This is a genomic window from Janthinobacterium sp. GW822-FHT07H10 (genome assembly GCF_058798675.1).
In genome coordinates this window covers 509,736-566,078 of record NZ_JBXAKS010000004.1, presented here as the reverse complement: position 1 = coordinate 566,078, position 56,343 = coordinate 509,736, and the positions used below count along the sequence as shown (strand labels likewise).

Here is a 56,343-nt window from a genome sequence, read left to right as displayed (position 1 = left end):
ATCGATAGCCGGCAAATCATCCTGCGTGCAAACGCGGCCGCGGCCCGTTTGTTCGGCCACACGCCGGCCGGCATGCGCGGCATGCGCCTGGGCCATTACATCCTGCGCGACTTGCGCAGCCTGTGCAATGAAGATGGCGAGCCACCGTTTGAGGACATCGGCCAGGAATTGCGCCTGACGGGCCGGCGCGCCACCGACTACACACTGACGGGCCGGCGCACCGATGGCGCCATGTTCCCGCTCGAAGGCTCGCTCTCCAGCATGCAGGAAGATGGCCATAGCGTCTTTACCATCATCGTGCGCGACATCAGCGCACGCAAAATCGTGCATGAACAACTGGCCCGCTCCTTTTCGCAACTGCGTGAGTTGTCGAGCGCACTGCAAACCATCCGCGAGGAAGAGCGCAAGCATATTGCGCGCGAACTGCATGACGACCTGGGCCAGTTGCTGGCCACCTTGCGCGTCGACCTGACCCTCGTGCGCCAGCATGGGGACACGACCGTGCCATTGCAGGTGCTGCTGCATGGCATGGATGGCTTGCTGGTCACGGCCATCACCTCGCTGCGGCGCATCGCCAGCAATCTGCGTCCGCGCGCGCTCGATGAAGGGGGACTGTATTTCGCGCTGCAAAAACTGCGCCACGACTTCCTGCAGCGCCGCGCCATTCATTTCGAACTGCTGGCCGACGAGGCCGACCTCGTGCTCGACGACGCGCGCAGCACGGCCATCTACCGCATCGTGCAGGAAGCGCTGACCAACATCGCGCGCCATGCCGAAGCGAGCCATATCACCATCGCCCTGCACCGCATCGATTCCTCGCTGGCCATCACCATTCAAGATGACGGCCGCGGCATTGCCGAGCACGACCTGGAAAAGGCCACGGCCCTGGGCCTGCTGGGCATGCGCGAACGGGTATGGGGCTTGAATGGCAGCATCCATATCGGCGCCGACAGCGAACTGGGCGGTACACGCATCGAAATCTCGCTGCCCATGCATGCAGGCGCGGCGGAACCCGCACTGCAATAAAAAAGGCGCCCGCAGGCGCCTTGCATGACGGAAAACAGTCTGTATCAGAACTTGTGGGTCATGCCCAGCTGGTACATCGATTTTTCGCTGAACTGATCGCGGCCACCGTAGACGTACACGGCAGTGCGCTTCGACAGCGGGTAGTCGTAGCCCAGACCGAAGGCCTTGGCCGTTTCCTTGCCATTTGCCGTGTTGCTGTCTTGCTTCTGTTTCACGTAGCTGACCTTGATGGCACCGCCACCGATGTCGTAAGCCAAGCCCAGCAGGTAGCTCTTGAATTCGCCCGTGGCAGCCACGTCGGTGTCAGCCTTCGAGTAGTCAAAGGTCACTTTGGCCGGGCCAAACTTGTAGCCGCCGCCGACGATCCACAGTTTTGGCTCAGCAGCTGCGTTGGCAACGGACTGCACCTTCTTCTGGTAGCCGGCATGGGCGCTGGCTGGACCCTGGTCATACGTGGCAACCACGCTGAAACCCGAATCGGCATCCTTGATTTCGCTGGCGACGTATTGGCCGCTGACGATGAAGCCGCTGAACGATGGGCTGTTGTAGGTCACGGCATTGCTGACGCGCGACACGCCGACCACCGATGCGCTCGGCACGGCTTGAGCGCCGTTTGGCGACTGGCCGCCGCGCATGACTGGTTCGTTGATCTTGCCGATGACGCCATAGGTATTGAATGGGTCAACGCGGGCCAGGGTGCCGTCGATCAAGTCCTTGGTGCGGCCCAGGTAGACGGTACCGAAGTCGCCGGTCAGGCCGACCCATGCCTGGCGATCGAACAGGGTGTTGGCGGTGGCTTGTGCACCCGTATCGGCCTTGAATTCGCTTTCCAGGTTGAAAATGGCTTTCAAGCCATTGCCCAGATCTTCCGTACCTTTGAAGCCCACGCGCGAAGCCTGGTTCTCACGTTCCAGCAGCGCACCGCCGGTGGTCTTGGCAATACCGAGGTCGACCACGCCATACACGGTGACGTTCGATTGTGCTTGCGCCGTAGCTGCTGCGAAGGTGCCGATGATCAATGCTGCCAGAGTAATTTTTTTCACTTGGGATTCTCTACATTAGGTTGGACAAGATGTGCTGCTTAGCTGCTGAACCGAATCATGCCCATCAAATACTTCAACAATATGACATCGACAAGATGTTGTTTTTTGGCACATTATCTTGTCAGATAAAAACGACAGGCGAAAAAAAACCGCCCGCAGGCGGTTGGTCGTGCGGCACGCCTTATTTCAGGCGGCAGCTCAGCAGCCAATAGTATTCCAGGCGCTTCATGCGGATTTCGCGGGCCGAATGGGCAAACTTCTTGCGCAGGTGGCTATCCGATGGAAAATTCTTCAGCACTTCATAGCGCTCGCCCGCGTCCGTCGTGCGGAACTGGTGGGTATTGCCTTCCAGGTCGGTACGCGCGATCACGGTGCTGCTGCCATCGACATAGGAATTGTCGATCAGCACCAGCAGGATATCCTTGCCCAGCTTGCTGCGCAGTTGCTTCAGGTATTTATCCTGGTCTTCGCGCTTGACGTGCGACCACCAGAAACCGGCGAACACGGCGGTGAATTTGCCCGACAGGTCGTCAGGCAAGTTGAACGCGTCGAGCTTGGCGAACGTGACGTTGTCCGGCAAGCCGCGGGCCTGCGCCAGCGCCAGCATTTCATCGTTGATATCGGTAGCCAGCACGGACTCGGCCGACTCGGCGACCACTTCCGTCCAGTAACCGGTGCCGCAGGCCAGTTCCAGCACGGTGTGGCCTTCCAGCACGTCGGCGACCTTGTCGCGCAACACTTCCAGGTCTTCCTGGCGTTCGGGCTTGTCATAGACGCGCTCGTACTGCTGCGCGATAGTGGCGTAATATTTGGCAAGCTGATCGGTAATCATGTGTTTCTTCTCTTCTAAATAATCCGGGCCAGGCACATCGCCCGCCCGTGTCCTGCATGGTTATAGTTCGTAGTGCTCTTTATCACCGCTCATCGCCTGCTCTATGAGCTTGCGGTTCAGGGTCGGCGTCAGCAACTCGATAAAGGTATAAATATAGCTGCGCAAATATGCGCCCTGCTTGACGGCCACGCGCGACACATTCATGCCGAACAGGTGCCCGACAGGGATGGCGCGCAAGCCTTTGTCGCGCTCGGCATCGAAGGCCATACCCGCTATGATACCAATCCCCATGCCCAATTCGACATAAGTCTTGATCACGTCGGCGTCTATGGCTTCGAGCAAGATGTCCGGCTTCAAGCCGCGCAGCACGAAAGCGTGGTCGATTTTATTGCGTCCGGCAAACGCGCTGTCATAGGTAATCAAGGGAAAAGCGGCGATTTCCTCGAGGGTCACGGACTTCGATTTCAGCAGCGGATGGTCGACCGGCACCACCACCACGTGCTCCCATTGATAGCATGGCAAGGTGATCAGGCCATCGATGGCGGCGATCGATTCGGTGGCGATGGCGAGGTCGGCCTGGTCGCGCTGCACCATCTCGGCGATCTGGCGCGGATTACCTTGCAGCAACGACAATCTTACCTTAGGGAATTTCAGCATGAATGCCTGCACCACCTTGGGCAGGGTGTAACGCGCCTGCGTATGCGTGGTGGCGATGGTGAAGCTGCCGCTGTCCTGCGCCGCGAATTCCTTGCCGATGCGTTTCATGCTGTCGATTTCCTGCATGATCAGCTCGACCGACTCCAGCACCAGGCGGCCCGGTTCCGTCAAGCCGCGGATGCGCTTGCCATGGCGCGTAAAAATATCCACGCCCAGTTCTTCTTCCAGCTCGATGATGGCTTTCGACACGCCCGGTTGCGACGTGAACAAGGCTTTGGCGGCGTCCGTCAAGTTGTAGTTCTGCCGGACCGCTTCGCGCACGAAGCGCAGTTGATGGAGGTTCATTGCTGGTTTGCCCTAGATTGCCGTGATATGCCGGTTTCCGCCCCACCCATGATTTTGCGCTCATGCATATACGCATATCGCATATAAGCAAATGCGTACTAAGTAGTTTGGAATAAACACTAAGTTTATTACTATTGCGGGTACTTTGGGGGTACACGTATGACTTTGTCTTATATAGTCTCAGGATTTGCCGTTGGATTGCTCGTAGGAATGACCGGCGTGGGCGGCGGTTCATTGATGACCCCCCTGTTAACCCTGCTGTTTGGCGTGCCGCCGTCCGTGGCCGTCGGCACCGACCTGGCCTTCGCCTCGATCACCAAGAGCGCCGGCACGCTGACGCACCGTCTGCGCGGCACCATCCGCTGGGATATCGTCAAGCGCCTGTGCATCGGCGCCCTGCCCGCCGCCGTCGTCTCGACCCTGGCGCTGAAGTCGTTCGGCACCCTGTCGCCGGAAATCGGCCAGATCATCCGTTACTCCATCGCCGGCTCCGTGCTGCTGACCGTGGTGGCGCTCATCTTCAAGAGCCGCATGCTGGCCTGGATCAATGCCCATCCGGAGAAACAATTACAAGGCAACAAGCTTGCCGCCGCGACCATTTTTTCCGGCGCCGTGCTGGGCGTGCTGGTGACGGTGTCGTCGATCGGCGCCGGCGCCATCGGCGCCACCCTGCTGGTGATGCTGTATCCACGCATGAGCTCGGCCGAAGTGGCGGGCACCGACATCGCCTACGCCGTGCCGCTGACGGCCATCGCCGCGCTCGGCCACTGGTGGCTCGGCTCCATCCACTGGGAATTGCTGGCCTCGCTGCTGGTCGGCTCCCTGCCCGGCATCACGCTCGGCTCCTGGGTGGCCCGCTCGGTGCCGGAAAAGTTTTTACGCGTCCTGCTGGCGATGACCTTGACCGGTGTGGCAGTAAAGCTAATCTATTAAGTGACAAACACAGTATCAAGAACATAATCCCAGGCAATCTTCCAGCACCCCGGCTTTTTTAGGAATTGATATGTACCATTACGATCAGTACGACCACCTCATCATCAAAGAACGCATCGCCCAGTACCGAGACCAGGTTGCGCGCCGTATCGCCAATGAACTGACGGAAGAGGAATTCATTCCGCTGCGCCTGCAAAACGGCCTGTACATGCAACGCCACGCCTACATGCTGCGCATCGCCGTGCCGTACGGCTTGCTGTCGTCGAAGCAGATGCGCATGTTCGCGCACATCGCGCGCAAGTACGACCGCGGCTATGGCCACTTCACCACGCGCCAGAACATCCAGTTCAACTGGATCGAGCTGGAGCAGACACCCGATATCCTGACGGACCTGGCATCCGTGGAAATGCACGCGATCCAGACCTCGGGCAACTGTATCCGAAATACAACATCGGATCCCTACGCCGGCGTTGCCGCCGATGAAATCATCGACCCGCGCCCGTACGCGGAAGTGCTGCGCCAGTGGAGCACCTTCCACCCGGAATTCATCGCCCTGCCGCGTAAATTCAAGGTCGCCATCAATGGCGCCGTGGAAGATCGCGCCGCCATCGCCGTGCACGACATCGGCTTGACGGCCGTGCGCAACGCCGCCGGCGAAGTGGGCTTCAAGGTGATGGCCGGCGGCGGCATGGGCCGCACGCCCATCCTCGGCAGCGTGGTGCGCGAATTCCTGCCATGGCAGCACTTGCTCACATATATACAAGCAATCATGCGCGTGTACAACTTGCACGGCCGCCGCGACAACAAATACAAGGCGCGCATCAAGATTTTGCTGAAAGCCATCGGCGTGGAAGAATTCACGCGCCAGGTGGAAGCAGAGTGGGTCGACTTGAAAGATGGTCCGGAAACCCTGACGACCGAGGAAATGCAGCGCGTGGCGGACTTTTTCAATCCGCCCGCCTACCTGGCCCTGCCGGAACTCGACTACAAGCTTGAACACGCGGACAACAAGGCCTATGTGAACTGGCTGGCGCGCAACGTCAAGCCGCACCAGCGCCCCGGCTATGTGGCCGTGGTGCTGTCGCTGAAGAAGACGGGCGTGCCGCCGGGCGACGCGACGGCCGAGCAGATCGACTTCGTGGCGGATCTCTCCGACCGCTACAGCTTTGGCGAACTGCGCGTCACGCATGAACAAAACCTGGTGCTGGCCGACGTGGAGCAGTCGAAACTGTTCAAGCTGTGGCAGGAAGCCAAGGCGCACGGCCTGGCCACGCCGAACATCGGCTTGCTGACCGACATGATCTGCTGCCCGGGCGGCGATTTCTGCTCGCTGGCCAACGCCAAGTCCTTGCCGATCGCGGCCGCCATCGCGGAACGCTTCGACAGCATCGACTTCCAGCACGACATCGGCGAGATCGAGCTGAACATTTCCGGCTGCATCAATGCCTGCGGTCACCATCACGTGGGCAGCATCGGCATCCTCGGCGTCGACAAGGATGGCAGCGAATGGTATCAAGTGTCGATCGGCGGCGCCCAGGGCAACCATGCCGCCATCGGCAAGATCATCGGCCCCTCGTTCTCTTCCCTGCAGATGCCTGAAGTCATCGGCCGCCTGCTGCACGTCTACGTGCGCGACCGCCACGAAGGCGAGCGTTTCGTCGATACGGCCCAGCGCCTGGGCCTGGCGCCGTTCAAGGAACACGTATATGCAACGCCGATCACCGTCGGCAACCTGGTGGGAGAAGACGAATATGTTTGAAGTACGCGAAGAAATCATCAAGAACGCCGCCGTGGTGCCAAATAGCTGGGGCCTGCTGCGCCTCGATGAAGGCGAAACGCCGGAAATGGTGACCGTTCCTGCGGGCAAGGTCATCGTGCCGCTGCCCGTGTGGCAAGCCCAGCGCGAAACCCTGCTGGCTCGCCTGCCCGACATCGGCGTCTGGCTGGCCAGCGACGAACGGCCGGAAGAGCTGGCGGCCGACGTGGCGCAACTGCCCGTCATCGGCGTGGACTTTCCGAAGTTCACGGATGGCCGCGGCTATTCCATCGCCTTCAACCTGCGCGCCCGCCTCGGTTTCCAGGGCGAATTGCGCGCCATCGGCGACGTCTTGCGCGACCAGCTGTTTTCCATGCACCGCGTCGGCTTCGACGCGTATGCGACGCGCCCCGACCGCAGCATCCATGAGGCGCTGAAAGGCCTGTCCGTGTTCTCGGAAACCTACCAGGCGTCGTGGGACCAGAAGTCGCCGCTGTTCCGCCGCCACCACCGCGAAGGCCAGAATCCCGACCTCGACAACGCGGCCGGCATCTGAGGCAAAGGCAGAAGGTAAACCCATGAGCGATCTGACTTCTTTAATTGACGCCACCGAGCAAACGCTGACACGCATCGCCGCGGACTTTTCGCCGGCCGTGTTCGCTTCTAGCCTGGCAGCCGAAGACATGGTGCTGACCGACATGATTCTCAAGGCAAAGCTGCCCATCGGCATCTTTTCCCTGGAAACAGGCCGGCTGCACCAGGAAACCCTGGCCGTGCTCGACAAGGTCAAGGCCCATTACGGCCACGACATCGCCCTGTACCGGCCGCAAGCGGAAGCGGTGGCCGCCTACGTCGAGCAGAACGGTCTCAACGCCTTTTATAACAGCGTCGAGATGCGCCGCGAATGCTGCCGCATCCGCAAGGTCGAGCCGCTGGGCCGCGCCCTGGCCGGCAACAAGGCCTGGGTCACGGGACAACGCCGCGCCCAATCCACGACGCGCGCCGAACTGCATGTGCAGGAAGACGACGCGGCGCACGCCATGACGAAATTCAATCCGCTGGCCGACTGGTCGGAAGAAGACGTGTGGGCCTACATCCGCGCCAACGACGTACCCTACAATGCGCTGCACGACCAGGGCTACCCGTCGATCGGCTGCGAACCATGCACGCGGGCCATCGAGCCGGGCGAAGATGTGCGCGCCGGACGCTGGTGGTGGGAAAACCCGGATTCCAAGGAATGCGGCCTGCACATGGTGGACGGCAAGTTGATACGCATCAAATCCGTGGCAGCCTGAACAGACATAACAGACGCAGCAGAACAAGAAAGCATCCAATATGAGCAATATTTTGAACCAGCGCCACCTCGACAGCCTTGAGTCGGAAGCCATCCACATCATGCGCGAAGTGGCGGCCGAGTCGGCCAATCCCGCCCTGCTGTTCTCCGGCGGCAAGGATTCCGTCGTCCTGCTGCGTTTGGCCGAGAAAGCCTTCCGCCCAGGCAAGTTCCCCTTTCCCCTCGTGCATATCGACACGGGCCACAATTTCCCGGAAGTCATCACCTTCCGCGACAAGAAGGTGGCGCAACTGGGCGAACGCCTGATCGTCGGCTCCGTCGAAGACTCGATCAAGCGCGGTACCGTGCGCCTGCGCAACCCGGCCACGGACTCGCGCAACGCGGCGCAAGCCGTGACCTTGCTGGAAACCATCGCCGAACATGGCTTTGACGCCTGCATCGGCGGCGCCCGCCGCGACGAGGAAAAGGCCCGCGCCAAGGAACGCATCTTTTCGTTCCGCGACGAATTCGGCGCCTGGGACCCGAAAGCCCAGCGCCCCGAGCTGTGGGACCTGTATAACACGCGCGTGCACCCGGGCGAGAACATGCGCGTCTTCCCCATCTCGAACTGGACCGAACTGGACGTATGGCAATACATCGCCCGCGAGCAGCTGGAATTGCCGCCGATCTACTTCGCGCACGAGCGCCAGGTGATCCCGCGCAATGGGCTCCTGGTGCCGCTGACGGACCTGACGCCGCCGCGCGAAGGCGAAACGGTGGAAACGCAAGTCGTGCGCTTCCGTACCGTGGGCGACATCTCGTGCACCTGCCCCGTCTCGTCTGACGCGGCCACGGTGGACGCCATCATCGCCGAGACGGCAATCACGCAAATCACGGAACGGGGCGCCACCCGCATGGATGACCAGACTTCCGAAGCCTCGATGGAAAAACGCAAGAAAGCAGGGTATTTCTAATGAACGCAGCAATCCAGAACACCACTCTCAGCAACAGCGTCGAACGCGGCATGTTGCGCTTCATCACGGCCGGTTCCGTCGATGACGGCAAGAGCACCCTGATCGGCCGCTTGCTGTTCGACAGCAAGGGCATCTTTGCCGACCAGCTCGACGCCATGTCGCGCTCCAAGCACAAGCGCACGGTGGGCGACACGGTCGACCTGTCGCTGCTGACGGACGGCCTGGAAGCGGAGCGCGAGCAAGGCATCACCATCGACGTGGCCTACCGTTACTTCGCCACGCCGAAGCGCAAGTTCATCATCGCCGATACGCCCGGCCACGAGCAATACACGCGCAACATGGTCACGGGGGCATCCACCGCCGACGCCGTCATCATCCTGATCGACGTGTCGAAAGTCAAACTGGGCGACGATGGCAGCGTGGAACTGTTGATCCAGACCAAGCGCCACTCCACCATCGCCCATTTGCTGCAGATCGAGCACGTGGTCGTCGCCGTCAACAAGATGGACCTCGTCGACTACGACGAAACGGTGTACAACCGCATCGTGGCCGCCTACCGCGAATTCGCCCAGTCGCTGGGCTTGAAGGACATCACGCCGATCCCGCTGTCAGCCTTGACCGGCGACAACGTCGTCGAGCGGGGCGAGAAGCTGGGCTGGTACACGGGGCCGACGCTGATCGAGCTGCTCGAATCGCTGTCCGTCTACGATGAATCGCACGGCGCGCCATTCCGCTTCCCCGTGCAACTGGTGGCGCGCCACAATGGCCATGAGGCGAACGACTTCCGCGGCTACATGGGCCGCATCGAGGCGGGCAAGGTCAGCATCGGCGACACGCTGGTGGTGCAGCCGTCGGGCCAGACGGCCACCGTCAAGGATATCGTCACGCTGGACGGCTCGCTGCCGACGGCCGTGGTGGGCCAGTCCGTGACCCTGCTGCTCAATGAGTACCTCGATATCTCGCGCGGCGACCTGCTGGCCAGCGTCGATCGCCCTGCCACCCTGCTGAAACAGGTGGTGGCCGACGTGTGCTGGCTGTCGGAAGACGCGCTGGACCTGCGCCGCAAGTACTGGATCAAGCATGGCACGAAACAGACGGCGGCAAAAGTGACGGCCATCGATACCTTGCTCGATATCAATACCCAACAGCGCCATCCGGCCGACGGCTTGAAATTGAACGATATCGCCCGCATCAGCCTGACCGTGCAGCAGCCGCTGGCGGCCGACTCTTACGCCGACATCCGCGCCACGGGCGCGTTCATCCTGATCGATGAAGTCACCCACCAAACCGTCGCCGCCGGCATGGTCCGGCTGTAAGCGCGCATCGACCAGGAAAGGCAGCCATATGCACAGCTCCCCATCTCTCCCCGGCAAGGTTTACCTGGTGGGCGCCGGCCCCGGCGCGCAAGACCTGATGACCTTGCGCGGCGCGCGCCTGCTGGCGCAAGCGGACGTCGTGCTGCACGACGCGCTCGTCACCGACGAGATGCTGGAGCTGTGCCCGCAGGCGCAAAAGATTCTGGTCGGCAAGCGTTGCGGCCAGTTGTCGACGGCGCAAGCTTTTATTAACAAGCAACTGGTCGACCACGCGCGCAAGCACGCCATCGTGGTGCGCCTGAAGGGCGGCGACCCCATGCTGTTTGGCCGCGCCGACGAGGAATTGCGCGCGCTGGAAGAAGCCGGCATCGCGGTGGAAGTGGTGCCCGGCATTACCACGGCGCTGGCGGCGGCGGCAGCCACGCAACAGCCGCTGACCAAGCGCGGCGTGGCCCGCAGCGTGGCCTTCTTTACCTCGAGCACGGCACCGGGCGAGCCGGACCAGACGGCCATTCCCGACTGCGACACCCTGGTGCAATACATGGGCGGACGCGAAGCCATCGTCACGGCCCGGCGCCTGCTGGCGCAGGGCCGCCCTGCCGCAACTCCCGTGGTGGTGATCGAAAACTGCAGCCGTCCAGGGCAGCGCATCGTGCGCCTGCCCCTGAGCGCACTGGCGCATGGCCTCGGCGATGCGCACGGTCCCGTGCTGGTGATGCTGGGCGAGGCCATGGCCGCGCGCACGCACCAATCCATCGAAGAAGCAGCCGCCATTCTGGCGCGCCAGGCTTGAATTAAAAACAGCGTATTTTACCGACTTTAGAGTCAGTAACTGACGTCTCCAGGTAAAACATGATAGGATGCTGACGCATCTTTTCTCGAGAAGTTATTGCGTAACAGCAATGAAACTTACGCTTCGCCTCGCCATAGCGCTTGCTGTGCGGCATCCCGGCTGACGGGAACCGCGCGGCAGTCTCCCCGAAAAAAGCTGCGCCCGCGGGCTGCAATACCGCCGCCGCGCAACTTTAGCCGTCACGATCAACACATGAATTTCTCTACCGTGCGCGAATCCCTGTATTCGCTCAGCCGCAGCAATGCCGGCGTCGCCAGCGCCGTGCTCTTGAGCATGCTTGCCTCCATCGCCCTGTGGACGGTGTTTCCGAATATCGACGATGAAAACCATTTGCTGGAATGGCTGCAGGCGCTGTTCCTGGCCCTGGCCTGCACGGTGCACGGCGTGCGCGCCTGGCAGGAGTCCGACCGCCAATCGCTGCGCTTCCTGATGCACGCGGGCCTGTGCGCCCTGCTGTTCGGCTTCCTGCTGCGCGAACTCGATATTGACCAGTTCGGCACGGCGCCGGCCTGGGCCCAGCTTGAGAAAGCCCTGCGCGTGGTGGAATTGCTGATACTGATACGCTTGCTGATCTTCTTCGCGCCGCGCGCGCGCAAGGTGTTCGCCCATGCGGGACTGATTTTCAGCATGCGCATCACCATCCTGACCTTGATTGGCGGCTTGCTGATGGTGGCCGGCTGGCCCTTCGACAAGAAGGTCTTCCACGGCATGCCCGACGCGTATGCGCTGCTGGGCGAGGAAGTGCTGGAGCTGGGCGCCTACCTGCTGCTGTTCCTCGCCTCGCTGTGCGACAGCTCGGCGGCCGCGCGCGTCAGCCTGGCGCCAAGGAAAAAACAGGCTTAAGCGTGTTCGAATGACGACGGCAGCGGCAGCAGCCGCTGCAAGGTAGCCGCCACGCGCAGCAGGCGCGGATCATCATCCTCCACCTCGTCGCAGGTATCGTTGATGCAGAAGAAAGGCAGGCTGCCAAAACGCGCCAGCAGCTGCTCCAGCTGCAGCGGCGCATCCGCATCGCCACTGGCGATATGCAGCGGATCAAAAATGCGCGCATGCGCATACCCCATATGCACCATCCAGCGCGGCACCAGGTCCGGCAGCAATGCCGGCACCTGCCATGAGCGGAACACCGTCGCGCGCACGCTGGCAAACATGGCCGGCGCCAGCGCCTCGAGTTCGTGCAGCGCGCTTTTCAGCATGGGGCGCGGCGCATGCGCATACAGGCGCGCCTCGTGCCGGTAATCGGGATACCGCGCCGACAGCCATTGCCGGGCCAGGGTGGCGCAATTGACGGGCGCCGCCGCATCGGCGCGCAAGCCGTCCGGCTCCTCCTGCAGCGCGCTTTCCGTGAAGACGCTCAGATGGCTGCGCTGCCCTTTGCCGAACCAGAATCCCGGCTCGAATGGCGCCCCCAAAAACACATCGTCATTCAGGTACAGGAAGCGTTCGGACAAGCCCGGAATATGGTGCAGGTACGATTCGATATGGCCCGAGTCGAACACGGGCAAGGCCGCTTCGGGCATCAGGCTGCGGTGATCGAGCACCGTCAGGCGCTTTGAAGAACGCAGCCAGGCCGGCACCTGGCGGTCCGTCAGCAAGTAGATATGGCCATGGCCGGGAAAGAAGCGCTCGAGTGCGCGCAGGTTGTAGCGCAGTTCGCCGTTATCGCGATAGCGGCCCGCCACGTTGCCGTGCAGGGCCAGCTGGCCGGGATGCGCCTGCTCCCATGCCGCATACGCCTGCTGCTGGCGCGCGCGCCATGCCGGGTCCGCGCCATCGACCCACAGATAGACGATATCGATGTTCACGGGGGAAGGCGCGCAGCCGGCGCGGCTCAAGAGGACTGCGTAGCGCCCGGCGCGGCCACGCAATAGTCGGCGATGGCAGCCAGCACGCCGGCATTCTCGCCCACCGCCTCGACCACGTTCAGGCGCAGTTGCGGATGCCGCTGGCGCAGCTCTTCCGCCAATAGCGGCAAGTCGCGCAGCACATGCCCGCCCTGTCCCAGGAACACCGGCACCACGGTGACGTCCAGCGTGGCGCCAGCGGGCAGTTCGGCCAGCAGCGCCTGCACCAGTTCGGGCAGGCGCGGCGTCATCAGTTCAAGGAAAGCCAGGTGCACGGACGTTGCGGGCATGCGCGCCTGGGTCAGCTCGCGCAGGCGTTCGAATGGCGCGGCCCAGGATGCGGCGCGCGCGCCATGGGCAAACAGGATCAGCGCCTGCTGCGCGCCGGCCGCGGGCGTGCCGGTGGCATGCATCAGTGCCGCTCCACCCACCACAGGGCGCCCAGCGCCAGCAGCAGATACAGGGCGCTCGGCGCCACCGCCGTCAGGAAGGCCGGCCAGGTGCTCAGCAAGCCAAGGTGCGAAAACAGTGTGTTGACCAGCATGAAGCTCACGCCGATCATGATACCGATGAAAATCTTCAGGCTGATGCCGCCGCTGCGCGTATGCATGTAGGCAAACGGCAGCGCCAGCGCCATCAGCACGAAAATGGCCAGCGGATCGATCAACTTTTTCCAGAAGGCGATGCGGAAGCGCTCCGTTTCCTGCTTGTTTTCGGCCAGGTGGCGCGTATATACGGCCAGTTCGCTGGCCGACATGCGCTCGGGATCGGAGGCCGACACCGTCAGGATCTTCGGCGTCACTTCCGAGACCATGTCCTTGGTCGCGCTTTTCACGGTGTGCACCAGGCTCGTTTCCTGGCCATAGTAGTTTTCCAGCTTCGGCTCGTAACCGGGTGCGGCGGTGGCGCTGTTCGAGAACGAGGTTTCCGTCACATCCGTCAAGCGCCAGATATTCTTGCCCTGATAGGTAGCGCCGTTGGCCACGGTCAAGGTACGCAAGCGCATATCGGTGTCAAATTCATACAGCTTGACGTTTTTCAGCTGCCCGTCCGGCTGCGCTTCGCCGACATTGAAGAAACGCGAACCGGTGACGGCGCCCGTCAGGCCATCGCTCTTGACCATGTCCTTGGTCCACAGGCCCGAGCGGAATTCGCTCGACACGGCTGCGCCGCGCGAGGTCAGCTTCAGGCGCTCGGCCAGCGGCTCCGTGCGTGGCGTAATCAATTCGCCGAAGATGAAGGTGATGACGACGAAGACGATACCGATGCGGAACAGGAAGCCGGCCGCCATCGCCGTCGACATGCTCGACGCGCGCATGATGGTAAATTCCGAGCTGGCGGCAAACTGCGCCATCGTATAGATGGTGCCGATCAGCGCCGCGATCGGCATCACTTCGTACACATGGCCAGGCACCAGCACCAGCACATACAGGAAGGCGTACTGGATGGTGTAACCATTGCGCCCCACCTTGGGCAGCTCGCCCGTCAGGTCGATGAAGGCTTGCAGTGCCAGGAAGGCCAGCAGCACGAACAGCACCGCCTGGAATATCGAGACCGCAAAATAGCGCTGTAAAATCTTCATTTCGATACCGCTTTACTTGTGTTGCCGGCGCGGCGCGCGCGCTTGAAGGATGCCAGCAGAACCAGCGGATGGTAGCGGTGGTTGACATTCAGGCGCCAGGCGAACAGCGCCACCACGGCCAGTGCCGCCAGCAGGTGCAGCGGCCACCAGGCCACGCCAAACGTCAGCCTGCCCTGTTTCACGCTCGCCTCGACAACCTTGATCAGATTGCTATACGAGAAGAAGATCAGCAAGGCCACGATCAGGTTGGCCGAACTGCCGGCGCGCGGATTGACAAAGCCCAGCGGAATGGCCAGCAGGATCAGCATCAGGCCAATCAACGGTGCGCTGATGCGCCACAGCAGTTCTGCCATCGTGTACTGGTTGTTCGCGGCGATCAGCGCCATGGTGCTCATGGCGCGCACGCCGAGATCCGCCCCCAGCTCCTGCGGCTTGCTCTCGATGCGCATGATGTACTGCTCGAATTCCATGGTCTGGAAGTCGGCCTGCGTCGGCACGCCCTGGTAGCGGCGGCCGCTCTTCAACACCAGGAAACGTTCGCCACGGGCGTCGGTATTGATCACGCCTTCCTTGGCGACGACGACGACGGCGCTGCCTTTTTCATCGACGGTGTTGACGAAGACGTTCTGCACCACGTTTTTCTCGCCGCTGGCGCCTTCGACGAAGAAGATGCGGTTGCTGCCAGCCGATTCGCGGAACTGGCCAGGCGTGACCTTCTGCAGGTCTTCGCGTTTTTCGAAGCGCGCCACGTATTCGTCGCTTTTCTGCTGCGCCCAAGGCGTGGCGTACAGGCTCAGGATGCCGGTGGCCAGCACCAGCGGCAGGCCAAAGCTGAGCACGGGCCAGATCCAGCGCGACAGGCTCAGGCCGGAGGCGAACCACACCACCATCTCCGATTCCTTGTAACTGCGCGTGACGACCATCAGCACCGCGATGAAACCGGTGAGGATGAGGATGGTGGGCAGCTGCATCAGGGCGGAAAAGACCATCAGGGACATGACGTCGGAGGACGCGATCTTGCCGCCCGCCGCCTTGCCGAGAATACCGATCAGCATCCAGGTGAGCAGGATGCTGAACAAAACAGTGAAGGTGGCCCCGGCGGCACTAGCCAATTCACGTCGAAGGGCGCGTTGAAAGATCATTCGGAGTTTATAATTCGGGTCAGTTAGTTGAGTAACACGTTACTAGTAAATGAAAACGGAGAACCAAATGGACTTTAGCATAAAAGCATTCGATACCAAGAGCACCCTCGGCACGGCCAAAAGCGGATGCATCGCGGTTGCGGTATTCGAAAACAAAAAACTGTCGCCAGCGGCAAAATCGCTGGACAGCAAGGGTGCGATTTCGGCTGCGCTGAAGTCCGGCGACATCAGCGGCAAGCCTGGCAGCACTTTGCTGCTGCGCGCAATCGATGGCGTCGTCGCAGAACGCGTTCTGCTGGTCGGCATGGGCAGCGATGAAACGGTCAGCGAAAAAAACTTCGCTACCGGCGTACAAGCTGCACTGAAGGCCTTCGGCTCCCTCGGCGCCGCGGACGCCATTATCGCACTACCGCTGACGGATGTGAAAGAGCGCGACGTTAATTGGGCAATCCGTTGCGTTGTACAAGCCGCACATGACAGCGAATACCGCTGCGACTCGCAAAAGAGCAAGAAAGATCCAGCGCCAGCGGGTGTGCGCAAGATCGTCCTGTCGGCACCTGCCACCGCGGCCACGCGCGGCGCGCTGGCACAAGCCATCGCCATTGCCAACGGTTCCGACCTGACGCGCAAGCTGGGCGACCTGCCGGCGAACATCGCCAATCCAACCTACCTGGCCAACACGGCCAAACAGCTGGGCAAGGATTACAAGTTTGAAGTCGAAGTACTGGACCGCAAACAGCTGGAAGCGCTGAAAATGGGCAGCTTCCTGTCCGTCACCAACGGCAGCGAGCAGCCGCCGAAGTTCATCGTCCTGAAACACATGGGCGGCAAGGCCAAGGATGCGCCAGTCGTCCTGGTCGGCAAAGGCATCACCTTCGACACGGGCGGCATCTCGATCAAGGCCGGTCCTGGCATGGACGAGATGAAATACGACATGTGCGGCGCCGCCTCGGTGCTGGGCACCTTCCGCGCCATCGGTGAAATGAACCTGAAGCTGAACGTCATCGGCGTCATCGCCGCCTGCGAAAACATGCCATCGGGCCGCGCCACCAAGCCGGGCGACATCGTCACCTCCATGAATGGCCTGACCATCGAAGTGCTGAACACCGACGCCGAAGGCCGCCTGGTGCTGTGCGACGCACTGACCTACGCCGAACGCTTCAAGCCGGCAGCCGTCGTCGATATCGCCACCCTGACGGGCGCCTGCGTCATCGCGCTGGGCCACCACAACAGCGGCCTGTTTACGCGCAGCGATGCGGCGCATGACCAGCTGGCCAATGAGCTGCTGGCAGCCGGCAAGCAAGCCAGCGACACGGCCTGGCGCATGCCGATCGAAGAGGCATACAACGAGCAGCTGAAGTCGAACTTCGCCGACCTGGCCAACATCGGCACGCCAGGCGGCGGTTCGGTGACGGCAGCGGCCTTCCTGGAAAACTTCACCAAGAAGTACACCTGGGCGCATCTGGACATCGCCGGCACGGCATGGAAATCGGGCGGCGCAAAAGGCGCCACCGGTCGTCCGGTGCCCCTGCTGACGACGTTCCTGATCAACCGCGTATAAGGGAACGCCAGACCAACCCTGCTGCGCGGGGCCATGGGCGGCCGGCGATGCTCGCTGTACAAAAGTACAGCTGCGCTTCCCGGCCACCGCCAGCTCCCGCCCGCGACGGTTTCGTCCGGCGTCCTGATGCCGTAAAAAAAACCGCCAGGTCACCGTGACCATGGCGGTTTTTTTGCATGATGAAGCGCTATTTAATAGACGACAGGGTCGGGAATCGGCGACGGCGCCACCGTCGGCTGCACGACCGGCTGCGGCGTGGCCTCGCCCGGCATGGCGGGCGGTTTCGCGGCGACCGCTGCGGGCGGCGGCGCCATGCGCGCCGGGTCCTGCATGACGATGGTCAGGACGGATGGGTAGTCGAAGCCGGCGCCCGTGTTGCGGTCGACGAAATAGCCGACGCCCAGGGTCAGGATGACATTGCCCCAGACGCTGCCATTGAGCTTGGGATCGATGCTGCCGTCCGTCGCGATGGCGGGCGAACCGTGCTTCTTGCAGTCGACCTTCAGCGGTTCGCGGCTCTTGCGGATGGTGATGCGCCCGGGCGTGGTGACGAACCACTTGCCGACGTCATTGCTGATGATACAGCCGGCGCCATGCAGCTCGCGGTTATCCTGGATGGTTTGCACCAGCACCATCTGCTCGGTGTTGCCGGTCAAGGTGGCGCAGCCGCCCAGGCCAAACAGCAGCAATGCGGACAGGGCACTGACGGGACGGCGCATCGCGGCCACCCTAGCGCACGGGAATCGGCTGGTCGCCAGGCACGGCGACGGCGGTGACGCTGTTTTTCGGGCTGCCTTCGATCAGGCGGTCCGAATACACGAGGTAGACCAGCGCATTGCGCTTGCTGTCGACCATGCGCACCACGCGCACGTGCTTGAAGAAGATCGAGGCACGCTCGGTGAACACTTCTTCCTGGCGCGGCAGCTTGCCCTTGAATTGCAGCGGCCCCACCTGGCGGCAGGCGACGGCCGCATCGGCCTTGTCTTCCGCCAGGCCGACGGCGCCCTTGATGCCGCCCGTCTTGGCGCGCGACAGATAGCAGCTGACGCCCGACACGCGGGGATCGTCATAGGCTTCGACGACGATCTTGTGGTCCGGGCCGATCAGCTTGAAGACCGTGTCGACGGAACCGATGGTTTCGGCATGCGCCGGGACGCACGCGGCGCCCAGCAGCAATGCGGCGGCCAGCAATTTATGCATGAAAGTGACACCTTGAAGTAAACCTGCGTGAAGTAACCCAGCGGGCACGCACGATGGCTGCCATCAGTTAATGGGGGCAAATCGCTGCACCATGACGCCCTCGACTTCGATCAGCTGAAAGAACACGTCTTTCGGCCGCGTCCAGATCGAGCCGTCAGCGGCGCGATAGACGATCATCGGCGTCAGATCCGATTCCAGCGTGGCTTCGCATACCAGTTCGTAAATGCCGCCCTTGTAGTGCCGATAACGCATCGCCGTCCCCTCAAGCCGTGGAATCTTCGCTCTTGTCGTCGGCCAGTGCCTTCTGTTTCATCTTCAGGCTCTGGATCACTTTCAAAATGCCTTCCATGCCGGCGGCGCCTTCGGCACCGCTGAAGGCGTCCAGCACCTCATTGAGCACCTTGTTGCGCACAGTTGCCTCGTCGGACGACATCTCCAGCGCACGCTGCGCCTTCGCTGCCTTTTCGGCCGCGCTGACCCGCGGCTTGGTTGCCGTCTTGCCATGCGTCAGAGCCGCCTGCCAGATGACCCAGCGGCGCTGGGTCTCGAAAATCAGGTACTCGTCCGGTTTGTCTTCTCTTCGCCGCACAATGTGGCCGTCACGCTGCGCCCACGCTTCAAATGCAGTTCGCATTTTCTTCCTTTGCAAATGCTACGCGCAAGTCTCACTATTAAAACTGCAACATTTCAAAATAGTACCATCTATTGATGTCGCAAAACAGTCTCATAGATATAGTACTGCAATTTATATAACAAGTCTGGCGGCGCCAAGGACGGACTCTACGTTCCGCCCCGGGCACAGTGGTCATGTAATTCGGAATAGCAATTACAACTAATTACAACTGCTTCCTGTCTGGTTGCCAACTTGGCCGTAACAAAGCTGTGTGACACAGTTGTTACATTGTGCCATTTTAGTAGTTTTTATCGCGTTTTAGCGAGAAACTTTACACCTTTGTCGCGTTAAAACGCGATACGCAGCGCAGCGCGCCAACCACTTATGCCAAATCAAACATAGGGGTTGATCAATCATACACAAAAACATAATATTCATGCGCCACGATTGGTTAAAAATAAATACTTTTTTTATATTCATTTTCCTTCCAAGCAAACAAAGCAGGCGCTCGGCAAGCCTTGCACGACGCCGGCGACACGCATGCGGTAAGATTCGCGCCTATCGACACCATATCGTCACCTATTCAAGCAAGGATTTTTCCCATGAAATTAGCCACCTGGAACGTCAACTCGCTCAAAGTGCGCCTGCCGCAAGTGCTGCAGTGGCTGGCAGACAACCCGGTCGACATACTGTGCCTGCAAGAAACCAAGCTGACGGACGACAAGTTCCCCGTCGCCGACATCGAGGCGGCCGGCTACCAGGTGGTCTTCAGCGGCCAGAAGACCTACAACGGCGTGGCCATCCTGTCGAAGCTGCCGATCACCGACGTGGTGAAGAACAATCCGCGCTATGAAGACGCGCAGCAGCGCATCCTGGCCGCCACCATCGGCGGCGTGCGCGTCGTCTGCGCCTACGTGCCGAACGGCCAGAGCGTCGACTCGGACAAATATGAATACAAGCTGGGCTGGCTGGCCGCCCTGCACGACTGGCTGGCCGAGGAGGCGCAGCAGCACCCGCAGCTGGCCGTCGTCGGCGACTACAATATCGCGCCCGACGACCGCGACGTGCACGACCCGGTCGCCTGGGAAGGCCAGGTGCTGGTCTCGGACAAGGAACGCGCCGCCCTGCAGCGCCTGTTCGACATCGGCCTGACGGACGCCTTCCGCCTGTTCGAGCAGGCGGAAAAATCGTTCAGCTGGTGGGATTACCGCCAGCTGGGCTTCCGCCTCAACAAAGGACTGCGCATCGACCACATCCTGCTGTCGCCCGCCCTGGCTGGCCGCTGCACGGCTTGCGTGATCGACCGCGTGCCGCGCAAGTGGGAACAGCCGTCCGACCACGCGCCCGTCGTCGCCACCATCGATTGACCGATCCGGAGCGCCTGACGGCGGCGCAGCAGCTTATGCCCGGCGCTCCAGCAGCGCCTGCGCATTCGCCGCCGGCACGGGCGCCGAAAACAGATAGCCCTGCGCGTAGCGGCAGCCATGCGCCTGCAGCAGGGCGAACTGCTCCTCCGTCTCCACCCCTTCGGCCACGGCCGACAATTGCAGGCTGTCGGCCAGCGCGATGATGGCGGCCACGATGGCGCGGTCCTCCCCGCTGTGCTCGAGGTCCTTGATGAAGGCGCGGTCGATCTTGACCTTCTTCACGGGGAAACGCTTCAGGTAAGCCAGGCTGGAATAGCCGGTGCCGAAGTCGTCGATCGACAGGCGCAAGCCCATGCCATTGATCTGGCGCAGAATCTCCAGCGTATGCTCGCCATGCTGCATCAGCGCCGTCTCGGTGATCTCGAATTCCAGCAGCGCCGGGTCGATGCCGGTTTCCCGCACCACGGCGCCGATGGCCGCCACCAGGCCCTTGTGCATGAACTGGCGCGGCGACAGGTTCACCGCCAGCGGCACCGGCTGCAGGCCCTGGCGCTGCCAGGCCATGCTTTGCGCGCACGCCTGGCGCAGCACCCATTCGCCGACCGGCACGATCAGGCCATTTTCCTCCATGATGGGAATGAAACGGTCCGGCAGCACCAGGCCGTGGCCGGGACGGCGCCAGCGCAGCAGCACTTCCATGCCGTGCAGGCGGCGCGTGGCGATATCGATGACGGGCTGGTAAAACAGCTCGAACTGGTCTTGCGCCAGCGCCGTGCGCAAGCTGCTTTCCAGGTCGAAGTGCAGGGTCGCCGCCTGATTCATCGTCTGCGTGAAAAACTGGTAGTTATTGCGGCCATTGCCCTTGGCATGGTACATGGCCGCATCGGCATGGCGCATCAGGGCATCGACATCGCCGCCATCGTCCGGATACACGCAGATGCCGATCGACGGCGTGACGTGCAGCACGTGGCCGTCGAGAGGAAAGGCGGGCGTCAGGGCCTCGATGACTTTCTCGGCCACGCGCGCCGCTTCATCGCCTCCGCGTATGCCCGGCACCAGCACGACGAATTCGTCGCCGCCCAGGCGCGCCACCGTATCGCTGGCGCGCACCGCGCGGCACAGCCGGCCGGCCACTTCCTTGAGCAGCAAATCGCCCGTCATGTGGCCCAGCGAATCGTTGATGGTCTTGAAGCGGTCCAGGTCGATGAACATCACGGCCAGCTTGCGTCCGGAGCGCTGCGACGCCAGCATGGCGCGCTCCAGGCGGTCCGACAGCAGCGCGCGGTTCGGCAAGCCCGTCAGGTTGTCGTGGTAAGCCATGTGATGCACGCGCGCCTCGGCCTGGCGCCGCTCGACGATCTCGCCTTGCAGCAGCAGGTTGGCACCGGCCAGTTCGGCCGTGCGCTCGTGCACGCGCAGCTCCAGCTCGTCGCGCGCGCGGCGCACCGCTTCGGCCGCCTCGCGGCGCGCCGTCACGTCGTCCACCAGCCACACCGAGCGGCCATGCGCATGCGCCAGGTCGAACGGCCGACCGGACAGGCGCGCCCAGAAACGGCTGCCGTCCTTGCGCACCAGCTGGTATTCGGACATGTGCACGCGGCCCGCCTTGAAATCGCGCGCCGTCTCGCTGCGCGCCGCCTTCCAGGCCGCCACGTCCGGATACAGGGCCTGCACGGAGAGGCCGTTCATTGCGCCGGGCGCATAGCCGAACAGCTCCTCCATCTTGCTGTTGCTGCGTAAATTGAAGCCGCCCTCCACCACCGAGATGCCCAGCACGGCGCTATCGAGGATGGCCTGGTTTTCCAGCAGCGCGTTGCGCAAGGACTCTTCGGCGCGTTTGGCTTCCGTGCGGTCCTCGATGATCCAGATGGTGCCCGCGGTGGGGTCGTCCGGATTGACGACATAGGCGATCAGCTGCGCCCACAGCGTGCTGCCGTCGCGACGCATCATCTCCACTTCCGTCTGGAATGGCTTGCCCACCGAGAGGAAGGGGAAGGCCGCCGCGCCCAGCAAGTCGTACGACTGCTGCGATACATACAGCGCGCGCCCCGGCAAGCCCAGCGCCTCGTCGCCGCTGTAGCCGAACATGGCGGCAAAGCCCAGGTTGTAGCGCGTGATCTGGCGGTTCTTGGTAAACAGGATGCTCACCGAGGCATTCGTCATGATGGCCGCCACTTCCATCTGCGCCTGCCGGCTGGCGGTGACGTCTTCGAGTATCCAGATGGCGCCCTGCTCGCTGTGCGCCTGGTCGACGGCCTTGGCGCGGATGCGGCACCAGAACAGGCTGCCATCGCGGCGGCGGAACAGCGATTCGTCCTGCTCGTACGGCAAGCCCTGCCCCAGCAGCGGCGTCGCCTGCACGCCAAACTCCTCGTAGGCGGCCGCCGACGGAAACAGCTCGGCGGCGGGCAAGCCCGTCATCTCGTCCTGCGTGTAGCCGAACATTTCGGCGAAGCGGGGATTGCAGCGCAGGACCAGGCGCGCGCGTGAAAACAGGATGCCGACGGAGGCGTTGTCGAGGATGGCCTGCTGCTCCAGCATCAGCTGGCGCGTCGCCTCCTCGGCCGCCTTTTGCGCGCTGCGGTCGTCGAACAGCCAGATCGTGTCGCGCAGCGCGCGGTCGGCCTGGTTTTCCGGATTGAGCACATAGCCATACGCCAGCGCCCAGAAGGTGGAACCGTCGCGGCGGCGCATCTCCATCTCGCCCTGGAACGGCAGGCCGCGCCGCAGCAGGGGCGAGGCCTGCCGCACCACGCTCTCGTAGGCCGCGCGCGACGGATACAGGTCGACCACCGGCAAGCCCACGCCGCTGTCGCCGTCGAAGCCGAAACACTCGGCGAAGCGCCGGTTGTAGCGCAGCACGCCCTTGTCGCGCTGGAAACCGATGGCCAGCGGCGCGTTATCCATCACCGCCTGCATTTCCAGCAGGGCGCGGCGCAACTGATCCTCGTCACGCCGGTGGTCGCTGATATCTTCGATGATCCACACCGTGCCGTCGTGCGTATTCAGCGGGTCGACGGCGCGTCCGTGCAGCCGGCTCCAGAACAGCGTGCCATCCTGGCGCCGCAGTTCCAGCTCGGTGCGGTACGGCTTCCCTTTGGACAGCAGCGGCGCCGCTTCCAGTCCCAGTGCGCGGCAATGCTCGGCGGAGCGGTACAGCACCGCGCCGGGCATGCCGGTCAGCTGGTGGCGCGCATAACCGAGCATTTCGGCGGCGCGGATATTGCACTCCTCGATGAAGCCGCCCTTGGAAAAGACGATGCCGACGGCCGCGCTTTCCAGGATGGCCTGCTGCTCCAGCAAGGTCTTGCGCAAGGCCTGCTGGTCGCGCTGCTGCACGCTGATGTCGGCAAACACGAGGGTCGCGCCCGGCAAGCCATCGCCCGCCGGCAACGGCTTGGCCCACACCTGCACGGCGATGGCGCGGTCCGCGCCCTGCAGGCTGCTGTCCCAGTGCCGCTCGCGCCCAGCCGCGCCCAGCGCGCCGCGCAGCATGCTGGTGCTCGAGACGCGGTAGGCGTCGCTGAAACAGTCGGCCAGCAGCCGGCCGGAAATATCCACACCCAGCAGGGCGATCAGGGCGCCGTTCGCGGCCACCACCATGCCGCAGGCATCGCAGGCGCACGCCGGCAAGGCGATCAGCTGCAAGGCATCGGCGATGAAATCGGGACTGGTCGGTACGCGGTTCATGGACACCATGGGTCGGTTAAAGGCGGGTCGGACATGCGCCTGGACTAGCCACGCTTCCAGGCATCATGGTGCTGCTAGATCATAAACCAGTTTCCAGGGGTTTTTTCATATTCCTTCGTGGCAATATCTGAAACGCCACAGACCAGTTGCAACGCGCTTGTTGCAATGACGTTGCAGCGCAAAATAATGAAACAAATCGTTTAAAATAAAGCATGCGCCGTCCCTCCCATCCCCCGCTCGAGCACCGTGACAAGCCCGTCATCTGGACCGTCTCCGTCTCGCGCCTGTTCGACCTGTTTCGCGACATCACGCTCGAATACGACGACCTGGCGGCGATCGAACCGATCAACCTGGGCTTCGACGATGCCGTGCGCCACATCCGCGAACGCATGGCCACGGAGCGCTGCGACGCCGTCATCGCGGCCGGCTCGAACGGCGCCTACCTGAAGGGACGCCTGTCGGTGCCCGTCATCATCGCCAAGGCCAGCGGCTACGACGTGATGCAGGCACTGGCCCGCGCGCGCCGCATCTCGCCGCAGATCGGCGTCGTCACCTACCAGGACCCGATGCCGGAACTGGCCGAATTTGCCGCCACCTTCGGCTTCCAGATTTTTCAACGCACCTATGCCACCGAAGAGGACGCGCGCGCGCAGATCAATGAACTGAAGGCGGCCGGCGTGAAAGCCGTCGTCGGCGCGGGCCTCGTCACCGACCTGGCCGAGGAAGCGGGACTGGCCGCCGTCTTCGTGTATTCGGCCACCTCGATCCGGCGCGCCTTCGACGATGCACTGGAACTGGCGCGCCTGACCCAGCTCGAATCGGGCCGTAGCAGGCGCACGGCGGTGGCCGATACCTTGCGCGCGCGCCACGGCCTGCACGACCTGCGCGGCGAATCCGAGGCGATGGAGGCGCTGCGCCAGTCGGTGGTGCTGTTCGCCCGCTCGCCGGCGACGGTACTGATCCAGGGCGAGACCGGCAGCGGCAAGGAACTGGTGGCGCAGGCGATCCACCGCGAAAGCCCGCGCAGCCTGGGCGCCAACCGCCCCTTCATCGCCATCAATTGCGGCGCCATCGCCGAATCCCTGCTGGAGTCGGAGCTGTTCGGCCACGAGGATGGCGCCTTCACCGGCGCGCGCCGGGGCGGCCATGCGGGTCTGTTCGAAGCGGCCAACCACGGCACCCTGTTCCTCGATGAAATCGGCGAAATGCCGCTGGCCCTGCAAACGCGCCTGCTGCGCGTGCTGGAGGAGCGCGAGGTGGTGCGCGTGGGCGGCACGCGGCCCATCGCCATCAACGTGCGCATCATCAGCGCCACGCACTGCGACCTGGAGCAGCGCATCCGCGAAGGCCGCTTCCGCGCCGACCTGTTCTACCGCCTGGCCGTGCTGCGCCTGCATCTGCCGGCCTTGCGCGAACGCGCCAGCGACATTCCCGGCCTGGCCGAATGGTCGCTGAAGAACGCGCTGGCGGCGCTGGGCGCCCGCCCGCATCCGAACCTGCACGCGGAAGTCCAGGCGTGCGCGCCACTGCTGCGCCGCTACGACTGGCCCGGCAACGTGCGCGAACTGCGCAACCTGGCCGAGCGGCTGGCGTTGTTCCTCGCCGCCGAACCGCTGCAGGCGCTGACGCCCGCCTTCGTGCTGGGCGTGGCGCCCGAGCTGGCGCAAGGCTCAATCGCGGCGCCGCTTGCGCCAGTGCCAGCAACCGCCACGCCGCCGCGCCTGGCAAACGAAAGCGCCAGCGCCGTGCTGGCGCGCTTCGGCGGACGCCGCGATGCCGCCGCCAGCTACCTGGGCATCAGCCGCACGACACTATGGCGCCGGCTGCGCGCCGGCTGACACCTCCTCCTTCCCCCTGCCACCACTTGGACACCATGGACGACTGGCTTTCCCTGCACCGCTTATGGCAGCATTGCACCACGCCCCCCGGCACGCCCGGCACCAGGGCGCTGTCGAACGACAACCGTGAAATCAGGGCGCTGTATGGGCTGGGCATTTCGCTGGAAGACGCGCTGCAATTCCTTCACCAGCAGCAGCCATCGCTGGACGCATTCCAGGGCTGGCTGGCCGCGCGCACGCGGGTGCGCCCGCCGCACGCCGCAAACGGACATGCAGACCTGCTGTCCGCCAGCGACCTGCGCTTCTTCGAGGAACATGGCTACCTGGTGCTGCGCGGCGCAGTGCCGCGCGAACAATGCCTGGCCGCCCGGCAGGCCATCTGGGACTACCTTGGCGCCAGCGCCGACGATACGGCGTCGTGGTACCAGCCGCACCCCGGCAAGCGCGGACTGATGCTGCAGTTTTCCGACCATCCCGCGCTGGAGGCGAACCGCCACGGCGCGCGCATCCGCCGCGCCTACCAGCAGCTGTATGGCAGCAGCGCCATCTACCCCTCCATCGACAAGGTGAGCTTCAATCCACCCGAGACGGCCAGCCACCGTTTCCTCGGCAGCGCACTGCACTGGGATGTCAGCCTGCGCCTGCCCGTGCCCTTCAAGCTGCAGGGCATGCTCTACCTGAGCGACTGCCCGGCCGACCATGGCGCCTTTCACTGCGTGCCCGGCTTCCAGCACCGCCTCGGGCCATGGCTGGACAGCGTGCCGCCGGAACGCCAGCCCCGCGAATGGGCGGTAGAAAACCTGCGTCCCGTGCCCGTCGCGGGCGACGCGGGCGATTTCATCATCTGGCACCAGGCCCTGCCCCACTGCGCCACCGCCAACCGCGGCGCGCTGCCGCGCATGGTGCAGTACCTGACCTACCTCCCGGACCAGGGCGTGGACCAGGAAGAGTGGATTTGAGCGCCGGCGCCGCCACTCATCCTCGCCTGCCACCGCTCATCCCGCCGTGCTGGCGCGGCACCGCGCGCGCCGCTAGCATCATGCCAAGGAGGTAACACATCATGAAACGAACGATGCAAAAAATGTTTTTACTCGGCGCCTTGCTGGCCAGCGCCGCCCAGGCGGCGACGCCCACCGCATTCACCGTCGACGTCACGGGCCAGGGCAGTCCCGTCATCCTGATTCCCGGCCTGGCCTCGTCGGGTGACGTGTGGCAAGGCACGGTGGCGCGCCTGTGCGGACCGCAAGGCGCGCGCCAATGCCATGTGCTGACCCTGGCCGGCTTTGCCGGCGTGGCGCCCATCGCCGGCGACTTGCTGGCCCAGGCGGAGCAGCAGCTGGCCGACTACATCACCGAAAAAAAACTGGGCCGGCCGGCCATCATCGGACATAGCCTGGGCGGCTTCCTGGCCTTGAAAATGGGCATCGACCACCCGGCGCAGACGGGCAAGCTTGTGATCGTCGACTCGCTGCCGGCCCTGGGCGCGACGCAACTGCCCAGCATCACGCAAGAACAGCTGCAAGCGATGTCGTTGCAGATGCAGGCGGCCATGCGGGCCCAGGACGCGGCCACTGCCAGCGCCAGCCAGCGCCGCACCGTCGCCAGCATGGCCAGCGCGCCGGCCGACGTGGAGCGCATCATCGGCTGGGGCCAGCGCTCGGACCGCGAAACCGTGATCCAGGCCATGGGCACGCTGATGGCCAGCGACCTGCGCCAGGACGTGGCGAAAGTGACCTCGCCCACGCTGGTCCTGGGCACCTGGATCGCCTACAAGGATTACGCGCCGCGCGCCGCCATCGAAGCGACCTTCCAGCAGCAGTATGCGCAGCTGCCGGGCGTGCAGGTCGCGCTGGCCGACACGGCGCGCCATTTCATCATGTACGACCAGCCGGACTGGATGTTCGGCCGCATCGAACAGTTCCTGCGCTAAGCCATGACGCCACTCCACCGCCCTTCGCTGCTGGCCCGGATCAACTGGTACTGGACCTTCCAGCTGGCCGGCTGGAGCGCGCTGGCCCTGTTCAACAGCGTGTACGGCGGCTCCTCGGAGCTGCGCATCGTCGCCACCATCGCCTGCTGGGGCTCGCTGGGCGGCCTGCTGCTGTCGCACCTGTGGCACGGCGTCCTGCGCCGGCGCGGCTGGGCGGCGAACGGCTTGCGCTGGAAACGCGTGCTGCCGTCGCTGTTCCTGCTGGCGGCCGTCCAGACGGCCAGCGTGGTGATCGCCTTCCACGTCATGTATCCGCCCGATGTCCTGCACGGCATCGCCTGGCTGCCTGGCGCGCTGCTGTTCTGGTTCGGCGTGTTCCTCGCCTGGACGGTGTTTTATTCGGCCGCGCTGTCGCTGCGCCGCGTCAACCGGCTGGAAGCGGAAACCCTGCGTCTGCAGCTGCATGGACGCGAAGCGGAGCTGCGCGCGCTGCAGGCGCAGGTCAATCCGCATTTTTTCTTCAATAGCCTCAATAGCGTGCGCGCGCTGATCTTCGAAGACCGCGACGCGGCCGCGAACATGATCGACCAGCTGGCCGGCCTGATGCGCCACGCGCTGCAATCGGGTCAGCACGCGACGGTGCCGCTGGCGGCCGAACTCGACGCCGTGCGCGCCTACCTGGCAATCGAGCAGATACGTTTCGAATCGCGCCTGCGCGTCAGCTTCGACATCGCGGCGGAACTGGAAGCGACAGGCGTGCCGCCCATGTCCCTGCAGACGCTGGTGGAAAACGCCGTCAAATATGGCGTGGAAACCAGCCAGGACGGCAGCGACATCCGCATCGCGGCGCGGCGCGCCAGTCCGGCAGGGGGCGTGGCGATGCTGCAGATCGAGGTGGCCAACACGGGCGCCCTGCGTCAGCCCGGCAGGTCCACCAGCGTCGGCCTGCGCAATGCGCGCCAGCGCCTGCAGCTGGCCTGCGGCGCTGACGCCGGCCTGGAATTGCGCGAACAGGCGGGCTGGGTGTACGCCACCATGTCCCTGCCGGAGCAGCCATGAACGCACCGCCACTCAAGGTGCTGCTGGTCGATGACGAGCGCCTGGCGCGCGCCGAACTGCGCCGCCTGCTGGCCGCGCATGCGCAAGTGGACATCGTTGGCGAGGCGGCCAGCGCCGCCGAAGCCATCGCGCAGATCGCCAAGCTGCAGCCCGACCTGCTGCTGCTCGACGTGCAGATGCCGGGCGGCTCGGGCTTCGACTTGCTGGCGGCCCTCGACGCGGCCCCGGACGTCATCTTTTGCACGGCCTTCGACCAGTACGCGCTGCAAGCCTTCGAAGTGAGCGCCCTCGATTACCTGCAAAAGCCCGTGCAGGCGGCGCGCCTGGCGGCGGCGCTGGCCAAGGTCGACGCGCGCGTGCAGGCGGCGCAGCCGGCGCCGCGCAAGGTCTTCATCAAGGATGGCGAGCGCTGCTGGTTTGTCGCGCTCGACGACATCCGTTTGCTGGAATCGGAAGGCAATTACACGCGCGTGCACTTCGCGGGGCAGCGCCCGCTCATGCTGCGCTCCCTGAACCAGCTGGAAGAACGCCTGCCTCCCGCGCAATTCTTCCGCGCCAACCGGCGCCAGATCGTCAACCTGGCGCACGTGGCCAGCGTCGCGCCCAACGCGGCCGATGGCCTCAACCTGCACCTGCCCGACGCCAGCGTGGTCGAGGTGTCGCGCCGGCGCGCGCAGCAGTTCAAGGCCATCACCAGCCTGTAGCGGGCTGGCGCGCGCCTACTTCAGCGCCGGTATCGGCTGCGCCTGGAATGCAGGCCGCGGCTGTTCCTTGAGCTTTTTCGCCAGCATCTCGAGCGCCACGTCCAGCTGGCGGTCGCCGCCATTGAAAGTGGCGTGCGGCGGATTGTCCACCTCCACGTCCGGCACCACGCCCACGCCTTCGATCAGCCACTGGCCGTCGATGCCGAACTGGCCGTTTTCCGCCACGCGCGCCATGCCGTTGTCAAGCAGGCGCGTATTGTCGCTGAGCCAGACGCCGGCGCCGGCCGTGCGCTTGCCCACCAGCGGCGCCAGGCCCAGGGCCTTGATGCCGGCGGCGAACGTCTCGCCATCCGAATACGTGAGTTCATCGACCAGCACCACCAGGTGGCCACGGAAGGTGTTCTGCATGTTCGACGACGGCTGCACGCCGGGCGGCGCCCAGTAAGCCCAGGCCTTGCGCAACAGCTTTTCGATGATCCAGCTGTCGATATTGCCGCCGTTATTGCGGCGCACGTCGATAATCAAGCCTTCGCGGTTGATATTCGCATAAAAATCGCGCGCGAACGAGGCGATGTCGTTCGGTCCCATGGCGCGCAGGTGCAGGTAGCCGACGCGCCCCTGCGAGGCGGCCGCCACCTGTTCGGCACGGCTCAGTTCCCAGTCGCCATAGCGCAGCGCCGTCTGTTTTGCCATGGTCACGGGCTTGACGATGACGGCACGCGGTGCGCCGTTGCCCCGCTTCACCTGCAGCAGCACCTGCTTGTCGGCCTGGTTCAGCAGCAAATCGCTGATGTCGCGCGCGCCCAGCACGTCCTTGCCATTGACGGCCGTGATGATGTCGCCTACGCGCACATCCACCTCGGGACGCGACAGCGGCGCCCGCTCGGACGGCAGTTCCGGCTCGCTGCGGTAGATATGCTCGACCCTGTAGCCGGCACCCGTGCGCGCCAGCACGGCGCCGAGCCCCGCCGGCGTGCCTTCCTGTTCCGTGCGGCGCAGTTCGCCGGAACGGATCTGCGAATGCAGGGCGCCCACTTCGGCCACCATCATGCCCAGCACGTCATTGAGTTCGGCGCGGTCCGTCACGCGCTCGACCAGCGGCGCATACTTGTCGCGCGCCGCCTTCCAGTCCACGCCGCGCATCTTCGCGTCGTACAGGAAATCGCGGTGCAAGCGCCAGGCATCGTTGAACATCTGCTTCCATTCCAGGCGCGGATTCGACACAAACGTCCAGTCGTCAACTTTGACTTTTGCCTTCGACAGGTCGCCTGGCAGCTTGGCGCCCGCCTCGACCACGAGCATCTCGCCCGGGCCCGTCGCCGCTACCGTACGGTAATACAGATGCTTTTTATCCTGGGCCAGGTCGAATTCGCGCACATTGGCCACCAGCAGCTCCGGCTTGGAGCCCGTATTGCCGATCGCCAGGGTCTTCAGGCTGGACTTGCGCTCGCTGCCTTCCCGCTCGAGGAAATACAGGCGCTTGTCGTCGACGGCCAACGCGCTGTAGTTGCCAGCAGGCAGCGGCACCTCGTACAACCGTTCGGCCAGGCCTGGCATGACGATGGCCGGCAGGGCGGCCGGCGCCTTCTTCACGGCGCTCTTGCCGCCGGCCTTTTCCAGCGCTTTTTCCGCCGCCAGTTCGGCCGCCTTTTCATCGTCCGTCTCGGCTGGCTTGACACCGGGCCGGCTCAGCTCATCGTCGGGCTGGAATGGGAAACGGTTGCCCGGCTGCAGCGCCAGCGCATACACGCCCGTGCGCTTGTCGAACACGGGCCCCATGTTGCGGTCGCCCCACGGCGAGCCATTGGCCAGCTGGAAATTGCGCGCCGACATGAAATACAGCCACTTCCCATCGGGCGAAAACACGGGCGAGCCGGAGGTATAACGGTCGCTGGTGACGAACTGAAGCTGTTTCGACGCCAGGTTGTACAGGCCGATCTGCTCGCGCTGCGCATCGCTGGCCACGCGCACGAGGGCCAGGTTGCGGCTGTCGGGCGACCATTGCACTTCATCGTGCTTGTCCACGCCCGCCTTGCCCGCATCGTCGATCAGCTGGTTGGCCCGGTTCGCCAGGTCCAGCAGCCAGAAACGGCCCTTCTTGTCCGAGTGCGCCAGCCAGCGCCCGTCCGGCGACGGGTACAGTTTCCAGCGGTGATTGTCGCCCTGCGTCGTCAGCTGCTCGCCCTGGCCCGAGCCGTCGGCGGCGAATTTCCAGATTTCATTTTCGCCGCTCGTGTCGACGATGGCGAAGACGGATTTCTCGTCGCTGGAAAAGACGGCGTCGCGCGCACGCGCGCCTTCCGGAATGGCGATGTCGACGCGGCGCAGGCTGCCCGTGCCGGCGATGCTGACGCGGCCCCGCGCAGTGAGGATGATGCGCTCATCCTTGCCGGACAGCTGGACATTGCTCAAGGTATCGAGCGGCGAGCGGATCTGGCGCGCGCGCTGCTGGTCGAAGTCGGACACCAGGCTGATGGCCAGCGGCGGCGAACCCGCCGACGTGCCTGGCGCGTTCAAGTCGAGCACGTGCAAATCCGCGCCCAGCTGGTAGACGATCCGACCGTCGCCGAGCGCCGCATTGCGCACGTCCCACTGCGTGTGCGCCGTCAGGGCGCGGCGGTCGGTGCCGTCAGGCAGCATGCTCCACAGATTGTCGCTGCCGCCTTCGTCGCTGATGTAATAGACGCGGCCCTGCCACCACATGGGGCGCTTGTTGTTGCCAGCCGACACGGCGGCATCCGTGTGCATGGGCACGGCTTCGGCCTTGCCGTCCAGGCCATAGCGCCACAGCGTCGCATGCGCGCCGCCACGGTAGCGGCGCACATTGTCGTTGGTCATGGCCAGGCCGAAACGCGTGAAATAGAGGGTAGTGCCGGCATCGTCGAGCACGGCGTCATTCGCGTCGGCCACGGGAAACACGCGGCGCGTCTGTTGCACGGGGTCGATGGCGGCGACGATGCGACGCGAGGCGGGGCCATCCGTATTTTGCGTGCTGACCAGCACTTCGCCCTGCGCCGTCCAGCCCAGCACCAGCACGCCGCCATTGTCGTACGAGATACGGCGCGGCAAGCCACCGGCCAGCGGCATCACATACGCTTCCTGCGCCCCCTCGTAGGCGGCGGAAAACGCCAGCCACTGGCCATCGCGCGACATCGCCGCATTCGTTTCATAACCGGGATGCGTGGTCAGGCGCTGCGCCGCGCCACCGCGTATATTGCTTTTCCACAGGTCGCCTTCGGCCGTGAAGACGACGGTGTCGCCGCGCACGGCGGGAAAGCGGAAATAGCTGCCGGCAGGCGCGGCAGAGGCAGCGGCGGCGCTGCCCAGCAGGCCGGCGGAAAACAGGAGGAAGGCGAGAGTACGGGACATTTTCATGAAGCAGTCTTTCAACAAGCTATGAGCGGACATGGAAGCGAAACGACGCGGGAAGTGTGGCATGGCCGACATCGGATCATGATTCTTGCATAGCTGAAGCAAAAGCAATACCTATTTTTAAACAAGGTAATTTCCACCACAGTTTCCCTGGCAAGCGGTAGGCGCGTAAAAAAACCCGCTCCACTTGCGTGGGCGGGTTTTTCGGAAGGGGCAGGAAGCGCTTATTCCACTTCCACCGTTTCCGGTGCGGCCGTCGGCGCCGCGTCAGGCGGTTCCGGGAACTCCAGCAAGACCTGTTCCTTGTCGTCGAGGTCGACAGTGACCCGTCCGCCGGTGACGAGGCGGCCGAACAGCAGTTCGTCGGCCAGCGCCTTGCGGATCATGTCCTGGATCAAACGCGCCATCGGACGCGCGCCCATCAGCGGATCGAAGCCTTTCTTGCCGAGGAAGGTGCGCAGTTTCTCCGTAAACACGGCTTCGACCTTTTTCTCGTGCAACTGCTCTTCCAGCTGCATCAGGAACTTGTCGACCACGCGCAGGATGATTTCCTGGTCCAGCGCGCGGAAGCTGATGGTCGCGTCGATGCGGTTGCGGAATTCCGGCGTAAACATGCGCTTGATGTCGGCCATCTCGTCGCCCGCCTGCTTCGAATTCGTGAAGCCAATCGACGTCTTTTGCAAGCTTTCCGCACCCGCATTCGTCGTCATGATGATGATCACGTTGCGGAAATCGGCTTTGCGGCCATTGTTATCCGTCAAGGTGCCATGGTCCATGACTTGCAGCAGGATATTGAAAATGTCCGGATGGGCTTTTTCAATTTCATCGAGCAGCAAGACCGCATGCGGTTTCTTGGTGATCGCTTCCGTCAGCAAGCCGCCCTGGTCGAAGCCGACATAGCCCGGCGGCGCGCCGATCAGACGGCTGACCGCATGGCGTTCCATGTATTCCGACATGTCGAAACGGATCAGCTCGATACCGAGGATGAAGGCCAGCTGCTTGGCCACCTCGGTCTTGCCGACGCCGGTCGGACCGGAGAACAGGAAGGAGCCGATCGGCTTGTCCGTCTTGCCCAGGCCGGCACGGGCCATCTTGATGGCCGAGGCCAGCGCGTCGATGGCCGGATCTTGCCCGAACACAACATTACGCAAGTCGCGGTCGATCGTCTGCAGCTTGCTGCGGTCGTCCTGGTTGACCGTTTGCGGCGGAATGCGCGCGATCTTGGCGATGATGTCCTCGATCTCGGCCTTGCCGATGGTTTTCTTTTGCTTCGACTTCGGCAGGATGCGTTGCGCCGCGCCCGCTTCATCGATGACGTCGATCGCCTTGTCGGGCAGATGGCGGTCGTTGATGAAGCGCGCCGCCAGCTCGGCCGCCGTCGACAGGGCCGAAGCCGAGTATTTCACGCCATGGTGCTCTTCGAAGCGCGATTTGAGGCCGCGCAAGATTTGCACGGTTTGCTCGACGGTCGGCTCGTTGACGTCCACTTTCTGGAAGCGGCGGCTCAAGGCATGGTCTTTCTCGAACACGCCGCGGAATTCCGTGTACGTGGTCGCGCCGATGCATTTCAGCTGGCCGTTCGCCAGGGCCGGCTTCAGCAGGTTGGACGCGTCCAGCGTGCCGCCCGACGCCGAGCCCGCACCGATGATGGTGTGGATCTCGTCAATGAACAGGATGCCGTTCGGATTGTCCTTCAATTGCTTGAGCACGGCTTTCAGGCGCTGTTCGAAGTCGCCGCGGTACTTGGTACCGGCCAGCAAGGCGCCCATGTCCAGCGAATACACGACGGCATTCTGCAGGATTTCCGGCACATCGCTTTGCGTGATGCGGTAGGCCAGGCCTTCGGCGATGGCCGTCTTGCCCACGCCCGCCTCGCCGACGAGCAGCGGATTATTCTTGCGGCGGCGGCACAGGATCTGGATCACGCGGTCGACTTCGTCCTCGCGCCCGATCAGCGGGTCGATCTTGCCTTCGGCAGCGGCCTTGTTCAGGTTTTGCGTGAACTGGTCGAGCGGGCTTTCCTTCGGCTGGCCATCGACGGGCGCCTCTTCCACGCCTTCCGACGCCTTCGCGCTTTCCGTCGACTGGTCCTTGCGCACGCCGTGCGAAATGAAGTTGACCACGTCCAGGCGCGTCACGCCCTGCTGGTGCAGGTAGTAAACAGCGTGCGAATCCTTTTCGCCGAAGATGGCCACCAGCACATTGGCGCCCGTGACTTCCTTCTTGCCGTTCGACGCGGACTGGACATGCATGATGGCGCGCTGGATCACGCGCTGGAAACCAAGCGTCGGCTGGGTGTCGACTTCGCCCGTGCCAGGCACGGTCGGCGTGTTATCGCCGATAAAATTGGTGAGGGTCTTGCGCAGGTCTTCAATATTGACCGCGCAGGCACGCAATACCTCAGCAGCGGAGGGATTATCCAGCAGTGCCAGCAGTAAATGCTCAACCGTAATGAATTCGTGCCGTGCCTGCCGAGCTTCGACAAACGCCATGTGCAAACTTACTTCTAATTCCTGCGCAATCATACTTCCTCCATCACGCACTGCAGGGGATGCCCCGCCTTGCGCGCATGCGTTAAAACGAACTCCACTTTGGTACACGCTATATCTTTAGAGAACACGCCGCACACTCCTTTGCCGTAGCGATGAACACTGAGCATGATTTGCGTCGCCGTTTCACGGTCCTTGTTGAAATACTCCTGAATGATGGCCACCACAAATTCCATCGGGGTGTAGTCGTCATTGAGCAAGGCTACCTGGTAGAGCGGTGGCGGCTTCAGCACTTGCCGCTCCAGCAGGGTTTCTGTGTCGTGCTTGGTTGCCATACGCTTATTCTAATGCTTTCACAGTGGTTGTCATGCGCAATATCTGCGCCTTTCCAATTGTTTTCAATCTTACGCGTTTTCTTAATACTGCGCAGATGGCGACCTTGCCGCCAAAATCAAGAGTTGCTTTTTTGGTCGTCGTGAAGAATTTGGCAATATCGGTGGAAAAGCGCTTGACTTCATTATTTATTCCGCCAACAATGCTGTATCGACTGTTGCAGTAATGTACAGCTTGATAAGAAGTGAGACGTCGAGGAGGGGGCAAGAAGCTTCTTGCTTTTATGGCTCGTGTGATTTGTTTTAATTTTGAAAGTTCTTTTTATGGCAACAGGTACAGTTAAGTGGTTCAATGATTCCAAAGGTTTTGGCTTCATCACTCCAGATGACGGCGGCGAAGATTTGTTTGCTCACTTCTCCGCAATCAACATGAACGGTTTCAAGACCCTCAAAGAAGGTCAAAAAGTTCAATTCGAAGTCACGCAAGGCCCTAAAGGCAAGCAAGCTTCCAACATCCAAGCAGCCTAAGCATCGCCGGCCCTCAGATGTGAAAAACCCCGTCTCCTGACGGGGTTTTTTTTCGTCCGCAGGGCGCGCAGCGCCCTGCCCCTCTAATTACATGTGCTCGATCATCACGTCGCCGAAGCCGGAACACGACACTTGCGTCGCGCCTTCCATCAGGCGGGCGAAATCATAGGTGACGCGCTTCGAGGCGATCGACTTTTGCATCGAAGAAATGACCAGGTCGGCCGCTTCCAGCCAGCCCATGTGGCGCAGCATCATTTCCGCCGACAGGATCAGCGAACCGGGGTTCACATAATCCTTGCCCGCGTACTTCGGCGCCGTGCCGTGCGTCGCTTCGAACATGGCGACGGAGTCGGACAGGTTGGCGCCCGGCGCGATGCCGATGCCGCCCACTTGCGCCGCCAGCGCGTCGGAGATGTAGTCGCCGTTCAGGTTCAGGGTGGCGATGACGCTGTATTCGGCCGGGCGCAGCAGGATCTGTTGCAGGAATGCGTCAGCGATGGAATCCTTGACGATGATGTCGCGGCCCGTCTTCGGGTTCTTGAACTTGCACCATGGACCGCCATCGATCAGCTCGGCACCGAATTCCTTTTGCGCCAGCGCATACGCCCAGTCGCGGAAGCCGCCTTCCGTGTACTTCATGATGTTGCCTTTATGCACAATCGTCACGGAAGGCTTGTCGTTGTCGATCGCATACTGCAGGGCCTTGCGCACGAGGCGCTCCGTGCCCTCGATCGAGACGGGCTTGATGCCGATGCCGGACGTGGCCGGGAAGCGGATCTTGGTCACGCCCATTTCCTTGACGAGGAAATCGATCAGCTTTTTCGCGCCCTCGGAACCCTGCTGGTATTCGATGCCGGCATAGATGTCTTCCGAGTTTTCGCGGAAAATCACCATATCCGTCTTTTCCGGCTCTTTCACGGGCGATGGCACGCCCGTGAAGTAGCGCACGGGGCGCAGGCAGACGTACAGGTCCAGCTGCTGGCGCAGGGCCACGTTCAGCGAACGGATGCCGCCGCCGACGGGCGTCGTCAGCGGGCCCTTGATCGAAACGACGTAATCCTTCAGCACTTCCAGCGTTTCCTCGGGCAACCACACATCGGGGCCGTACACATTCGTCGATTTTTCGCCTGCATAGATTTCCATCCAGCTGATCTTGCGCGCGCCGCCATAGGCCTTGGCCACGGCCGCGTCGATCACCTTGATCATGACCGGGCTGATATCGATGCCCGTGCCATCGCCTTCGATGAAGGGAACGATGGGATTATCTGGTACATTCAGCGAAAAATCGGCGTTGACGGTGATTTTTTTGCCGTCAGCAGGTACAGTGATATGTTGATACATCGTGATCTCCGAAGTGGGACGCACCGTGGGCAGCCCTGGCGGCCCGGCGACGCGCTCTGCGGTTGCAGAGTTTACAAAAACAAGTCCGAACATGGCAGCAACAACGCACTTTAGCAGGGAAAGAACACCCAGGCCATCACGGCCGCCATACCAAAGCGCCCCATCACAACGCCAGCCTAAGTCTTCTATAAGACATAAGACAAGTGTTTCACATTATGCACCAGTATCGTGCAGGGCGCCATGCTTTTGCGGCGCCAGCCATCCATCACCATCGTTTGCATCACTTATAGCCCATCCGTATGCCACTCATCCTCTTCAACAAACCATTCCAGGTCCTGTGCCAGTTCTCGCCGCAGGAAGGCCGCGCCACCCTGGCCGACCATCTGACCATTCCCGGCATCTACCCGGCCGGCCGCCTCGACGCCGACAGCGAAGGCTTGCTGCTGCTGACCGATGACGGCCGCCTGCAGCACGACATCAGCCATCCCGACCGCAAGGAAGCCAAGACCTACCTGGTGCAGGTGGACGGCGTGCCCGATGCGGCCAGCCTGGCGCGCCTGCAGGCGCCGCTGGACCTGGGCGACTTCATCACCAAACCGTGCAAGGCCGTGCGCATTGCCGAGCCGGACTGGCTGTGGCCGCGCGATCCGCCCATCCGCGCGCGCGCCGACAAGCCGACGTCGTGGCTGGCGATCACCGTGAAAGAAGGAAAAAACCGGCAGGTGCGGCGCATGACGGCCGCCGTCGGCCTGCCCACCCTGCGCCTGGTGCGCAGCGCCATCGGCCCCTTTTCCCTGGCCAGCCACCCGCTGATGCCCGGCGAATGGTGCGAAGTGCCGGCCGAAAATATTGGAAAAACGTGAACGGGACAAGAAAATCCGCCTTTCCCAGCCAGTTTTTCCAATAAGCACTATTTATTTTTAGATAATGGAATAGAATCATCCTCACCTTCACATGACTGAAAAGGAAAGATGATGATGAAAACAATGTTGTGCCTGCTGGCTTCCCTGCTGGCCAGCGCCGCGCTGGCGCAGTCGGGAGCGCAATTGCATGCATCGGCGTCCACCGATGCCAGCCATCCGCCGAAGCCGCCCGCATCCGCATCGACCGACGCCTCCGCCTCGACGGATGCGACGCGCCCGGCCGCGTCGGCCAGGACCAGGGCTTCGGCCGGCACCGACGCGCCGCAACGCCTGATACCGAAGGCGCGCCGGACAAAGCAGCCGGCGAGCGCCGAAGGCACGCCGACCAAATAAGCCTGGCCCGCAGCCAGCCAGGGAAAAGCGGGTTGCGGCAACGCGCATGTTGCTGCAACCCCACGCTTTCGCCATCGTCCGGCGCAATGCTTGACCATGCGTGCGCCAGCATGGCTTAATCGCCGCTTCGATTGCCAGCGCCCACCCCATGAAAAATTCCCGCCGCAGCTACAGCCTTTTCCTTGTCCTGATGGCCGGCGCCGCCGGCGCCCTGGCGCAAACGCCGCAATGGAAGAGCGTGCAATTGTCGGCGGGCATGCATTTGATCCAGGCGGAAGTGGCTGCCACGGAAGCGCAGCGCGAGGAAGGCTTGATGTACCGCGACAAGATGCCGGCCAATGCGGGCATGCTGTTTGTCTTCGGCGCGCCGGCCACGCAATGCATGTGGATGAAGAACACGCCGCTGCCGCTGTCGGTAGCCTTCATCGATGCGGCCGGCAAGATCGTCAACATCGAAGACATGCAGCCGCACACGCTGGACAGCCATTGCTCAAGCAAAACCGTACCCGTACGCTATGCGCTGGAAATGCACCTGGGCTGGTTCAAGCAGAGAAATATCAAGCCGGGCATGAACATCGGCAACCTGCCGCCGGCGCGCTAAGCCCGCTCGCCGCGCCCGCGCCCTGCGTGCACGCTCACCCCAGACAGGGCAGATACCGCAGCAAACCGTCCGACCACGCGAAAAAACCCGCCAGAATGAATCTGCGGGTTTTTGCTTTTCAACCAGTGCCAGCGTACCGGCACAGGCAAGGCCACCTTGGCGGCTTGCCTGCTGGCGAATATTAAGCGGACAGTGCTTTCAAAGCAGCTGCCAGACGGCTCTTATGGCGAGCTGCCTTGTTTTTGTGGATGATCTTCTTGTCAGCGATACGGTCGATGGTCGACACGGATGCTTGGAAGATTGCAGCAGCAGCTGCCTTGTCGCCGCCCTGGATCGCTTTGCGAGCAGCTTTGATAGCCGTGCGCAAGGTCGAACGTTGGGACGAATTGTGTGCGTTTTGCTTAACTGCTTGACGAGCGCGTTTGCGCGCTTGTGCGGTATTTGCCATGGAATTTCCTAAAACAGGGTCAAAGTGCGTTTGCAAACATTAGTGTTTGCCAACCGGTGCGTTCTGTGCGTCTGCCGAACCATGTGTGCCAAACCAGTGCCTGTCAAACATTAGTGTCTGCGTAACAGAATTCTGTACAGCCTTCGATTATAGCGATATTTTCAAGCGGGGGCAAATCAAAAAACCGTGTGTGATGCCAAAATCACCTGAAAATGGGGCTGGCAAGGGCATATCCGCAGCGAATCGGCAGCAATTGTTACCATATTTTAAGCGTTTGCCGCTACCGCGCCCGCTATAATCTGCCCCCATGAACTTGCTTAAAACCCTCGCCGCCATTTCCAGCATGACCATGCTGTCCCGTGTAACCGGTTTATTGCGCGAAAGCCTGTTCGCGCGCGCCTTCGGCGCCGGCGCCTACACGGACGCCTTCATCGTTGCCTTCCGCATCCCCAACCTGTTGCGCCGCCTGTTTGCCGAGGGCGCCTTCTCGCAGGCCTTCGTGCCCATCTTGTCCGAATACAAGAACCAGCACGGCCAGGAAGCGAGCAAGCAGCTGGCCGACCATGTGGCCACCACCCTCGTCTGGGCCACCCTGCTCGTGTCCGCCATCGGCATCGTCGGCGCGCCGTGGTTCGTGTATGCGATCGCCACCGGCCTGACCAAGGATGCGGGCGCCTTCGACGCGGCCGTATGGATGACGCGCCTGATGTTCCCTTATATTACCTGCATGTCGTTCGTGGCCCTGGCGGGCGGCATTCTGAATACCTGGCGCGAATTCAAGATCCCCGCGTTCACCCCGGTACTGCTGAACCTGTCGTTCATCGCCGCCTCGCTATTCCTCGCCCCGCACCTGAAACAGCCGATCTACGCCATGGCCATTGCCGTGTTTGCCGGCGGCCTGCTGCAGGTGGCCATCCAGATTCCCGCCCTGATCAAGATCGGCATGCTGCCGCGCCTGTCGATCAATCCCGCCATCGGCCTGTCCGACGGCGGCGTGCGCCGCGTACTGAAGAAGATGGGACCGGCCGTGTTCGCCGTCTCGGCAGCGCAGATCAGCCTGATGATCAACACCAGCATCGCGTCGCGCCTGGCCGAGGGCAGCATTTCCTGGCTGTCGTATGCGGACCGCCTGATGGAGTTTCCGACCGCCATGCTGGGCGTGGCCCTGGGCACCATCTTGCTGCCCAGCCTGTCGAAGGCGAACGTGGACGGCGACAAGGTGGAATACTCGGCCCTGCTGGACTGGGGCTTGCGCCTGACCTTTTTGCTGGCCCTGCCCGCCGCCGTCGGCATGGCGACCCTGGCCACGCCGCTGATCGCCACCCTCTTCCATTACGGCAAGTTTACGGCCGAATCCGTGACCATGTCGACGCAGCCGCTGGTGGCCTACAGCCTGGGCCTGGTCGGCATCATCCTCGTGAAGACGCTGGCGCCCGCCTTCTATGCGCGCCAGGACATCCGCACGCCCGTGAAGATCGCCATCGGCGTGCTGATCGCCACGCAGCTGATGAATTTGCTGTTCGTGCCCTATATCGCCGTGGCCGGCCTGGCCCTGTCGATCGGCCTGGGCGCCTGCCTGAACGCCAGCTTCCTGTACTGGGGCTTGCGCAAGCGCGGCATTTACCAGCCCAAGCCGGGCTGGGCCAAGTTCTTCCTGCGCCTGCTGCCGGCCCTGCTCGTCATGGGCGGCGTGGCAGCCTTCGGCGCCATGCGCATCGACTGGATCGCCATGCAAGCCCATCCGCTGCTGCGGGCCGGTACCCTGGCCCTGGTGGTGGCCGTCTGCGGCGTGGCCTACTTTGCCACCTTGTTACTCGTCGGTTTCCGCTTCCGCGACTTCAAGCGCAGCGCCTGACCACATGCGCGGGGCATCGCAGCCTGCGTCCTGCCATAGCGGCGTACTGCCTGCGGCCTGGCGCCCGGCCCGGCCTACGGCACAGACGAAAAAAAACCCGCCGAAGCGGGTTTTTTTCATTGCGGCGAAAGCTTAAGCAGCTTTCTTTGCGCGGCGGCGGGCGACGGCGCCCACCAGTGCCAGGCCACCCAGCAGCATGCCGTAGGTTTCTGGCTCAGGTACTGGCAGGGCCGATACGGAACCCAGGTACTGGGCTTTTGCCAGGCCCGTCAGGCCGGTGACGTGCACCGTGTATTCGCCTGCAGCCAGCTGGCCGCCCCAGCTCAGGCTTTGGATGCCGGCTGCCGTGCTGTTGGTCAGGTTGCCGTAACCGAGCAGCGTGGCCGAGAAATCCTTGATCGCGCCTTCAACCACGGAGAACGTTTGCAGTGCGCCAAACGAGGTCGACGATGGGGTGACCAGCTTGAAGGTCCAGAAATCGTCAACTGCGGTGTTCGCGGCAAACTTGGTGGTGATGGCCGACAGGGTGTCCGAACCCGATGGATCCAGGATACCCAGGTCGTACGTTGCTGCCGATGCGCTGAACGATGCTGCTGCCAGAATGCCTGCAGCGATAAATTTCAATTTCATAGTTTATCCCTTAAAAAGTAATTTATGGCTGCGATGCGCAGGCCACCAATAGTTTTAGTACCGAAAGTACTGATGAGAATGGTAGCATAAATGCACTAAAATACTTATAAATATTTTATCGAAGTTTCATACGAGATAACTATTTTCAAGGTGAAATATTTGCCAGTATCGACCACTTTCCGCAGGAAAATAGTTGCTGGCACATCTATGCCATTTCAGCGCACTTTTATCGCGAGACTGCCATTTCGTCCGCATCGGCAGGCGCATCGAGTAGCTCGGCAGGCTGCGGCGGCTCCGGCGCCGGCTCTTCTTGCGGCGGGGAAATAGGCCTGGAAAACAACGGTGGCGCCGGCGTGACCGGCTGCACGTCCGCTGCGCCGCCAGGCGCAATGGTTCCTGGTGGCATGTTCATGGGCTGCGCCGGCGGCAGGGGCGCTTGCCCGCTGACCATGAAATGCCATTCCGACAGATGCGCCTTGCCTTCGAAGCCGGCGAAACGCGCCTCGAAGTTCCCCACTTTCAACGGCGCGGCCTGCGACAGGCTATGCACGCCGATGATGCCATTGCTGCCAGGCTGGTACAGCAAGCCCCATGTGGCGCGCCCCGTGATGGGATCGACAAACAGCTTGCGCAAGTGGCGGCGCATGTGCGGCACGCGGGGGTCGCGCAGCAAGGCGGCCAGGCTGGGCGGCTGTTGCGGCTGGCCGGCAGGCGTGGCGGCCGCGTAGCTGAGCAAGGCATCGGAAAACTGCGCGCCGATATCGAGCAGCTCCTGCTCCGCCGCCTGGCGCTGCAACAGCGAACCCATCTTCAACCCTGCCGCCCCCACCAGGCCCAGTATCGCCACCACGATGATCAGGCTCAGATAGGTGAAGCCATGCTGGCGGCGCAGCGGGCGGGACGGCAAGGGGCGCATCGCCGCTACCAATCGGCGAAGGGCGTGCCGCTGCGGTCCTTGCCCGGCGCGCCGCTCTTCACGTCATACACCTGGCCCGGCGTATCGTCGGGCGGCGGCACGATGATCCAGCTGGCGTCGCTTTCGGTGATGGGGTCGATCGGCATGGCGCGCAGGTATTTCTTGTCCACCAGTTGCTCCAGGGTATCCGGGTAGCGCCCCGTATCGCCATGGAACTGGTCGATGGTGGTGCGCAGGTTGCGCAAGTTATCCGCCAGCACGGTTTCCTTCGCCTTGTCGAGGCTGGGGAAATAGCGCGGCACGGCCAGGGTCAGCAGCAGCGCCACGATGCCGAGCACCACCAGCAATTCGATCAGGGTAAAGCCGCGCGCACGCCGGGCATCGCATGGGGAAGGAGTATCAGCAGGCATGGTTCACCATAAACGGTAAGGCACGTTGTTCAGGCCCGTCTTGCTGGAAGTGGAGTAGACATCGTACACGTCGTCGCCCTCGCGCGGTTCGCTCGCCTCGCTGGCGTAGCTGCGCCGCCCCCACGTCTGCGCATCGCTCAGGCTGGCATCCATATTGAACGGGTCGCGCGGCACGCGGCGCAAAAAGAACATCTTGCTGCGCTTCGGGTTGCGCTGGTCCGGCACGCCCTCGACCAGCACGTCCAGGCTTTTCGGGTAGCCGCTGGCGTCGGGCGCGCGCACGATGCGGCCCTCGTCGCCGGCGCGCTTGTAGGCATCGAGCCCCTGGCGGATCTCGCGCAGCGCGCGCCGCAAGTCCTGCTCCTGGCGCCGCTGCACCGTAACCTGCGTGACGGGCACCACCAGGGTGGCCAGCACGCCCAGGATGGCCAGGGTCACCAGCAGCTCGATCAGGGAAAAGCCGCCCTGGCCGCCGGCGCACGACTGCGCGCGCGCCAGCCTCATTTGGCGGGCGGCTGCGCCACCGGCACGGGCTGGCCGGACGACAGCGGCAACGGCGCCATCTGCAGCGGCACGGGCTGGCCCGACGATATCGGCAGGGGCGACGCGGCCGGCTCGGGCGACGGCGCCACTTCCGGCGCCGGCACGGTTTGCGGCTGCGGCTGCGGTGCCGGCAACGATGACGGCAGCTGGCCGGGCACCATCATCGGCTGCGGCGGCGCCGGCTGCATGCCGACGGCGGACGGGCCGGAACGCACGATGACCGTGCCCGGCATCTGCGTCGGCGCCTTGGCCGCCATGTCGGGCCGGCGGCGGAAGCTGCCTTCGGTACCGGCTGAAAATTCCGATTCCTTCGCTTCCGGACGCTGTACCGTGCGCACCAGGTGCGGCGTGATCGACAGCACGATTTCCGTCTTCTGGCTGTCGTCCTTGCTGCTGCCGAACAGGCGCCCCAGCACCGGTATGTCGCCCAGGCCCGGCACCTTGTTGCCGGCGCTGCGCTCTTCATTGTTGATCAGGCCCGCCAGCACCTGGTTCTCGCCATCCTTCAGCTGCAGCATGGTCGATGCCTGGCGCGTGCCGATCTGGTACAGGGTCGAACCGCTCTTGGTGATGGTGGCCGCGCCCAAGTTGCTCACTTCGAGCGAGATGCGGATGCCCACCTCGTTATTCAGGTAGATGGTCGGTTCGGCGTTGACCGTCAGGCCCACGTCCAGGTAGCTGATCGACTCGGAGGCAAAACCGCCCGTGCCCGGCGAGATGGTGGTGGTAATCACGGGCACCTTGTCGCCGATGACGAATTTCGCCTTTTCGCGGTTGCGCACGCGGATGCGCGGATTGGCCAGCATGTTCGCGTCGCCGTCCGTCTTCTTGGCGTTCGCCGTCACGGACAGGTCGCTCACGCCGATGGTGCGCCGGTTCAGGTTATTCAGGTCGTTGATGGTCAGGCCAGCGCCGCCCGACGTGCTCAATGGCGTCAGGGTCAGGCTCGTCGGCCAGGCCACGCCCAGCTCCAGCAGGCGGCTGCGCTTGACTTCGAGGATTTCCAGTTCCAGCACCACTTCCGCTTCCGGCACGTCCTGCACCGCGATCAGGCGCTCGGCCAGGCGGATCGCCTCGGGCGTGTCGCGCACGATGACCAGGTTGAGCTTTTCATCGGCCACCACGTCGCGCGTCTTGAGGATGGTCTTGAGCGTGTTGGCAATCTGCTTGGCGTCCGCATTGGCGAGAAAGAAGGTCTTTACCAGTACTTCCTGGTATTCCTTCAGCTTGGCCGCCACGTTCGGATAGATCAGGATGGTGTTCGCATCCATCACCTGCTGCTCCAGCTGGTTCGTCACCAGCAGGAAATAGACGGCCGATTCCACCGTGCTGTTTTTCAGGAAGATGGACGTCTTCGCGTCCGCCTTGACGTCCTTGTCGAAGACGAAATTGAGGCCGGAGCGGCGCGCGATCAGCTCGAACACCTGCTTTAACGGCGCATCGCGAAATTCGATCGTGATCGGCTGCTTGTACGATTTGGCCAGGCCCGACTCCACCACGGGCGGCGCCGTCTTCTCATCGACGTCGCGCAGCAGTTCGCGTGCCCCGGCATGGTTCGGCTGCTCGGTGAGGATGGCGCTCAGGCGCTGGCGCGCCGGGTCGTAGCGCTTGGCCTCGATGTCTTTTTGCGCTTCCGTCAGCAGCTTGCCATGGCGCTGCTCGCGCTCCAGCGCGCGCAAGCCGCTGTTGGCGCGCTCGTTCTGCGCGTCGATTTCCAGCACGCCGAGAAAAGCCGCGCGCGCCAGATCGCCCTGGCCCGCTTGCGCATGGCGCTCGGCCTGCTGCAGGCGGCTGCTCGTGGCCTGTTCGCGCGCCTGCAGGTAGGCGCTGCGGTACTGCGCGTTGCCGGGATCCTGCTGCAATGCTTCCTGCAGCTTTTGCAGGCCGGCCGGCACCTGGTTTTGCGCGATCAGCTCGCGCCCGTCGCGGTACGCCATGTGGCCGGCGCAACCGGCCAGCAACAGCAACAGCAGCGGCGACGCCAGGCGGGCGCGCCGCAGGAACGGCGCCGTGGAAAAGGAACGAGGCATCACTCGGAAACTCCAATGTTGAGCTGCTGAACCTGGTTCAACGGCAGGTAATTGAGCGTCATGACGGGCGGCGCGATGGTCACGACCTTGTAGGCGCCCTCGATGACGGTGTTCGCGCGCACGATATAGGTTTTATCGGCGCGCGACAGGAAGACTTCCCAGGCGCCTTCGGCGGCGGCCTTGCCCAGGTAGATGAACGGCAGCGGCGGCGCCATCGGCGGCGGTGGCGGCGGCGGCGCGACGACCGCCATTTTCGGCGGCGGCGGTGTCCAGTTCTGGCTGTGGAAGACGCCATCGGCGCCGCCAAACGTGTCGCCATCCTCGCCCGCCACCTCGCTGCGCGGCAGCAGGGCCAGGATGGCCGGCTGCGCGGCCTCCGGCCTGGCCGCAGGCTTGCGCGCGGGCGCGACGGCGCGCTCCACGGCTTCGGCCACGTCGGACACGGGCTGGCGTTCGCCGAACAGCAGCAAGGCGCCCGCCCCCAGCAGCGCCGCCAGCATCAGATAGTGGCGCGGCGTCATGGCGCCCCCCCGGCATCCGTCGGCGCATCGGTCAACGCATCGGACAAATAAAAAGTCAGGCGCAAGCGTGCCTCGAGGTTGGTGTCGGCGATCTGCTCGCGGCGAAAGCTCAGCTCATCGAGCGAAGCGAAAGGCATGGCGCGCAGTGCCTGCAGCGCGAACTGCCACACGGCCGCATAACTGCCCTTCAGCGGCAACGTCACCTGGTAGGTGGCGATGCGGCTGGCCTTGTCGTAGCCGCTTTTATACTCGCCCTGCGCCAGCACCAGGCCATTCTTCGCCGCCAGGTCGAACAGCAGCTTGACCTGCTGCTCCGCATGGCGCTGCGGTCCCAGTACGGCATAGAAGCGGGCCAGGTTCTCGCTGGCGGTCGCCGGCGGCGCGACGGCCGCCACGGCCAGCGCGGGTTGCGGCAGGGGCCGCGCTTCCAGCTGCGTCGCCATGGCGCGCTGCTGCCAGGCCCAGGCCCAGGCTGCGATGCCCAGCAGGCACAAGGCCACGGCGATGCAGGCAGGCGCGCCCGCGCGGCGCAACAGCAGTTGCGCGCGCAGCCGCAGCATATTCAGGTCGATGCCCGTCATGGCTGGCCCCAGTGTGCTTCGACCTGGAAGCGCAAGGGCTTGTTCGGATCGAGTTCGTTGATTTCATGGCGCAGCAGCTGCACGCGCGAACCGAACAGCTCCTGCTGCTTGAGCTGAGCAAGGTAGTCGACCATGGCGTCGCTGCCCTTCGTCTCGGCCGTGATCTTCAGCACCCGCTTGCGGGCATCGGGCTCCAGCGCCAGCAGCGCGATGGCCGGTGGCGTGGCCGTGGCCAGCGCATCCTGCACGTCGCGCCAGGGCAGGTTCAGCTGCAGGATGGCGGCATTCACGGCCGCCGCCTGCGCCGGCGTGATCGGCGTGGGCGCCACCGGCGCCGGGCCCTGCATGACTGCCGCGACACGCTGCTGCGCGCGCTGCAATTGCGCTTCGCGCAGCTGCTGGCGTTGCAGCGCGGCCCAGCCGCCGTACGCCGCCGTGGCGACCAGCGCCACGCCCAGCGCGCCCGCCACCCACGCCCATGCCGGCACGCGGTGCATGCTGCGGCGCCAGCTGGGCGGGGAGAAATCGATATCCATATGTATCATGCCGCGCCTCCGCTGCGTGCCAGCTGCGCGGCCGGCGACGACGCGCCGTCCACGCCTGGCGGGAAAAACGCACTGCATATCAACGCACCCGGCGCGCGCGGCGCCAGCCAGTCGGGCGGCACCGCGCCGCACAGTTGCAGCAAGCCTGGCGCGTCCATGCCCTGCAGCAGCGCTTCGCGCGCCAGCGTCTGCTCCATCCAGTAATGGCCAGCGCCATGCGGCACGGGCACGGCGCGCACGGCGTGCAGCACACCTTCGCGCGGCACCCCGAGGGTCAGCGTCTGCGCCTGCAGCTGGCCAAACCAGGCGCCCGGCTTGAGCGCGCCCTGCCAGCGGTTCCAGCTGCGCACGAATTGCGGCGTGATGAAAATCAAGGCCAGCTTGCGCTCCAGGGCCACGCGCGTCAGCTGCGCCAGCAGTGCGCGCGGCACGGCGCAAAAGAATGGCGCGCGCGCATCCCAGGCGCCGCTGCTTTGCCACAGGCCCGGCGCATCGCCATACAGGGCCTGGAAACGCAGCGCGGCAGCCGCCTCGATATCGGCCAGGCGCGTGGCGCCCTGCGGCAAATCCACCTGCCACAGGCGCGTCAGCGCGTCATCGAGCACCACCGACAGGGGCCAGCCCGCGTACTCGCCAGCCGGCAGCACCTGTTCCAGCGCCTGCCCGAGGGCGGAAAAATCGCCATGCAGGCTGTCGTCCGGCGCGTAGGCCTGCTCGGCCAGCGGCGTCCAGGCGGGCGCGCGCCAGCGGCTGCTGCGCCACAGGCTCACGCCATCCACCGCCACGCCCAGGCGCAGTCCATGTCCTATGCCTCTACGCATGCAGGGTGACCCTCTTGATTTCCGTAATGGTGGTGGCGCCCCGCTTCACCAGCTCCAGCGCCGCCAGGCGCAGGCTGCGCGTGCCGTTCGCATAGGCGGCCGCCTTGATCTGGCGGATCGGTTTTTTATCGACGATGAGTTCGCGGATTTCATCCGTCAGCACGAGGATCTCGGCGATCGAGCGGCGCCCCTTGTAACCGGTGCCGCGGCAGTCGCCACAGCCCTTGCCCTGCTTGAACTGGTAGTCATACACATCGGCCCGCACCAGGCCCACGCTGGCCAGCTCCTGCTCGTCAGGCGTGTAGTCGGTGGCGCAATGGGGGCAGTTGGTGCGGATCAGGCGCTGCGCCCAGATGCCGTTCAGGGCCGAGACAAACGCATACGGATCGATGCCCATGTGCGTGAAGCGGCCAAACACGTCGAACACATTGTTCGCATGCACGGTGGTCAGCACCAGGTGGCCCGTGAGGGCCGACTGCACGGCGATTTCCGCCGTCTCGCGGTCGCGGATCTCGCCCACCATGATCTTGTCCGGGTCGTGGCGCAGGATCGAGCGCAGGCCCTTGGCAAAGGTCAGCCCCTTCTTTTCATTGACGGGGATCTGCAGGATGCCGGGCAGCTGGTATTCGACGGGGTCTTCGATGGTGATGATCTTTTCGCGCCCGTTGTGGATTTCCGTCAGCGCCGCGTACAAGGTCGTCGTCTTGCCCGAACCCGTGGGGCCCGTCACCAGCAGCATGCCGTAGGCTTCCTGCGCCAGCGTGCGCAGGGCCACCAGCGACGGCGCATCAAATCCCAGCGCTTCCAGCGTCAGGGCGCCATACGCTTCGATCATGGCGCGCTTGTCGAGAATACGGATGACGGCATCCTCGCCATGGATGCTGGGCATGATGGAGACGCGCAGGTCGATCTCGCGTCCGCCCGCCTCGACGCGGAAGCTGCCGTCCTGCGGCACGCGGCGCTCGGCGATATCGAGTTCGGCCAGCACCTTCAGGCGCGAGATGATGTGCTCCGCCACCTCGATGCCGTTGACGGAGGTGGCATGATCGAGCACGCCGTCGACGCGGTACTTGACGGCCAGGCCGCCGGCCGTGCTTTCCAGGTGGATGTCCGAGGCGCCCGCCTTCAGCGCGTCATATAAAGTCGAGTTGACCAGCTTGACGGCGGGACTGGCCGCTTCCGAGACGCTGGCAAACGACAGCACGGCCGCCGTCTTGCCGTCGCGCCGGGCGTCGCCGGCGGCGCCAGGCAGCAGGTTATCGACGGCGCGCGCCGATTCTTCCTGTTTCGACAGGTAGGCGCCGATGTCGGCCTGCAGCGCCAGGCGCATGGCCAGCGGCGCGTGCGCGCCCTGTCCGGCGCGGGCAGCGAGCCAGGTCTGCAGGTCGAGGTCGAACGGGTCGGCGATCACCCCCACCAGCTGGCCGTCGCCGGCGCGCAGCAGCACGCTGTGGCGCGCCAGCGCCTGCGACAGCGGCAGCAGGTCAAACGCGGGCGCGAAGGCCAGCATGTCGGCCGTCTCCAGCACGGCCAGGCCAAACGGGCGCGCCAGTTCCTGCACCACCTGGCGCGCGTCGATGCCGCTCAATTGCTGCAACTCCTCGACCAGGCTGCGCTTCGATTGCTGGCACAGGCCGCGCGCGCGCTGCATCAGCGCGGGGTCGATCGCCACGACGGGCACGGAAGCGGTCTGCATCATGAGATATCGCCGGCAAGGTCAAAGATGGGCATGTACAGCAGGATCACGATGGCGCCGACGATCAGGCCGATGGCGGCCATCAGCAGCGGTTCGAAGGTGCGCGTGAAACGGTCGATCCAGCGGCTGATTTCGCCGTCATAAAAAGCCGCGGACTGGGTCAGCATGGGCCCCATGTCGCCCGTGCGCTCGCCCACGCGCAGCATGCGCAGCGAGATCGGAGTCGTCAGCTGGTGCTGTTCGAAGGCGGACGACAGCGGCTGGCCCGCTTCGATGGCGCCGCGCGCCAGCTGCAGCGACGCCTGCATGCGCGGCGACACCATCGCCTGCACGGTGGCAATGGCTTGCACGATGGTGATGCCGCCCTCGGACAGCATGCCCAGGGTCAGGTACAGGCGCGACAGTTCATAGATGCGCACGCGTTCGCCGATGCCGGGCAGCTTCGCCAGCAGGCGCGCCACGCCGCCATTGCGCAACACGCGCCGCACGGCCGTAAAGACAACGCTGCCGGCAAGCGCCAGCCCCAGCAACAGCAGCAAGCCATGTTCGGTGACGAACTGGCCCCAACTGAGCATCACTTGCGACATCCACGGCAGGTTGCGCCCGGCGCCCTGGTAGACCTCGGCGAAACGCGGCACCACATAGCTGATCAAGAAGGCACTGACGCCGCCGCCCACGGCCAGCAGGATGGCGGGATAAATGGCGGCACTGACGATCTTGGCGCGCACGGCGTCGATGCGCTGCTGGTAATCGATATAGCGCGACAGCGCGCGCGGCAGATCGCTCGTGCCTTCGGCCGCCTTGACGATGCCGATATACAAGGGGGGAAACAGTTCGGCCTGTTCAGCCAGCACGGCAGAAAAGCGCTTGCCCTCGCGCAAGCCTTCCAGCAGACGGGTGAGCACGCTGCGCGTGGCGGCGGCCGCCTCCTTTTCCAGCAAGGCTTCCAGCGCCTCGACGATGCCGAGGCCCGCGTTGAGCAGGGCCAGCAATTCCTGGCTGAACAGCAGCAACGGCAGCGCGCGCGCACGCTGGCGCCCGGCCGCGCTGAACGGCGTGGCGCGCAACGGCCGGATGGCGCTGACGAACAGGCCGCGCGCTTCGGCCTGGCGGCGTACATCGGCTTCGTCGCGACCGTCGATCACGCACGTCGACAGGGTGGCTACCGCCTGGTCCGTCGAGAGCGCGCGTACTTCAAACTGCATGATGACGTATCCGTGAGGGAAAAGTGGTGCTGGCGTTATTGCGAGCTGATATCGGCATTCTCGCCGCTGCCGCCCGGCTGGCCATCCTTGCCCATGGAGACGATGTCATATTCGCCCTTGCTGCCAGGGGCGCGGTATTGATAGGCGTGTCCCCACGGATCGAGCGGCACGCTTTTCTTCAGGTAAGGGCCGTTCCAGCGGGTGCCGGCGGCCGGCGGCGCCACCAGCAGCGCGGCCAGGCCCTCTTCCGTGGTCGGGTAGCGGCCCACGTCCAGGCGGTAGGTATCGAGCGATTTTTCAAATGCCTCGATCTGCGCCTTGGCCACCGTCACTTCGGATTTGCCCAGCTGGGCGAAATATTTGGGGCCGACGTACGCCGCCAGCAAGCCGATGATCACGATGACGACCAACAATTCGAGCAATGTAAAACCGCGCGCGCCGCGCGCTGCCGCCAAATTCTGCCTGTGTGCTGCATGCATCCGGTAACTCCTTAATACCAACCTTCACTATCTTGCGTCGCTGCGCGCGGCGGATGGCCACGCACGGACGACACGCGCTTGCCCGATGCGCATCAGCCTACCATGCCGCTTATGGTTAATACAATCTTTTCTTTGTACTGTGAACAACAAATTGCGCGGGAAACCATCAAGCCTGCGCGAAACGGCCGCCGTGCCGCGCGCACGTGACAAGCTGGTTAATTACTCAACTATTTTCAATGCGGAAACTATCTACTCTTGGTTAGCAATTCATAGTAAGTGATGAATTTTATTCATTCATTATTTGTAACTTTCAAATTAAATTTGAAAGAATATCGAACAATCAAATTGCCTCTTTTGCTATAGTAAAAATCAATTTTCTGCGCATTGGTCTTATCCGTCCGCGCAGCAAAGAACACCCAAGACGCAAAACATATTGCATCCTACATAATCACCAAGGGAAAATTCATGACTCGTATTGTGCATTCGAAGGCAGCTTCCGCAGCAAGTCCCTTCTCGGCCAAGCAGTTGACTGGTGCCGCCATCCTGGCCCTGTCCGTCGCCTGCGCCCCCGCCGCCATCGCGGACGTGATCAACTTCGACAATCTCGATAGCCAGTTCGTCGGCCATGGCGACGCGCTGGAAGTCGGCAAATTCCTGCTGACGGGCGCTTCGAATGTCACCGGCGCCAGTTATGGCGACCTGGTCGGCGCGGTGTTCGATGGCACGGACCCGGCCGCCTGCGGCATGGCGTGCCCGACCAACAATACGAGCAATTACTATGCCTCGCTCAACGACGGCATCGTCTACCTCGATCCGCTGAACCCGGGCGGCAGCGTCAGCCTGCAAGGCTTCGACGCCAGCTTCATCGGCTACGCCCAGGGCGTCAGCTACCCGGCGGTGGCCGGCCTGCTGCGCGTGCAAGGCTTCTATGCCAACGGCTCTTCCATCTATGAAACGTATCAGCTGGGCGGCCCCGTCGGCGGCAACTTCCAGTTCCAGCACTACAACACCAGCGCCAACTTCGGCAGCCAGCAATTCGCCTCGCTGGCCTTCTTCGGCTTCACTTGCAACACGGCCGGCAGTTGCAGCGCCTTCAGCACCAACAAGGGCCAGTTTGCGCTCGACAATATCGTCGCCTCGGTACCGGAGCCATCGACCTACGCGATGCTGCTGCTGGGCCTGGCAAGCATCGGTTTCGCGGCGCGCCGCCGCCAGCAAGCCTGATTCGTCCCCTTACGCTACCGTTACCGTTACAGGAAATCCTCATGACATTCCGTCCCGCTTTGCGTCCCATTTCGCTCGCCGTGCTGAGCCTGTTTGCCAGCCTGAGCTTCCAGGCCCACGCCGACGACCTGCGCCGCCCCTACATCGTGCAACTGACCGATAAACCGATCGCTTCCTACGCCGGCTCGGTGGAAGGCCTGGGCGCGACCCAGCCTGCCGCCGGCGGCCGCCTCGACCTGGCCAGCGCGGAAGTGCAGCTGTACGGCGACTACCTCGAGCAGAAACAGGCGCGGGTACAGGCCCTCGTCGCCGCCGCGCCCGTGCAATACCAGTACAAGATCGTCCTCAACGGTTTCTCCGCCCTGCTGACCGACGCCGAAGTGCGCCAGCTGCAGGCCAGCGGCGAAGTGGCCAGCATCGCCCCCGACGAGCCGCGCACCCTGCAGACGAACTACACGCCGACCTTCCTGGGCCTGGACCAGCCGGGCGGCCTGTGGAGCCAGCTGGGCGGCAAGCAGCATGCGGGTGAAGACATCATCATCGGCATCGTCGATGGCGGCGTGTGGCCGGAAAACCTGTCGTATGCGGACAAGGTCGACGCCAACGGCACCCCGACCTTCGACCCGAACGCCACCCTGGCCTACGGCGCCGCGCCAGCCGCCTGGAAGGGCAGCTGCCAGGCGGGCGAAGGCTTTACGCAAGCCCATTGCAACAACAAGCTGCTCGGCGCGCAATACTTCAACGCCGTGCGCCTGACCGAGACGGACAAGATCCAGCACTGGAGCGAATTCACGTCGCCGCGCGATTCCGTGGGCGACCCCAGCGGCGAAGGCGGCCACGGCACGCACACCTCGTCCACCGCGGGCGGCAATGCGGGCGTGCCCGTCACGGCGAACGGTTCGCCGCTGGGCGCGATTTCCGGCGTCGCGCCGCGCGCCCGCCTGTCCGTCTACAAAGTCTGCTGGTCCTACAACCTGGCCACCCAGCCCACGGGCGCGAAGAATGGCTGCTACGGCGGCGACAGCGTGGCGGCGATCGAAAAAGCCGTGCAGGATGGCGTACACGTGATCAACTACTCGATCAGCGGCGGCGGCAGCGTCAACGATCCCGTCGAGCAAGCCTTCCTGCATGCCTCGAATGCGGGCGTCTTCGTTGCCGCATCGGCCGGCAACGCGGGCCCGGCCAACACGGTAGCCCACGTCAGCCCATGGATCACGACGGTGGCCGCCTCGACGCACAACCGCGCCAACCAGGCCAACGTCACCCTGAGCAACGGCGCCAGCTACACGGGCGCCTCGCTCAACTACAACCCGCTGCCGGCGACCACCCTGATCCGCGCGCAGGACGCGGGCCTGCCCGGCGCCGATGCGCAAAAGCTGGCCCTGTGCTACCGCGCCGGCGACAATGGCGGCGTCGCCCTGCTGGACCCGGCCAAGGTCGCCGGCAAGGTCGTCAGCTGCCTGCGCGGCACCACGGCGCGCACCGACAAGGGCGTCGCCGTGCTGGAAGCGGGCGGCGCCGGCATGGTGCTGGTCGACACGGGCGTGGGCCTGGTATCCGACCCGCACGTGCTGCCGGCCGTGCACGTGAGCGCCGCCGATGGCGCGCTGATCAACGCCCAGGCGCAAACGGGCGTGGCCAAGGCGGCCATCTCGCGCTTCGTCACCAATGGCAACGGCCCCGCCGCGCCCGTGGTGGCCGACTTCTCGTCGCGCGGCCCGAACCTGTACGACGCCAACCTGCTCAAGCCCGACGTCACGGCGCCTGGCGTGGACATCCTGGCCGGCGGCTCGCCTGCCCTGTCGCGCGCGCAGCGCGACGCCGTGCAGGATGGCAGCCTGGTGCCGGCGCAAGCCTACATCTTCCTGCAGGGCACGTCGATGGCCAGCCCGCACGTCGCCGGCCTGGCCGCCCTGCTGCGCCAGCAGCATCCTGACTGGAGCCCGGCCGCCATCAAGTCGGCCCTGATGACCACCGGCAGCACCACCCTGCCCGACATCCAGACCGGCGACGCGCGCGGCATCCTGCCATGGGGCCAGGGCGCCGGCCACGTGACGCCGAACAAGGCCACGGATCCGGGCCTCGTGTACGACGCCAGCCTGGCCGACTACAAGAAATACATGTGCGGCGTCGGCATGACGGCCGAATGCGCGGGCGGCACGATCGCCGGCTACAACCTGAACGTGCCGTCGATCACCATCGCCAACGTGCTGGGCACGCAAACGGTGACGCGCCGCGTCACCAACGTGGGCAGCAGCAGCGCCACCTACACGGCCAGCGCCTCGATCAGCGGCTACAGCGTGGCGGTGGCGCCTGCCACCCTGGTGCTGGCACCGGGCGAAACCAAATCCTTCAACGTGACCCTGACGCGCACCACGGCGCCGGACAACGCATGGCAATACGGTGCGCTCGTCTGGAGCGACGGCGTGCACACGGTGCGCAGCCCCGTCACGGCCCGCTCGGGCCGCGCGGTGCAGTCGCCGGCATTGCTGCAGTCCGACAAGGTCAGCGGCTTGCGTTCGCTGACCCTGTCCACCGGCTTTGCCGGCAAGGTCGGCGCAGCGACGGGCGGCCTGAAGGAAGTGACGCGCAGCGCGCAAACCATCAGCCAGGCCGTGCCGGGCAGCGTGGAAACGCTGGCGCAGATGGCCACCGCCTGCAAGGCGGGCGCCAGCGGCGTGCGCGTGGTCAATGTCAGCATTCCCGCCAGCACGGTGGTGGCGCGCTTCGAAACCTTCGACCGCGACACCACGGAAGGCGCCGGCAATGACCTCGACCTGCTGCTGCTCAACAGCGCCGGCGCGACCGTCGCCACCTCGGCCACGGCCGGCTCGAACGAGGCGATCACCGTGACCACCCCGGCGGCGGGCAACTACAAGCTGTGCGTGGTCGGCTACGAGCTGGCGAATGGCGCGTCGACCGGCTTCGGCCTGTCGTCGGCCGTCGTCACGACGGCCGACAAGGGCGGCAACCTGAAAGCCA

The 56,343-nt window shown here is 63.8% G+C and carries 52 protein-coding genes (2 of these 52 running past the window's edge); 23 read left to right on the top strand and 29 right to left on the bottom strand.

Features of this window, described 5'->3' with window-relative positions:
- A protein-coding gene (locus tag AC1RDJ_RS13240; protein WP_071324780.1) for a PAS domain-containing sensor histidine kinase crosses the window boundary here: on the top strand, positions 1-1,026 show its 3' portion. 156 nt of this gene lie to the left of the window's left edge; the window shows 1,026 of its 1,182 coding nt (coding positions 157-1,182); the start codon falls outside the window, past its left edge; its stop codon occupies positions 1,024-1,026.
- Between the two features lie 44 nt (positions 1,027-1,070).
- On the opposite strand, the gene AC1RDJ_RS13235 is transcribed toward AC1RDJ_RS13240, so the two are convergent.
- The 3 genes from AC1RDJ_RS13235 to AC1RDJ_RS13225 form a co-directional block, all read right to left on the bottom strand.
- The gene (locus tag AC1RDJ_RS13235) at positions 1,071-2,069 is read right to left on the bottom strand and encodes a porin (protein WP_071324781.1); all 999 of its coding nucleotides are present in this window, start codon (positions 2,067-2,069) and stop codon (positions 1,071-1,073) included.
- 181 nt (positions 2,070-2,250) lie between these two features.
- Entirely contained in the window at positions 2,251-2,901 is a 651-nt protein-coding gene (locus AC1RDJ_RS13230; RefSeq protein WP_071324782.1) for a class I SAM-dependent methyltransferase, read from the bottom strand.
- 60 nt (positions 2,902-2,961) lie between these two features.
- Positions 2,962-3,903 (bottom strand): CysB family HTH-type transcriptional regulator, encoded by a 942-nt coding sequence (locus AC1RDJ_RS13225; RefSeq protein WP_034751505.1) that lies wholly within the window; start codon positions 3,901-3,903, stop codon positions 2,962-2,964.
- A 159-nt stretch (positions 3,904-4,062) separates the two neighbouring features.
- Between AC1RDJ_RS13225 and AC1RDJ_RS13220 the strand changes: the two genes are divergently transcribed.
- From AC1RDJ_RS13220 to AC1RDJ_RS13185, 8 genes are all read left to right on the top strand, one after another.
- Positions 4,063-4,836, top strand: a complete 774-nt coding sequence (locus AC1RDJ_RS13220; protein ID WP_071324783.1) for a sulfite exporter TauE/SafE family protein — start codon at positions 4,063-4,065, stop codon at positions 4,834-4,836.
- Positions 4,837-4,906: 70 nt separating this feature from the next.
- Positions 4,907-6,595: a nitrite/sulfite reductase gene (locus AC1RDJ_RS13215; RefSeq protein WP_071324784.1), complete on the top strand. Its 1,689-nt coding sequence runs from the start codon at positions 4,907-4,909 to the stop codon at positions 6,593-6,595.
- Complete coding sequence (locus AC1RDJ_RS13210; RefSeq protein ID WP_493027658.1) at positions 6,588-7,148, top strand: DUF934 domain-containing protein; 561 nt, start codon at positions 6,588-6,590, stop codon at positions 7,146-7,148. The genes AC1RDJ_RS13215 and AC1RDJ_RS13210 overlap by 8 nt, the downstream gene beginning before the upstream one ends.
- A gap of 22 nt (positions 7,149-7,170) precedes the next feature.
- On the top strand, positions 7,171-7,887 hold the full coding sequence (locus AC1RDJ_RS13205; protein WP_071324786.1) for a phosphoadenylyl-sulfate reductase: 717 nt from the start codon (positions 7,171-7,173) through the stop codon (positions 7,885-7,887).
- Between the two features lie 40 nt (positions 7,888-7,927).
- Positions 7,928-8,839, top strand: a complete 912-nt coding sequence (gene cysD / locus AC1RDJ_RS13200; RefSeq protein WP_071324787.1) for a sulfate adenylyltransferase subunit CysD — start codon at positions 7,928-7,930, stop codon at positions 8,837-8,839.
- Positions 8,839-10,155: a sulfate adenylyltransferase subunit 1 gene (locus AC1RDJ_RS13195; protein ID WP_493027657.1), complete on the top strand. Its 1,317-nt coding sequence runs from the start codon at positions 8,839-8,841 to the stop codon at positions 10,153-10,155. Before cysD ends, AC1RDJ_RS13195 begins: the two co-directional genes overlap by 1 nt.
- Positions 10,156-10,183: 28 nt before the next feature.
- Entirely contained in the window at positions 10,184-10,948 is a 765-nt protein-coding gene (cobA, locus tag AC1RDJ_RS13190) for a uroporphyrinogen-III C-methyltransferase (protein ID WP_493027656.1), read from the top strand.
- A 252-nt stretch (positions 10,949-11,200) separates the two neighbouring features.
- Complete coding sequence (locus tag AC1RDJ_RS13185; protein ID WP_071324790.1) at positions 11,201-11,851, top strand: hypothetical protein; 651 nt, start codon at positions 11,201-11,203, stop codon at positions 11,849-11,851.
- On the opposite strand, the gene AC1RDJ_RS13180 is transcribed toward AC1RDJ_RS13185, so the two are convergent.
- From AC1RDJ_RS13180 to lptF, 4 genes are read right to left on the bottom strand one after another with little or no spacing between them, the layout of a single operon-like run.
- Entirely contained in the window at positions 11,848-12,843 is a 996-nt protein-coding gene (locus AC1RDJ_RS13180) for a Stealth CR1 domain-containing protein (protein ID WP_493027655.1), read from the bottom strand. The two genes, AC1RDJ_RS13185 and AC1RDJ_RS13180, sit on opposite strands and share 4 nt — an antisense overlap.
- Positions 12,840-13,265, bottom strand: coding sequence for a sirohydrochlorin chelatase (locus AC1RDJ_RS13175; RefSeq protein ID WP_071324792.1), 426 nt, complete (start codon positions 13,263-13,265; stop codon positions 12,840-12,842). The genes AC1RDJ_RS13180 and AC1RDJ_RS13175 overlap by 4 nt, the downstream gene beginning before the upstream one ends.
- Positions 13,265-14,434: an LPS export ABC transporter permease LptG gene (gene lptG, locus AC1RDJ_RS13170; RefSeq protein ID WP_071324793.1), complete on the bottom strand. Its 1,170-nt coding sequence runs from the start codon at positions 14,432-14,434 to the stop codon at positions 13,265-13,267. The genes AC1RDJ_RS13175 and lptG overlap by 1 nt, the downstream gene beginning before the upstream one ends.
- Positions 14,431-15,576: an LPS export ABC transporter permease LptF gene (gene lptF, locus AC1RDJ_RS13165; RefSeq protein ID WP_071324794.1), complete on the bottom strand. Its 1,146-nt coding sequence runs from the start codon at positions 15,574-15,576 to the stop codon at positions 14,431-14,433. The genes lptG and lptF overlap by 4 nt, the downstream gene beginning before the upstream one ends.
- 67 nt (positions 15,577-15,643) lie before the next feature.
- Between lptF and AC1RDJ_RS13160 the strand changes: the two genes are divergently transcribed.
- Positions 15,644-17,137 carry a leucyl aminopeptidase gene (locus tag AC1RDJ_RS13160; RefSeq protein ID WP_071324795.1) on the top strand — a complete coding sequence of 498 codons (1,494 nt, stop codon included), beginning with the start codon at positions 15,644-15,646 and terminating at the stop codon, positions 17,135-17,137.
- A gap of 191 nt (positions 17,138-17,328) precedes the next feature.
- On the opposite strand, the gene AC1RDJ_RS13155 is transcribed toward AC1RDJ_RS13160, so the two are convergent.
- The 4 genes from AC1RDJ_RS13155 to AC1RDJ_RS13140 form a co-directional block, all read right to left on the bottom strand.
- The gene (locus tag AC1RDJ_RS13155) at positions 17,329-17,856 is read right to left on the bottom strand and encodes a hypothetical protein (RefSeq protein ID WP_493027654.1); all 528 of its coding nucleotides are present in this window, start codon (positions 17,854-17,856) and stop codon (positions 17,329-17,331) included.
- Between the two features lie 10 nt (positions 17,857-17,866).
- On the bottom strand, positions 17,867-18,337 hold the full coding sequence (locus tag AC1RDJ_RS13150; protein ID WP_083411959.1) for a CreA family protein: 471 nt from the start codon (positions 18,335-18,337) through the stop codon (positions 17,867-17,869).
- 63 nt (positions 18,338-18,400) lie between these two features.
- Positions 18,401-18,589, bottom strand: coding sequence for a DUF1653 domain-containing protein (locus AC1RDJ_RS13145; protein ID WP_065306721.1), 189 nt, complete (start codon positions 18,587-18,589; stop codon positions 18,401-18,403).
- 10 nt (positions 18,590-18,599) lie between these two features.
- Positions 18,600-18,971 carry a phiTE_015 family protein gene (locus AC1RDJ_RS13140; RefSeq protein ID WP_071324797.1) on the bottom strand — a complete coding sequence of 124 codons (372 nt, stop codon included), beginning with the start codon at positions 18,969-18,971 and terminating at the stop codon, positions 18,600-18,602.
- A 581-nt stretch (positions 18,972-19,552) separates the two neighbouring features.
- On the opposite strand from AC1RDJ_RS13140, the gene xth reads away from it, so the two are divergent.
- Complete coding sequence (xth, locus tag AC1RDJ_RS13135) at positions 19,553-20,317, top strand: exodeoxyribonuclease III (protein ID WP_071324798.1); 765 nt, start codon at positions 19,553-19,555, stop codon at positions 20,315-20,317.
- Positions 20,318-20,350: 33 nt separating this feature from the next.
- On the opposite strand, the gene AC1RDJ_RS13130 is transcribed toward xth, so the two are convergent.
- Positions 20,351-24,007 carry a sensor domain-containing protein gene (locus AC1RDJ_RS13130; protein ID WP_071326630.1) on the bottom strand — a complete coding sequence of 1,219 codons (3,657 nt, stop codon included), beginning with the start codon at positions 24,005-24,007 and terminating at the stop codon, positions 20,351-20,353.
- 212 nt (positions 24,008-24,219) lie between these two features.
- Between AC1RDJ_RS13130 and prpR the strand changes: the two genes are divergently transcribed.
- The 5 genes from prpR to AC1RDJ_RS13105 all read left to right on the top strand — a co-directional run bounded on the left by prpR (position 24,220) and on the right by AC1RDJ_RS13105 (position 29,538).
- Positions 24,220-25,845 (top strand): propionate catabolism operon regulatory protein PrpR, encoded by a 1,626-nt coding sequence (gene prpR / locus AC1RDJ_RS13125; RefSeq protein ID WP_071324799.1) that lies wholly within the window; start codon positions 24,220-24,222, stop codon positions 25,843-25,845.
- A 35-nt stretch (positions 25,846-25,880) separates the two neighbouring features.
- Complete coding sequence (locus AC1RDJ_RS13120; RefSeq protein ID WP_493027653.1) at positions 25,881-26,804, top strand: phytanoyl-CoA dioxygenase family protein; 924 nt, start codon at positions 25,881-25,883, stop codon at positions 26,802-26,804.
- Between the two features lie 101 nt (positions 26,805-26,905).
- Complete coding sequence (locus AC1RDJ_RS13115) at positions 26,906-27,775, top strand: alpha/beta fold hydrolase (protein ID WP_493027652.1); 870 nt, start codon at positions 26,906-26,908, stop codon at positions 27,773-27,775.
- 3 nt (positions 27,776-27,778) lie between these two features.
- A complete protein-coding gene (locus tag AC1RDJ_RS13110) occupies positions 27,779-28,834 on the top strand; it encodes a sensor histidine kinase (protein ID WP_289888694.1) in 1,056 nt (351 codons plus the stop codon).
- Positions 28,831-29,538, top strand: a complete 708-nt coding sequence (locus AC1RDJ_RS13105) for a LytR/AlgR family response regulator transcription factor (protein ID WP_493027651.1) — start codon at positions 28,831-28,833, stop codon at positions 29,536-29,538. Before AC1RDJ_RS13110 ends, AC1RDJ_RS13105 begins: the two co-directional genes overlap by 4 nt.
- Before the next feature lie 15 nt (positions 29,539-29,553).
- Here AC1RDJ_RS13105 and AC1RDJ_RS13100 read toward each other — a convergent pair whose 3' ends face one another.
- The 3 genes from AC1RDJ_RS13100 to clpS form a co-directional block, all read right to left on the bottom strand.
- On the bottom strand, positions 29,554-32,913 hold the full coding sequence (locus AC1RDJ_RS13100) for a S41 family peptidase (RefSeq protein WP_493027650.1): 3,360 nt from the start codon (positions 32,911-32,913) through the stop codon (positions 29,554-29,556).
- Between the two features lie 221 nt (positions 32,914-33,134).
- Entirely contained in the window at positions 33,135-35,435 is a 2,301-nt protein-coding gene (clpA, locus tag AC1RDJ_RS13095) for an ATP-dependent Clp protease ATP-binding subunit ClpA (RefSeq protein ID WP_071324805.1), read from the bottom strand.
- Complete coding sequence (gene clpS, locus AC1RDJ_RS13090) at positions 35,432-35,734, bottom strand: ATP-dependent Clp protease adapter ClpS (RefSeq protein WP_034751577.1); 303 nt, start codon at positions 35,732-35,734, stop codon at positions 35,432-35,434. Before clpS ends, clpA begins: the two co-directional genes overlap by 4 nt.
- Positions 35,735-36,055: 321 nt before the next feature.
- On the opposite strand from clpS, the gene cspE reads away from it, so the two are divergent.
- Positions 36,056-36,259 (top strand): transcription antiterminator/RNA stability regulator CspE, encoded by a 204-nt coding sequence (cspE, locus tag AC1RDJ_RS13085; protein ID WP_010395943.1) that lies wholly within the window; start codon positions 36,056-36,058, stop codon positions 36,257-36,259.
- Positions 36,260-36,346: 87 nt separating this feature from the next.
- Here the strand turns inward: cspE and icd are convergent, their stop codons facing one another.
- Complete coding sequence (icd, locus tag AC1RDJ_RS13080; RefSeq protein ID WP_071324806.1) at positions 36,347-37,600, bottom strand: NADP-dependent isocitrate dehydrogenase; 1,254 nt, start codon at positions 37,598-37,600, stop codon at positions 36,347-36,349.
- 299 nt (positions 37,601-37,899) lie between these two features.
- Between icd and AC1RDJ_RS13075 the strand changes: the two genes are divergently transcribed.
- The 3 genes from AC1RDJ_RS13075 (at position 37,900) to AC1RDJ_RS13065 (ending at position 39,457) form a co-directional block, all read left to right on the top strand.
- Positions 37,900-38,463: a pseudouridine synthase gene (locus AC1RDJ_RS13075; RefSeq protein ID WP_071324807.1), complete on the top strand. Its 564-nt coding sequence runs from the start codon at positions 37,900-37,902 to the stop codon at positions 38,461-38,463.
- 114 nt (positions 38,464-38,577) lie between these two features.
- The gene (locus AC1RDJ_RS13070; RefSeq protein ID WP_493027648.1) at positions 38,578-38,856 is read left to right on the top strand and encodes a hypothetical protein; all 279 of its coding nucleotides are present in this window, start codon (positions 38,578-38,580) and stop codon (positions 38,854-38,856) included.
- A 148-nt stretch (positions 38,857-39,004) separates the two neighbouring features.
- Complete coding sequence (locus AC1RDJ_RS13065) at positions 39,005-39,457, top strand: DUF192 domain-containing protein (RefSeq protein ID WP_071324809.1); 453 nt, start codon at positions 39,005-39,007, stop codon at positions 39,455-39,457.
- A gap of 181 nt (positions 39,458-39,638) precedes the next feature.
- Here AC1RDJ_RS13065 and rpsT read toward each other — a convergent pair whose 3' ends face one another.
- Positions 39,639-39,905 (bottom strand): 30S ribosomal protein S20, encoded by a 267-nt coding sequence (gene rpsT, locus AC1RDJ_RS13060; RefSeq protein WP_010395935.1) that lies wholly within the window; start codon positions 39,903-39,905, stop codon positions 39,639-39,641.
- A gap of 307 nt (positions 39,906-40,212) precedes the next feature.
- On the opposite strand from rpsT, the gene murJ reads away from it, so the two are divergent.
- Positions 40,213-41,760 (top strand): murein biosynthesis integral membrane protein MurJ, encoded by a 1,548-nt coding sequence (gene murJ / locus AC1RDJ_RS13055; RefSeq protein ID WP_071324810.1) that lies wholly within the window; start codon positions 40,213-40,215, stop codon positions 41,758-41,760.
- A 132-nt stretch (positions 41,761-41,892) separates the two neighbouring features.
- Here the strand turns inward: murJ and AC1RDJ_RS13050 are convergent, their stop codons facing one another.
- The 12 genes from AC1RDJ_RS13050 to gspG form a co-directional block, all read right to left on the bottom strand.
- Positions 41,893-42,390 carry an FxDxF family PEP-CTERM protein gene (locus AC1RDJ_RS13050; RefSeq protein WP_071324811.1) on the bottom strand — a complete coding sequence of 166 codons (498 nt, stop codon included), beginning with the start codon at positions 42,388-42,390 and terminating at the stop codon, positions 41,893-41,895.
- 226 nt (positions 42,391-42,616) lie between these two features.
- Positions 42,617-43,306 (bottom strand): type II secretion system protein, encoded by a 690-nt coding sequence (locus tag AC1RDJ_RS13045; RefSeq protein ID WP_493027647.1) that lies wholly within the window; start codon positions 43,304-43,306, stop codon positions 42,617-42,619.
- A gap of 5 nt (positions 43,307-43,311) precedes the next feature.
- Positions 43,312-43,716: a type II secretion system protein gene (locus AC1RDJ_RS13040; RefSeq protein WP_071324813.1), complete on the bottom strand. Its 405-nt coding sequence runs from the start codon at positions 43,714-43,716 to the stop codon at positions 43,312-43,314.
- Positions 43,717-43,719: 3 nt separating this feature from the next.
- Entirely contained in the window at positions 43,720-44,220 is a 501-nt protein-coding gene (locus AC1RDJ_RS13035) for a type II secretion system protein (RefSeq protein WP_071324814.1), read from the bottom strand.
- Positions 44,217-46,289 carry a secretin GspD/PilQ domain-containing protein gene (locus AC1RDJ_RS13030; RefSeq protein ID WP_493027664.1) on the bottom strand — a complete coding sequence of 691 codons (2,073 nt, stop codon included), beginning with the start codon at positions 46,287-46,289 and terminating at the stop codon, positions 44,217-44,219. The genes AC1RDJ_RS13035 and AC1RDJ_RS13030 overlap by 4 nt, the downstream gene beginning before the upstream one ends.
- On the bottom strand, positions 46,289-46,810 hold the full coding sequence (locus tag AC1RDJ_RS13025) for a hypothetical protein (RefSeq protein ID WP_071324816.1): 522 nt from the start codon (positions 46,808-46,810) through the stop codon (positions 46,289-46,291). The genes AC1RDJ_RS13030 and AC1RDJ_RS13025 overlap by 1 nt, the downstream gene beginning before the upstream one ends.
- Entirely contained in the window at positions 46,807-47,391 is a 585-nt protein-coding gene (locus tag AC1RDJ_RS13020; protein ID WP_493027645.1) for a hypothetical protein, read from the bottom strand. Before AC1RDJ_RS13020 ends, AC1RDJ_RS13025 begins: the two co-directional genes overlap by 4 nt.
- Positions 47,388-47,936, bottom strand: coding sequence for a hypothetical protein (locus AC1RDJ_RS13015; RefSeq protein ID WP_493027644.1), 549 nt, complete (start codon positions 47,934-47,936; stop codon positions 47,388-47,390). Before AC1RDJ_RS13015 ends, AC1RDJ_RS13020 begins: the two co-directional genes overlap by 4 nt.
- Positions 47,933-48,757: a hypothetical protein gene (locus AC1RDJ_RS13010; RefSeq protein WP_493027643.1), complete on the bottom strand. Its 825-nt coding sequence runs from the start codon at positions 48,755-48,757 to the stop codon at positions 47,933-47,935. Before AC1RDJ_RS13010 ends, AC1RDJ_RS13015 begins: the two co-directional genes overlap by 4 nt.
- On the bottom strand, positions 48,750-50,453 hold the full coding sequence (locus AC1RDJ_RS13005) for a GspE/PulE family protein (protein ID WP_071326632.1): 1,704 nt from the start codon (positions 50,451-50,453) through the stop codon (positions 48,750-48,752). Before AC1RDJ_RS13005 ends, AC1RDJ_RS13010 begins: the two co-directional genes overlap by 8 nt.
- Complete coding sequence (locus AC1RDJ_RS13000; RefSeq protein WP_071324819.1) at positions 50,453-51,658, bottom strand: type II secretion system F family protein; 1,206 nt, start codon at positions 51,656-51,658, stop codon at positions 50,453-50,455. Before AC1RDJ_RS13000 ends, AC1RDJ_RS13005 begins: the two co-directional genes overlap by 1 nt.
- 35 nt (positions 51,659-51,693) lie before the next feature.
- Positions 51,694-52,137, bottom strand: coding sequence for a type II secretion system major pseudopilin GspG (gene gspG, locus AC1RDJ_RS12995; RefSeq protein WP_071324820.1), 444 nt, complete (start codon positions 52,135-52,137; stop codon positions 51,694-51,696).
- A gap of 465 nt (positions 52,138-52,602) precedes the next feature.
- Between gspG and AC1RDJ_RS12990 the strand changes: the two genes are divergently transcribed.
- A complete protein-coding gene (locus AC1RDJ_RS12990) occupies positions 52,603-53,361 on the top strand; it encodes an NF038120 family PEP-CTERM protein (protein ID WP_493027642.1) in 759 nt (252 codons plus the stop codon).
- Positions 53,362-53,402: 41 nt separating this feature from the next.
- On the top strand, positions 53,403-56,343 hold the 5' portion of the coding sequence (locus tag AC1RDJ_RS12985) for a S8 family peptidase (protein WP_289888678.1). Its footprint extends 212 nt past the window's final position; 2,941 of the gene's 3,153 nt are visible here — the first part of the coding sequence; the start codon lies at positions 53,403-53,405; its stop codon lies off the right edge, out of view.

Coding starts and splice junctions, on each gene's coding strand:
- AC1RDJ_RS13230 (WP_071324782.1), bottom strand. CDS start 2,901: ATGATTACCGATCAGCTTGCCAAATATTACGCCACTATCGCGCAGCAG.
- AC1RDJ_RS13225 (WP_034751505.1), bottom strand. CDS start 3,903: ATGAACCTCCATCAACTGCGCTTCGTGCGCGAAGCGGTCCGGCAGAAC.
- AC1RDJ_RS13220 (WP_071324783.1), top strand. CDS start 4,063: ATGACTTTGTCTTATATAGTCTCAGGATTTGCCGTTGGATTGCTCGTA.
- AC1RDJ_RS13215 (WP_071324784.1), top strand. CDS start 4,907: ATGTACCATTACGATCAGTACGACCACCTCATCATCAAAGAACGCATC.
- AC1RDJ_RS13210 (WP_493027658.1), top strand. CDS start 6,588: ATGTTTGAAGTACGCGAAGAAATCATCAAGAACGCCGCCGTGGTGCCA.
- AC1RDJ_RS13205 (WP_071324786.1), top strand. CDS start 7,171: ATGAGCGATCTGACTTCTTTAATTGACGCCACCGAGCAAACGCTGACA.
- cysD (WP_071324787.1), top strand. CDS start 7,928: ATGAGCAATATTTTGAACCAGCGCCACCTCGACAGCCTTGAGTCGGAA.
- AC1RDJ_RS13195 (WP_493027657.1), top strand. CDS start 8,839: ATGAACGCAGCAATCCAGAACACCACTCTCAGCAACAGCGTCGAACGC.
- cobA (WP_493027656.1), top strand. CDS start 10,184: ATGCACAGCTCCCCATCTCTCCCCGGCAAGGTTTACCTGGTGGGCGCC.
- AC1RDJ_RS13185 (WP_071324790.1), top strand. CDS start 11,201: ATGAATTTCTCTACCGTGCGCGAATCCCTGTATTCGCTCAGCCGCAGC.
- AC1RDJ_RS13175 (WP_071324792.1), bottom strand. CDS start 13,265: ATGCATGCCACCGGCACGCCCGCGGCCGGCGCGCAGCAGGCGCTGATC.
- lptG (WP_071324793.1), bottom strand. CDS start 14,434: ATGAAGATTTTACAGCGCTATTTTGCGGTCTCGATATTCCAGGCGGTG.
- lptF (WP_071324794.1), bottom strand. CDS start 15,576: ATGATCTTTCAACGCGCCCTTCGACGTGAATTGGCTAGTGCCGCCGGG.
- AC1RDJ_RS13160 (WP_071324795.1), top strand. CDS start 15,644: ATGGACTTTAGCATAAAAGCATTCGATACCAAGAGCACCCTCGGCACG.
- AC1RDJ_RS13155 (WP_493027654.1), bottom strand. CDS start 17,856: ATGCGCCGTCCCGTCAGTGCCCTGTCCGCATTGCTGCTGTTTGGCCTG.
- AC1RDJ_RS13150 (WP_083411959.1), bottom strand. CDS start 18,337: ATGCATAAATTGCTGGCCGCCGCATTGCTGCTGGGCGCCGCGTGCGTC.
- AC1RDJ_RS13145 (WP_065306721.1), bottom strand. CDS start 18,589: ATGCGTTATCGGCACTACAAGGGCGGCATTTACGAACTGGTATGCGAA.
- AC1RDJ_RS13140 (WP_071324797.1), bottom strand. CDS start 18,971: ATGCGAACTGCATTTGAAGCGTGGGCGCAGCGTGACGGCCACATTGTG.
- xth (WP_071324798.1), top strand. CDS start 19,553: ATGAAATTAGCCACCTGGAACGTCAACTCGCTCAAAGTGCGCCTGCCG.
- AC1RDJ_RS13130 (WP_071326630.1), bottom strand. CDS start 24,007: ATGAACCGCGTACCGACCAGTCCCGATTTCATCGCCGATGCCTTGCAG.
- prpR (WP_071324799.1), top strand. CDS start 24,220: ATGCGCCGTCCCTCCCATCCCCCGCTCGAGCACCGTGACAAGCCCGTC.
- AC1RDJ_RS13120 (WP_493027653.1), top strand. CDS start 25,881: ATGGACGACTGGCTTTCCCTGCACCGCTTATGGCAGCATTGCACCACG.
- AC1RDJ_RS13115 (WP_493027652.1), top strand. CDS start 26,906: ATGAAACGAACGATGCAAAAAATGTTTTTACTCGGCGCCTTGCTGGCC.
- AC1RDJ_RS13110 (WP_289888694.1), top strand. CDS start 27,779: ATGACGCCACTCCACCGCCCTTCGCTGCTGGCCCGGATCAACTGGTAC.
- AC1RDJ_RS13105 (WP_493027651.1), top strand. CDS start 28,831: ATGAACGCACCGCCACTCAAGGTGCTGCTGGTCGATGACGAGCGCCTG.
- AC1RDJ_RS13100 (WP_493027650.1), bottom strand. CDS start 32,913: ATGAAAATGTCCCGTACTCTCGCCTTCCTCCTGTTTTCCGCCGGCCTG.
- clpA (WP_071324805.1), bottom strand. CDS start 35,435: ATGATTGCGCAGGAATTAGAAGTAAGTTTGCACATGGCGTTTGTCGAA.
- clpS (WP_034751577.1), bottom strand. CDS start 35,734: ATGGCAACCAAGCACGACACAGAAACCCTGCTGGAGCGGCAAGTGCTG.
- cspE (WP_010395943.1), top strand. CDS start 36,056: ATGGCAACAGGTACAGTTAAGTGGTTCAATGATTCCAAAGGTTTTGGC.
- icd (WP_071324806.1), bottom strand. CDS start 37,600: ATGTATCAACATATCACTGTACCTGCTGACGGCAAAAAAATCACCGTC.
- AC1RDJ_RS13075 (WP_071324807.1), top strand. CDS start 37,900: ATGCCACTCATCCTCTTCAACAAACCATTCCAGGTCCTGTGCCAGTTC.
- AC1RDJ_RS13070 (WP_493027648.1), top strand. CDS start 38,578: ATGAAAACAATGTTGTGCCTGCTGGCTTCCCTGCTGGCCAGCGCCGCG.
- AC1RDJ_RS13065 (WP_071324809.1), top strand. CDS start 39,005: ATGAAAAATTCCCGCCGCAGCTACAGCCTTTTCCTTGTCCTGATGGCC.
- rpsT (WP_010395935.1), bottom strand. CDS start 39,905: ATGGCAAATACCGCACAAGCGCGCAAACGCGCTCGTCAAGCAGTTAAG.
- murJ (WP_071324810.1), top strand. CDS start 40,213: ATGAACTTGCTTAAAACCCTCGCCGCCATTTCCAGCATGACCATGCTG.
- AC1RDJ_RS13050 (WP_071324811.1), bottom strand. CDS start 42,390: ATGAAATTGAAATTTATCGCTGCAGGCATTCTGGCAGCAGCATCGTTC.
- AC1RDJ_RS13045 (WP_493027647.1), bottom strand. CDS start 43,306: ATGCGCCCCTTGCCGTCCCGCCCGCTGCGCCGCCAGCATGGCTTCACC.
- AC1RDJ_RS13040 (WP_071324813.1), bottom strand. CDS start 43,716: ATGCCTGCTGATACTCCTTCCCCATGCGATGCCCGGCGTGCGCGCGGC.
- AC1RDJ_RS13035 (WP_071324814.1), bottom strand. CDS start 44,220: ATGAGGCTGGCGCGCGCGCAGTCGTGCGCCGGCGGCCAGGGCGGCTTT.
- AC1RDJ_RS13030 (WP_493027664.1), bottom strand. CDS start 46,289: ATGCCTCGTTCCTTTTCCACGGCGCCGTTCCTGCGGCGCGCCCGCCTG.
- AC1RDJ_RS13025 (WP_071324816.1), bottom strand. CDS start 46,810: ATGACGCCGCGCCACTATCTGATGCTGGCGGCGCTGCTGGGGGCGGGC.
- AC1RDJ_RS13020 (WP_493027645.1), bottom strand. CDS start 47,391: ATGACGGGCATCGACCTGAATATGCTGCGGCTGCGCGCGCAACTGCTG.
- AC1RDJ_RS13015 (WP_493027644.1), bottom strand. CDS start 47,936: ATGATACATATGGATATCGATTTCTCCCCGCCCAGCTGGCGCCGCAGC.
- AC1RDJ_RS13010 (WP_493027643.1), bottom strand. CDS start 48,757: ATGCGTAGAGGCATAGGACATGGACTGCGCCTGGGCGTGGCGGTGGAT.
- AC1RDJ_RS13005 (WP_071326632.1), bottom strand. CDS start 50,453: ATGCAGACCGCTTCCGTGCCCGTCGTGGCGATCGACCCCGCGCTGATG.
- AC1RDJ_RS13000 (WP_071324819.1), bottom strand. CDS start 51,658: ATGCAGTTTGAAGTACGCGCGCTCTCGACGGACCAGGCGGTAGCCACC.
- gspG (WP_071324820.1), bottom strand. CDS start 52,137: ATGCATGCAGCACACAGGCAGAATTTGGCGGCAGCGCGCGGCGCGCGC.
- AC1RDJ_RS12990 (WP_493027642.1), top strand. CDS start 52,603: ATGACTCGTATTGTGCATTCGAAGGCAGCTTCCGCAGCAAGTCCCTTC.